The 57,671-nt window shown below is 70.4% G+C and carries 50 protein-coding genes and 1 pseudogene (2 of these 51 running past the window's edge); 23 read left to right on the top strand and 28 right to left on the bottom strand.

From position 1 onward, the window contains the following. On the top strand, positions 1-510 hold the 3' portion of the coding sequence (locus tag ABD355_RS31295) for an ATP-binding cassette domain-containing protein (protein ID WP_344404191.1). It extends 438 nt beyond the left edge of the window; the window shows 510 of its 948 coding nt (coding positions 439-948); its start codon lies beyond the left edge, outside the window; its stop codon occupies positions 508-510. Then, complete coding sequence (locus ABD355_RS31290; protein ID WP_344404189.1) at positions 507-1,289, top strand: ABC transporter permease; 783 nt, start codon at positions 507-509, stop codon at positions 1,287-1,289. The genes ABD355_RS31295 and ABD355_RS31290 overlap by 4 nt, the downstream gene beginning before the upstream one ends. Positions 1,290-1,485: 196 nt before the next feature. On the opposite strand, the gene ABD355_RS31285 is transcribed toward ABD355_RS31290, so the two are convergent. From ABD355_RS31285 to ABD355_RS31275, 3 genes are all read right to left on the bottom strand, one after another. After that, positions 1,486-1,755 (bottom strand): hypothetical protein, encoded by a 270-nt coding sequence (locus ABD355_RS31285; RefSeq protein WP_115909075.1) that lies wholly within the window; start codon positions 1,753-1,755, stop codon positions 1,486-1,488. Positions 1,756-1,881: 126 nt separating this feature from the next. Then, positions 1,882-2,703: an anti-sigma factor gene (locus tag ABD355_RS31280; RefSeq protein WP_344404188.1), complete on the bottom strand. Its 822-nt coding sequence runs from the start codon at positions 2,701-2,703 to the stop codon at positions 1,882-1,884. Further along, entirely contained in the window at positions 2,700-3,242 is a 543-nt protein-coding gene (locus ABD355_RS31275; RefSeq protein ID WP_266953822.1) for a sigma-70 family RNA polymerase sigma factor, read from the bottom strand. Before ABD355_RS31275 ends, ABD355_RS31280 begins: the two co-directional genes overlap by 4 nt. A gap of 250 nt (positions 3,243-3,492) precedes the next feature. Between ABD355_RS31275 and ABD355_RS31270 the strand changes: the two genes are divergently transcribed. The 4 genes from ABD355_RS31270 to ABD355_RS31255 all read left to right on the top strand — a co-directional run bounded on the left by ABD355_RS31270 (position 3,493) and on the right by ABD355_RS31255 (position 9,953). Beyond that, on the top strand, positions 3,493-5,025 hold the full coding sequence (locus ABD355_RS31270; RefSeq protein ID WP_344404187.1) for a DUF4331 domain-containing protein: 1,533 nt from the start codon (positions 3,493-3,495) through the stop codon (positions 5,023-5,025). 90 nt (positions 5,026-5,115) lie between these two features. Further along, a complete protein-coding gene (locus tag ABD355_RS31265; RefSeq protein ID WP_344404186.1) occupies positions 5,116-6,597 on the top strand; it encodes a tetratricopeptide repeat protein in 1,482 nt (493 codons plus the stop codon). Then, positions 6,594-8,291, top strand: a complete 1,698-nt coding sequence (locus ABD355_RS31260) for an urease accessory protein UreH domain-containing protein (protein ID WP_344404185.1) — start codon at positions 6,594-6,596, stop codon at positions 8,289-8,291. The genes ABD355_RS31265 and ABD355_RS31260 overlap by 4 nt, the downstream gene beginning before the upstream one ends. Positions 8,292-8,354: 63 nt before the next feature. Continuing rightward, positions 8,355-9,953 carry a serine/threonine-protein kinase gene (locus ABD355_RS31255; RefSeq protein WP_344404184.1) on the top strand — a complete coding sequence of 533 codons (1,599 nt, stop codon included), beginning with the start codon at positions 8,355-8,357 and terminating at the stop codon, positions 9,951-9,953. Here ABD355_RS31255 and ABD355_RS31250 read toward each other — a convergent pair whose 3' ends face one another. Then, on the bottom strand, positions 9,954-10,760 hold the full coding sequence (locus ABD355_RS31250) for an SGNH/GDSL hydrolase family protein (protein WP_344404183.1): 807 nt from the start codon (positions 10,758-10,760) through the stop codon (positions 9,954-9,956). Between the two features lie 378 nt (positions 10,761-11,138). On the opposite strand from ABD355_RS31250, the gene ABD355_RS31245 reads away from it, so the two are divergent. From ABD355_RS31245 to ABD355_RS31225, 5 genes are all read left to right on the top strand, one after another. Then, on the top strand, positions 11,139-11,573 hold the full coding sequence (locus tag ABD355_RS31245; protein WP_344404181.1) for a hypothetical protein: 435 nt from the start codon (positions 11,139-11,141) through the stop codon (positions 11,571-11,573). A gap of 346 nt (positions 11,574-11,919) precedes the next feature. Further along, on the top strand, positions 11,920-12,741 hold the full coding sequence (locus ABD355_RS31240; RefSeq protein ID WP_344404180.1) for a glycosyltransferase family 2 protein: 822 nt from the start codon (positions 11,920-11,922) through the stop codon (positions 12,739-12,741). Then, positions 12,738-13,733 (top strand): glycosyltransferase family 2 protein, encoded by a 996-nt coding sequence (locus ABD355_RS31235; RefSeq protein ID WP_344404179.1) that lies wholly within the window; start codon positions 12,738-12,740, stop codon positions 13,731-13,733. The genes ABD355_RS31240 and ABD355_RS31235 overlap by 4 nt, the downstream gene beginning before the upstream one ends. After that, positions 13,730-14,530 (top strand): polysaccharide deacetylase family protein, encoded by an 801-nt coding sequence (locus tag ABD355_RS31230; protein WP_344404177.1) that lies wholly within the window; start codon positions 13,730-13,732, stop codon positions 14,528-14,530. Before ABD355_RS31235 ends, ABD355_RS31230 begins: the two co-directional genes overlap by 4 nt. After that, positions 14,523-18,380: a lipopolysaccharide biosynthesis protein gene (locus ABD355_RS31225; RefSeq protein ID WP_344404176.1), complete on the top strand. Its 3,858-nt coding sequence runs from the start codon at positions 14,523-14,525 to the stop codon at positions 18,378-18,380. The genes ABD355_RS31230 and ABD355_RS31225 overlap by 8 nt, the downstream gene beginning before the upstream one ends. Positions 18,381-18,427: 47 nt before the next feature. On the opposite strand, the gene ABD355_RS31220 is transcribed toward ABD355_RS31225, so the two are convergent. Then, positions 18,428-19,849 carry a GH39 family glycosyl hydrolase gene (locus ABD355_RS31220; RefSeq protein WP_344404175.1) on the bottom strand — a complete coding sequence of 474 codons (1,422 nt, stop codon included), beginning with the start codon at positions 19,847-19,849 and terminating at the stop codon, positions 18,428-18,430. A 211-nt stretch (positions 19,850-20,060) separates the two neighbouring features. Here ABD355_RS31220 and ABD355_RS31215 point away from each other — a divergent pair, with 211 nt between their 5' ends. Together ABD355_RS31215 and ABD355_RS31210 are read left to right on the top strand one after the other, a co-directional pair. Continuing rightward, positions 20,061-21,155, top strand: a complete 1,095-nt coding sequence (locus ABD355_RS31215; protein WP_344404174.1) for a DUF5925 domain-containing protein — start codon at positions 20,061-20,063, stop codon at positions 21,153-21,155. 23 nt (positions 21,156-21,178) lie between these two features. After that, on the top strand, positions 21,179-21,949 hold the full coding sequence (locus tag ABD355_RS31210; protein ID WP_344404172.1) for a DUF72 domain-containing protein: 771 nt from the start codon (positions 21,179-21,181) through the stop codon (positions 21,947-21,949). A gap of 107 nt (positions 21,950-22,056) precedes the next feature. Here ABD355_RS31210 and ABD355_RS31205 read toward each other — a convergent pair whose 3' ends face one another. Beyond that, the gene (locus ABD355_RS31205) at positions 22,057-22,425 is read right to left on the bottom strand and encodes a GntR family transcriptional regulator (RefSeq protein WP_344404171.1); all 369 of its coding nucleotides are present in this window, start codon (positions 22,423-22,425) and stop codon (positions 22,057-22,059) included. 71 nt (positions 22,426-22,496) lie between these two features. On the opposite strand from ABD355_RS31205, the gene ABD355_RS31200 reads away from it, so the two are divergent. Beyond that, entirely contained in the window at positions 22,497-23,429 is a 933-nt protein-coding gene (locus tag ABD355_RS31200) for a GNAT family N-acetyltransferase (RefSeq protein WP_344404170.1), read from the top strand. After that, on the top strand, positions 23,410-23,910 hold the full coding sequence (locus ABD355_RS31195) for a ribonuclease FAU-1 family protein (RefSeq protein WP_344404169.1): 501 nt from the start codon (positions 23,410-23,412) through the stop codon (positions 23,908-23,910). The genes ABD355_RS31200 and ABD355_RS31195 overlap by 20 nt, the downstream gene beginning before the upstream one ends. A gap of 4 nt (positions 23,911-23,914) precedes the next feature. On the opposite strand, the gene ABD355_RS31190 is transcribed toward ABD355_RS31195, so the two are convergent. Next, entirely contained in the window at positions 23,915-24,529 is a 615-nt protein-coding gene (locus ABD355_RS31190) for a class I SAM-dependent methyltransferase (protein ID WP_344404168.1), read from the bottom strand. 139 nt (positions 24,530-24,668) lie between these two features. On the opposite strand from ABD355_RS31190, the gene ABD355_RS31185 reads away from it, so the two are divergent. Continuing rightward, complete coding sequence (locus ABD355_RS31185) at positions 24,669-24,803, top strand: hypothetical protein (protein WP_344404167.1); 135 nt, start codon at positions 24,669-24,671, stop codon at positions 24,801-24,803. A 22-nt stretch (positions 24,804-24,825) separates the two neighbouring features. Here ABD355_RS31185 and ABD355_RS31180 read toward each other — a convergent pair whose 3' ends face one another. After that, positions 24,826-25,284 (bottom strand): GNAT family N-acetyltransferase, encoded by a 459-nt coding sequence (locus ABD355_RS31180; RefSeq protein ID WP_344404166.1) that lies wholly within the window; start codon positions 25,282-25,284, stop codon positions 24,826-24,828. 181 nt (positions 25,285-25,465) lie between these two features. Between ABD355_RS31180 and ABD355_RS31175 the strand changes: the two genes are divergently transcribed. Next, positions 25,466-26,455, top strand: a complete 990-nt coding sequence (locus ABD355_RS31175) for a lytic polysaccharide monooxygenase auxiliary activity family 9 protein (RefSeq protein WP_344404164.1) — start codon at positions 25,466-25,468, stop codon at positions 26,453-26,455. A gap of 61 nt (positions 26,456-26,516) precedes the next feature. Here the strand turns inward: ABD355_RS31175 and ABD355_RS31170 are convergent, their stop codons facing one another. Next, complete coding sequence (locus ABD355_RS31170; protein ID WP_344404163.1) at positions 26,517-27,386, bottom strand: esterase/lipase family protein; 870 nt, start codon at positions 27,384-27,386, stop codon at positions 26,517-26,519. A 172-nt stretch (positions 27,387-27,558) separates the two neighbouring features. After that, entirely contained in the window at positions 27,559-28,005 is a 447-nt protein-coding gene (locus ABD355_RS31165) for a MarR family winged helix-turn-helix transcriptional regulator (RefSeq protein ID WP_344404162.1), read from the bottom strand. A gap of 93 nt (positions 28,006-28,098) precedes the next feature. On the opposite strand from ABD355_RS31165, the gene ABD355_RS31160 reads away from it, so the two are divergent. Further along, complete coding sequence (locus ABD355_RS31160) at positions 28,099-28,473, top strand: cupin domain-containing protein (RefSeq protein WP_344404160.1); 375 nt, start codon at positions 28,099-28,101, stop codon at positions 28,471-28,473. A 3-nt stretch (positions 28,474-28,476) separates the two neighbouring features. Here the strand turns inward: ABD355_RS31160 and ABD355_RS31155 are convergent, their stop codons facing one another. The 10 genes from ABD355_RS31155 to ABD355_RS31105 form a co-directional block, all read right to left on the bottom strand. Then, positions 28,477-29,451, bottom strand: a complete 975-nt coding sequence (locus tag ABD355_RS31155) for a DNA polymerase Y family protein (protein ID WP_344404159.1) — start codon at positions 29,449-29,451, stop codon at positions 28,477-28,479. Further along, positions 29,448-32,906 (bottom strand): DNA polymerase III subunit alpha, encoded by a 3,459-nt coding sequence (locus tag ABD355_RS31150; protein WP_344404158.1) that lies wholly within the window; start codon positions 32,904-32,906, stop codon positions 29,448-29,450. Before ABD355_RS31150 ends, ABD355_RS31155 begins: the two co-directional genes overlap by 4 nt. Before the next feature lie 688 nt (positions 32,907-33,594). Then, positions 33,595-34,674 carry a S1 family peptidase gene (locus ABD355_RS31140; RefSeq protein WP_344404157.1) on the bottom strand — a complete coding sequence of 360 codons (1,080 nt, stop codon included), beginning with the start codon at positions 34,672-34,674 and terminating at the stop codon, positions 33,595-33,597. A gap of 231 nt (positions 34,675-34,905) precedes the next feature. Continuing rightward, entirely contained in the window at positions 34,906-35,796 is an 891-nt protein-coding gene (locus ABD355_RS31135; RefSeq protein ID WP_344404156.1) for a slipin family protein, read from the bottom strand. Between the two features lie 167 nt (positions 35,797-35,963). After that, positions 35,964-36,863, bottom strand: coding sequence for a S1 family peptidase (locus ABD355_RS31130; RefSeq protein WP_344404155.1), 900 nt, complete (start codon positions 36,861-36,863; stop codon positions 35,964-35,966). A 281-nt stretch (positions 36,864-37,144) separates the two neighbouring features. Further along, on the bottom strand, positions 37,145-38,473 hold the full coding sequence (locus ABD355_RS31125) for an NtaA/DmoA family FMN-dependent monooxygenase (protein WP_344404342.1): 1,329 nt from the start codon (positions 38,471-38,473) through the stop codon (positions 37,145-37,147). Positions 38,474-38,490: 17 nt separating this feature from the next. Continuing rightward, positions 38,491-39,570 (bottom strand): LLM class flavin-dependent oxidoreductase, encoded by a 1,080-nt coding sequence (locus ABD355_RS31120; RefSeq protein WP_344404153.1) that lies wholly within the window; start codon positions 39,568-39,570, stop codon positions 38,491-38,493. A gap of 14 nt (positions 39,571-39,584) precedes the next feature. Beyond that, positions 39,585-40,346, bottom strand: a complete 762-nt coding sequence (locus ABD355_RS31115; RefSeq protein WP_344404152.1) for an amino acid ABC transporter ATP-binding protein — start codon at positions 40,344-40,346, stop codon at positions 39,585-39,587. A gap of 34 nt (positions 40,347-40,380) precedes the next feature. Beyond that, positions 40,381-42,138, bottom strand: a complete 1,758-nt coding sequence (locus tag ABD355_RS31110) for an FAD/NAD(P)-binding protein (RefSeq protein WP_344404151.1) — start codon at positions 42,136-42,138, stop codon at positions 40,381-40,383. Next, positions 42,135-42,992, bottom strand: a complete 858-nt coding sequence (locus ABD355_RS31105) for an amino acid ABC transporter permease (RefSeq protein ID WP_344404150.1) — start codon at positions 42,990-42,992, stop codon at positions 42,135-42,137. The genes ABD355_RS31110 and ABD355_RS31105 overlap by 4 nt, the downstream gene beginning before the upstream one ends. A gap of 411 nt (positions 42,993-43,403) precedes the next feature. Here ABD355_RS31105 and ABD355_RS31100 point away from each other — a divergent pair, with 411 nt between their 5' ends. Further along, a complete protein-coding gene (locus ABD355_RS31100) occupies positions 43,404-44,354 on the top strand; it encodes an ABC transporter substrate-binding protein (protein WP_344404149.1) in 951 nt (316 codons plus the stop codon). Between the two features lie 96 nt (positions 44,355-44,450). Here the strand turns inward: ABD355_RS31100 and ABD355_RS31095 are convergent, their stop codons facing one another. The 5 genes from ABD355_RS31095 to ABD355_RS31075 form a co-directional block, all read right to left on the bottom strand. Beyond that, a complete protein-coding gene (locus ABD355_RS31095) occupies positions 44,451-45,047 on the bottom strand; it encodes a GTP-binding protein (protein ID WP_344404148.1) in 597 nt (198 codons plus the stop codon). After that, positions 45,031-45,369 (bottom strand): DUF742 domain-containing protein, encoded by a 339-nt coding sequence (locus ABD355_RS31090; RefSeq protein ID WP_344404147.1) that lies wholly within the window; start codon positions 45,367-45,369, stop codon positions 45,031-45,033. The genes ABD355_RS31095 and ABD355_RS31090 overlap by 17 nt, the downstream gene beginning before the upstream one ends. A gap of 14 nt (positions 45,370-45,383) precedes the next feature. Further along, positions 45,384-45,812 (bottom strand): roadblock/LC7 domain-containing protein, encoded by a 429-nt coding sequence (locus ABD355_RS31085; RefSeq protein WP_344404145.1) that lies wholly within the window; start codon positions 45,810-45,812, stop codon positions 45,384-45,386. Then, positions 45,809-48,112 carry a sensor histidine kinase gene (locus tag ABD355_RS31080; protein ID WP_344404143.1) on the bottom strand — a complete coding sequence of 768 codons (2,304 nt, stop codon included), beginning with the start codon at positions 48,110-48,112 and terminating at the stop codon, positions 45,809-45,811. The genes ABD355_RS31085 and ABD355_RS31080 overlap by 4 nt, the downstream gene beginning before the upstream one ends. Before the next feature lie 187 nt (positions 48,113-48,299). Beyond that, on the bottom strand, positions 48,300-49,442 hold the full coding sequence (locus ABD355_RS31075; protein WP_344404142.1) for a DUF5685 family protein: 1,143 nt from the start codon (positions 49,440-49,442) through the stop codon (positions 48,300-48,302). A gap of 321 nt (positions 49,443-49,763) precedes the next feature. Between ABD355_RS31075 and ABD355_RS31070 the strand changes: the two genes are divergently transcribed. Further along, a complete protein-coding gene (locus ABD355_RS31070) occupies positions 49,764-50,204 on the top strand; it encodes a cell division protein SepF (protein WP_115909036.1) in 441 nt (146 codons plus the stop codon). Between the two features lie 37 nt (positions 50,205-50,241). Here ABD355_RS31070 and ABD355_RS31065 read toward each other — a convergent pair whose 3' ends face one another. Together ABD355_RS31065 and ABD355_RS31060 are read right to left on the bottom strand one after the other, a co-directional pair. Next, entirely contained in the window at positions 50,242-51,432 is a 1,191-nt protein-coding gene (locus ABD355_RS31065; protein WP_344404141.1) for an acyl-CoA dehydrogenase family protein, read from the bottom strand. A 175-nt stretch (positions 51,433-51,607) separates the two neighbouring features. Beyond that, positions 51,608-53,209, bottom strand: coding sequence for an MFS transporter (locus ABD355_RS31060; protein ID WP_344404139.1), 1,602 nt, complete (start codon positions 53,207-53,209; stop codon positions 51,608-51,610). 262 nt (positions 53,210-53,471) lie between these two features. Between ABD355_RS31060 and ABD355_RS31055 the strand changes: the two genes are divergently transcribed. Beyond that, positions 53,472-54,722 carry a glycosyltransferase family 39 protein gene (locus tag ABD355_RS31055; protein ID WP_344404138.1) on the top strand — a complete coding sequence of 417 codons (1,251 nt, stop codon included), beginning with the start codon at positions 53,472-53,474 and terminating at the stop codon, positions 54,720-54,722. A gap of 237 nt (positions 54,723-54,959) precedes the next feature. Continuing rightward, a complete protein-coding gene (locus ABD355_RS31050; protein ID WP_344404137.1) occupies positions 54,960-55,970 on the top strand; it encodes a phosphatase PAP2 family protein in 1,011 nt (336 codons plus the stop codon). 101 nt (positions 55,971-56,071) lie between these two features. Here ABD355_RS31050 and ABD355_RS31045 read toward each other — a convergent pair whose 3' ends face one another. Then, entirely contained in the window at positions 56,072-56,287 is a 216-nt protein-coding gene (locus tag ABD355_RS31045) for an I78 family peptidase inhibitor (protein ID WP_266953865.1), read from the bottom strand. 320 nt (positions 56,288-56,607) lie between these two features. Between ABD355_RS31045 and ctaD the strand changes: the two are divergent. Beyond that, positions 56,608-57,671: pseudogene (gene ctaD / locus ABD355_RS31040) on the top strand (aa3-type cytochrome oxidase subunit I) (its annotated part continues 646 nt past the right edge of the window); the annotation flags it as partial.

The following is a 57,671-nucleotide window of genomic DNA, read 5'->3' as shown; positions in this document are numbered from 1 at the left end:
GCGGCGAGTCTGCTCCGCCGGCCCGAGGTGCTGTTCCTGGACGAGCCCACGACAGGGCTCGACCCGGCCAGCCGCAATCTGATCTGGACGGCCGTGCGCGAGCTCACCGCCGACGGAACGACGGTGCTGCTGACCACGCAGTACCTGGAGGAGGCCGACCGACTCGCCGACGACATCGCCCTGGTGGACCGGGGGCGGGTGGCGCACACGGGCTCACCGGCCCAGTTCAAGGCACTCATCGGGGCCTATGTCGAGGTCGTCGTCGCGGACGCGGACGTGCTGGTGAAGGCGGCCGGGGTCCTCGATCAACTCACCGGGGCCGAGCCGTCGTTCGACCGTGAACGCAACGCCGTCGGCGCGGTCACCAGGGACCGGACCCTCACCCTGCCTCGCCTGGTGCGCGAACTCGACGCGGCGGGCGTGCCGTTGCTCGACGCGAGCCTGCGGCAGCCGACGCTCGACGAGGCCTTCATCCGACTGACGACCGACACCAAGGAGCCTGCAGCATGAGCACGTTGGCGTACGACGGCCTCGCGATGGTCGGCCGGCAGCTGAGGCGGGTCCGCAACAGTCCCGGGCTGGTGATCCTCACCCAGGTGATGCCGATCAACATGCTGCTGTTCTTCGGCTACGTGTTCGGCAGCGCACTCGCGATGCCCGGCCCCGAGTACCGGTCCTTCCTGGTGCCGGGGCTGCTGGTCGCCACGGCCGCGGGCGGACTCATGACCGGCATGTTCCAGGCGGCCGCCGACTCGCACCGCGGTGTGATGGACCGCTTCCGCACGATGCCGGTGAGCCGGGCCGCCGTGCCGCTCGGACAGGCGGTGGCCGACCTCATGGTCACGGCGGTCGGGACGGTGCCCCTGCTCCTGGTCGGCCTCGCGGTGGGCTGGCGGATCGAGGGGTCCGCGCCCCGGGCCCTGGGCGCGGTGGGGCTGCTGCTTGTGTTCCGGTTCGCCTGCACCTCGATCGGGATCTTCCTCGGGCTGCTCACCCGGAGCGAGGATGCGGCCGGGCAGCTCGGTGCCTCGACGTTCGTGCTGCCGCTGCTGTCCAACGCGTACATCCCGACCGGCGGCCTGCCGGGCTGGCTGCGCACGGTCGCCGAGTGGAATCCGATCAGTGCGGTGACGACGGCCCTGCGGGACCTCTTCGGCAATGCGCCGGTGCCGGGGGAGGCCGCTTGGCCGGTGGCGCACCCGATCGCCGGGTCACTGCTGTGGTGCGCCGTGCTGATCGGGGTGTTCCTGCCGCTCGCGGTGCGGAGGTACGCGCACGGGGAGCGGTGAAGTGAGCGGTCTTGCCTCGGGGTACGGAGCGGGTGGGACGTACCGGAGGTGAGAAATCGGGGGACGTGGCCACGCCCGGGCACATGCCCGGGTGTCGCTGCATGCCGTGGGGATGACGGACGACGGGATCGCAGCGCTGCGCCGGACGACACGGTGCCCCGGGCGCGGCCTCTCGCGGAACGAGCGCCGGTCTCGCTCAGCGCCCGCCGAACAGCGAACGACGCAGTCGGCGCAGCGGTGCGAAGAGCAGCACACGGCTGATCCGGTTGCCGCTGGCGCTGCGCTCACGTGGGGTGTCACGCGCGGTCAGCTCACGCATCAGCGAGGTCGCCTCGGCCGTCTCGCGCTGTGGTACGGCCGGGCCGCCCAGCACCGAGAGATGGCGGTCGAGACGCGAACTGGTCGCGCTGCTCCCGCAGGTGATCGCAGGGACCCTGGCCCTGCTGCGCACTGTTATCTGTTCCATGTCACTCCCCACCCGTACGAGTCCACCCGGCCCGGGCAGGGTAACCCTATCGCTCCCCCGGGGCACTCGTGTATCGCGGTCACAGGATTCACCTTCCCCATAAGGGTGTTGACAACTCCTCCATGGTCACTCTCCGAATCCAACCGATTTCAGGGCGAGTTGGACAATGGGCTGGCTGGTGGGCTGTGGTGAGCCACCGTCGGGTTCGACGGTCACTGCGAGTGACGTGGCCGAACTGCTGAGGTCGGTGGCGACCAAGGGCGTGTCGCCGCCCCCGAAGAGCCCGAGGGAGCGTGGTTGCGCACCGGGGCGCATGAGCCAGAGCTGGTGCACGCGTCCGCTGGGCAGGGCGTCGTATCCGCTGAGCGTGACGATCGCCTGTCCCTCCGATGCGGAGGCGACCGCTCCGATACTTCGGCCCTGGGGGTCCTTGCGGGTGGTCGCACGCGCGTCGGGAGCTGCGAGAACGTGGGCGATCTCACGTGCCTGGGCGCGCTCGGCGTCCAGCTTGTCCTGGGTCCGGTTCGCCTGGACGGCGAACAGCGAGGCGACCACGAGGGCCGCGGCGGCCGTCGCCGTGGCGAACGGCACGAAGAAGGGGCGGCGCTCGCGCGGCGCACGGGAGCGTCCCGGCGGCGGTTGTGTGCCCCAGACGTGCGGCGGCAGCTGGGGTGTGTGCTCCCTCGCCATCGGCCCCGCCTCCTGCGGAGTGGCGCGTACGGCGGCGAGCACGCGGTCGCGCATCGCGGCCGGCGGCGGGGCGGCCGTGGACCAGGCGAGGCGGACGGCATCCTCGGACAGGGCGCGCACCTCGGCGGCGCAGCGCTCGCAGTTCTTCAGGTGCCGCTCGAAGCGGACCCGCTCGGCGGGCTCCAGCGCGTCGAGCGCATAAGGGGCCGCGAGCGAGTGCAGATCCCCGCGGCCGAGCAGTCGGGCGAGAAGACTCATGCGACACCTCCCAGGCACTTGCGCAGCTGGGTGAGTCCGTCGCGCATCCGGGTCTTGACCGTGCCCAGCGGCAGCGAGAGCCGCTCGGCCACTTCACGGTACGTGTAGCCGTCGTAGTAGGCGAGGGTGACGGACTGGCGCTGCAGGGTGGTGAGCCGGTCCAGACAGCGCCGCACCCACTCGCGTTCGAGGCCCGCCTCGACCTCCTCGGTGACCTGGTCGAAGGCGGGGTGGTGGGCCCGGCGTGCCTCGCGCTGCTCACGGTCGACGGCCGCACGGGCGCTGCGCACCCGGTCGACGGCGCGGCGGTGGGCGAGGGTGAGGATCCAGGACAGGGCGCTGCCGCGGCCGGGGTCGAACCGCGCGGCGGACCGCCAGAGTTCGAGCAGCACTTCCTGCGCCACCTCCTCCGACTGCGCGGGGTCGCGTACCACCCGGCGGACGAGCCCGAACACCGGACCGGACACCAGGCCGTACAGCTCCTCGAATGCCTTCTGGTCGCCGCCTGCCACGAGTACCAGAAGCTCGTCCGCCTCCACTCGGTCCCCCTCTCCCCGGCCGCAAGGGCCCCGTCCCGTCACACCAGGCATTCGCAACGAACGCACCTCCGGATGGGGTACGGATCAGCGCGCCCGAAACGCGGGTCGACGCCTCACCAAAGAAGTTTCACGGCTCGACTGAAACAAGATCAGGGGTTCGCTGTAAAGACGTTTGAGATTCCACCAATCCACTCCGGCGACCGCTCCGAATCAGCGTTCGTCAGGCAAGTTGGGACTGAGGACGGACGGCATGACAACTGACTCCAGGAGCGGCGCGGGACGCAGGAGCATCGCGACCCTCATAGCTGGTGCGCTGGCCGCCGGCGGGCTCGCGGCCGCCGGCGTGGCCACGCTGGAACCGGGGGCGGCCTCCGCCTCCAGTCACCGGGAGGCCCCGTTGATCTCGGGGCAGCCCCAGTACGACAACACGGACCTGTACGCGTTCGTCAGTCCGGACAAGCCGGACACCACGACGGTCATCGCGAACTTCATCCCGTTCGAGGAACCGGCGGGCGGCCCGAACTTCTACCAGTTCGGCGACGACGCCCAGTACGACATCCACATCGACAACAACGGTGACGCGCAGGATGATCTGCTGCTGCGCTACACGTTCCGCACCCAGACGAAGAACAAGAAGTCGTTCCTGTACAACACGGGCGTGGTCAGCAACCTGACCGACCCGGACCTGAACATCACGCAGACGTACAACATCGACCTGATCAAGCTGAAGGGCCAGCGGGCCGTCTCGAGGACCAGGCTCGCCGAGGACATTCCGGTGGCACCCTCGGACGTCGGCAAGGCGTCGATGCCCGACTACGGCAAGCTGCGCGACCAGGCGATCTACAAGCTCCCCAACGGTGGCCAGACCTTCGCCGGCCAGGCCGACGACCCGTTCTTCGCTGACCTGCGCGTCTTCGACCTGCTGTACGGCGGAAACCTCTCCGAGGTCGGCCGGGACACTCTCGCGGGCTACAACGTCAACTCCATCGCCCTGCAGCTGCCCACGGACATGCTCACGGAGTCCAAGAAGCAGCCGATCATCGGCGTCTGGTCGACCGTCGCGCGCAAGAACGCCCGGGGCTACTACGAGCAGGTCTCGCGCCTGGGCAACCCGCTGGTCAACGAGGTCGTCAACCCGCTGAAGGACAAGGACAAGTTCAACGCGTCCTCGCCCCGGTACGACGCGCAGTTCCTGAAGAACGTGACCAACCCGGAGCTGCCGAAGCTCATCGAGTCGATCTACAAGATCAAGGCGCCGTCGGAGCCGCGCAACGACCTCGTCGACGTGTTCCTCAAGGGCGTCAAGGGCCTCAACCAGCCGCCGTACGTGCGCCCGGCCGAGGAGCTGCGCCTGAACACCTCCATCAAGCCGGCCGCCTCCCCGAAGCGGCTGGGCGTCCTCGACGGTGACAACGCGGGCTTCCCGAACGGGCGCCGGCTCACCGACGACGTGATCGACGAGGCGCTCCAGGTGATGGAGGGCGAACTGGTCGGCTCCAAGAACGACCTGGGCGACGCGGTCGACAAGAACGACAAGGGCTTCGGCAAGTACTTCCCGTACCTGGCCAACCCGACCTCCGGTTCGCGCGGTGCGACCGCCAAGGGCGTCTCCAGCGGCAGCGACGTCAAGAGCCAGCTCGGTGACGCACTGCAGCCCGCGTCGGCCGCCGGCATGGACAACACCACGCTGATCGCGGCCTCGGCCGGTGGCGGCGCCGCCGGCATCGCGCTGATCGGCGCGGGCCTCATGTGGTGGCGCCGGATGCGGAGCCGCGCGTACTAGTCCGCACTGTTACCGGCGGACCGGGCGGCTTCTTCGGAGCGGCACCGCCCGGTCCGCGGGCTTCGGCCCATACACCGACGAGGAGAGGGCATGGCCCCGGACACTGACGACAACGAAGGCTTCGCGGAGAGCGCCGAGGATGATCGGGACTCGTCTGCAGACTCGTCCGGGCCGGTCGCGCCCACGGCCTCCACCGACGAACGAGTCGCCGCGGTCCGTCGCGTCGCTGCCGCCGGACGGCGTTGGCACATCGGGCAACTGGCCGGAACCGCCGCCCTGTTGGCTGTTGCGCTGACCGGTGGGTCCATTGCCTACGGCGCCATCCGGGACGGGAACACCACGGCCGTCTCCGCCGCGCCCGGCGCGCTGTCGCCGGCGTTGCTGAACAGCGGGGACATCGACGCGAGCATCCTCTCCCTGCAGGCCCATCTCAAGGCGCAGCCAAGGGACTTCGGGAGCTGGGCGAGTCTTGGGCTGGCGTATGTCGAGCAGGCCCGTACGAAGGGTGACCCCTCCCGTTACCCGCAGGCCGACAAGGCGCTGAAGCGTTCCCTGGCCGTGAAACCCGGCAACGAGCAGGCCATCACCGGACAGGCCGCCCTCGCCGCGGCCCGGCACGACTTCAAGGACGCCCTGGCGTACGCCGACCGGGTACTGAAGGAGAACCCCTACAGCCAAAGCGCCCTTTCCTCCCGTATCGACGCCCTCGTCGAACTCGGCCGCTACGCCGACGCGTCGAAGGCGGCCGACACCGCGGACTCGCGGCGCCCGGGCATCCCCGTCTTCACCCGGTACGCGTATGTGCACGAGCTGCGCGGGGACGTGAAGACCGCCCGCCAGGTCCTGGAACAGGCCCTGGGCACCGCGAGCACCAAGGGCGACATCTCCTACGTCGCCTTCCAGCTGGGCCAACTCGCCTGGAACCAGGGCGACTACAAGACCGCGGTCAGCTACTACGCCCGCGCCCTCGCCGCCGACGACAACTATCTGCCGGCGCTGGAGGGCCGCGCCCGCGCCGAGTACGCGAGCGGCGCCAAGGCGACCGGGCTCAGGGACATGGAGCAGCTCGTCGCCCGCTACCCGCTGCCCCAACCCCTCGTGGAACTCGGCGAGATGTACGAGGACCGCGGCGCCGCCGGTGACGAGGCGAGGGCCCGCGACCAGTACGCCCTCGTCGACGCCTGGATCGCGCTCGCCCGTGCCAACGGCGTCAACGCAGACCTCGACACCGCCCTCGCGGCGGCCGACCACGGCGACAAGGCCGCGGCCCTGCGCGCCGCCCGCGCCGAGTGGGCCCGCCGCCACACCGTGCACACCGCGGACGCCCTGGCCTGGGCGCTGCACGTGAACGGCAAGGACGCGGAGGCCCTCCCGTACGCCCGGCAGGCGACGGCCACCGGCTACCGCAACGCCTCGTTCCTCTACCACCGCGGCATGATCGAACGCGCCACCGGCCACACCAAGGACGCCGGTGACTCCCTCAAGGCGGCGCTGGAACTCAACCCCGGCTTCTCGCCGCTGGGCGCCCGTGAAGCACGCAAGGCACTCGCAGACGTGGAGGCGGCGAAGTGAACCCCCGTCGATTGCTCGCCTCCACCGGGGCCGTCCTCACGGCGGCCTGCGCGCTCGCGCTGGTACCTTCCACCGGCGCGAGCGCGCACCCCCTCGGCAACTTCACCGTCAACCGCTACGACGGCCTGGTCGCCGCTCCCGGCAAGCTCCGCGTCGACCACGTGGAGGACCTCGCCGAGATCCCGGCCACCCAGGCCAAGCCCGACATCAGGCGGCTCGGTATGGCCGAGTGGGCGAAGGAGCGGTGCGCGAAGGCGGCCGAGGGCAGCAAGGTCACCGTCGACGGACGGGCCGCCACCCTGACCGTCGGCAGCAGCAAGGCGCAGCTGCGGCCGGGGCAGGCCGGGCTGAACACCCTCCGGGTGGAGTGCCGGCTGACCGCGCCGCTCCCCAAGGGCGACACCGTGACGCTCGGCTTCCACAGCGAGGGCGCCACCTCCGGGCCCGGCTGGCGGGAGATCACCGCGCGCGGCGACCGTATGACGCTCACCTCGACGGACGTACCCAGGACGTCGGTCTCCCACGAACTCACCAGCTACCCCAAGGAGTTGCTCTCCTCCCCCGCCGACACCTCGACCGCCTCCCTGCGCGTGCGCCCCGGCGGACCGGCCCTGGTCGAGGAGCAGGACGCCCCCGGCGCCGCTGTACTGCCGCGCGGCGCCGACCGCTGGACACAGGCCCTCAACAATCTGGTCGCCCGCCGCCACCTCACCTTCGGCTTCGCCGCGCTCTCGCTGCTCATCGCGGTGGTCCTCGGCGCGATGCACGCGCTCGCCCCGGGCCACGGCAAGACCCTGATGGCCGCGACGGCAGCCGCCCGCGGCGGCCGCGCCCGCCTCAAGGACGTCATGCCCCTGGCCGCCTCGGTCACGGTCACCCACACCCTGGGCGTGGTAGCCCTCGGCCTCCTGGTCACGGCCGGCTCGGCGGCGGCCCCCTCGGTGATCACCTGGCTGGGCATCGCAAGCGGCGTGATGGTGACCTGCGCGGGCGCCACACTCGTACGCCGAGCCTGGCGCAACCGCGGCCCCGGACACACCCACCACCACGGGCACACACACGACCACGACCATCCGCACCCGCACGGCCCCGGCGGGCATACGCACCCGCACGAGACCGCCGAGCCCGAGGAACGCGCCCTGGTCCTGGTCGCCGCCCACACGGAAGCGGCCTCGACGACAGCCGAAGCCCACACCCACGCGCACTCCCCGGGCCACACACACGAGCACGACCACGACCACCCCCACAGCCACGATCACGACCACACCGCCCACCCCGACCACACTCACCCCCACCCACACACCGTCGAGCACACCCACGGCGGCTTCACCCACACCCACTCCGTCGCACCCACCCTCCGCGGCACGATCCTGCTGGGCTTCGCCGGGGGACTCGTGCCCAGTCCCTCCGCGGTCGTCGTGCTCGTCGGCGCGGCAGCGCTCGGTCAGGCATGGTTCGGGCTGCTGCTCGTCGTCGCATACGGCGTCGGGCTCGCCCTCACCCTCACCGCGGCGGGGTTCGCCGTCGTCAGGCTGGGGACCGGCATGAACCGTGTGCTGGACGGGCGCCCCCGCTGGACCACCCACCCGATGGCGGCCCTCGTCCGCAGGACCGCGCCGCTGGGCTCGGCGTTCCTCGTCGTGGCTCTCGGGGTGGGACTGGTGCTCAAGGGGGCCGCATCCGCACTCGGCTGAGCTACGTTTGTGGAGAAAACACACGGAGTGGAGAAAACACGCGGATGCGAATGGGGGACGCCCGTGTCCGAAGAATCGGGCAGTGAACGTCTGATCTCGGGCCGCTACCGCCTCCTGTCCCCCCTCGGCGAGGGCGGCATGGGAACCGTGTGGCGTGCCCGGGACGAGGTGCTGCACCGCGAGGTCGCCGTCAAGGAGGTGCGTGCGCCCGCCGGTCTGCCGGCCGCGGACGTGGAGCGGATGTACGCCCGGCTGGAGCGCGAGGCGTGGGCGGCCGCGCGGGTCGCCAACCGCAACGTCGTCACGGTGTACGACGTGGCGACGCAGGACGGCCGGCCATGGATCGTCATGGAGCTGGTCCGCGGTATCTCCCTTGCCGAACTCCTGGACGCCGAGGGCCCGTTGGATCCGGGGCGCGCCGCGCACATCGGTGCCGAGGTGCTCGCCGCGCTGCGGGCTGCGCACGAGGCCGGGGTGCTGCACCGGGATGTGAAGCCCGCCAATGTGCTGCTGTCGAACGACGACCGGGTGGTGCTCACCGACTTCGGTATCGCACAGGTCGAGGGCAGTTCGGCGCTGACGATGACCGGGGAGGTGATCGGCTCGCCGGAGTTCCTGGCGCCGGAGCGGGCGCTGGGCCGCACGCCCGGCCCGGAGTCCGACCTGTGGTCGCTCGGCGTGCTGCTGTACGCGGCGGTCGAGGGCAACTCCCCGTTCCGCCAGGACACCCCGCTCAGCACCCTGCGGGCGATCGTCGACGAGGAGCTGCCGCCGCCGCACCGGGCCGGTCCGCTGACCCCCGTCATCGAGGGGCTGCTGCGCAAGGACCCGGCCGAGCGACTGCCGGCCGACCGGGCCGAGCAGGAGCTGCGGATCGTCGCGGCGGGCGGTACGCCCCATGCGTACGGCGCGCCGGTGTCTCCGTTCGCCCCGACGGTCGCGGCGTTCCCGCAGCCTCAGTCGCCGACGCCTCCGATGCCGTATCCGGCCGGACATACGCAGCCGGCGCCGGGCCCCGCGTCGACGGCGACGGCCGCACCGCCGCCGGAGCGCAACCGCCGGGCCGGCGCCGTCCTGCTCGTCGGGGTGCTCGTCCTCGCCCTGGCCATCGCGGGGCTGACGTACGCACTGCTGAACCGCGACCACGGCGGCGGGGACAACAATGCCGACACCCCCCGTTCGGACACCGGGACCCCGTCGACGGCCACCCACAGCAGCCCGGGCGCGAGCCCGACGCCGAGCCCGAGCAGCAGCACCTCCAAGGAGGCCCCCCAGACGGTGAGCGTCACCCTGTCCGGCTCCCACACCGACTACTCCGGCACCTGTCCGCCCGCCCGGAGCGACGCGCCCGAGTTCACGGCGACCTTCACGGTCGGGAAGCTGCCGGCGGAGGTCAGTTACCGCTGGCTGTCGAAGGACGGGCAGATCATGGATCCGGGGTGGAAGACCCTGTCCTTCCCCGAGGGCGGCGGAAAGACCAAGCAGGACAAGGCGTTCGTGACGACGTACAACAGCACCGGGACCTTCCGGAACTCGATCAGTGTCGAGGTGCGCTCGCCGAAGCAGGCGACGTCCGAGTCGGTTCCGTTCTCGGTGACCTGTGTGTCGGAGACCCCGACGGGCGGGGCCTCCTCCAGTACGTCGCCGTCACCCTCCGGGTGATCAGGCCGCGCTGGTCAGGACGGGCAGATAGCCGCCCGACTGGCCGGCCGCGGTGGGGTGGTACGACTCGCCGATGTTGAACCACTCCACGCTGTGCAGCCAGGAGCTGCCGGAGCAGATCTCGTGGCCGGTGAAGGTGGTGCGGACGTCGCCGAAGGTGAAGCCGTGGTCGGCGGCGACCTTGGCGGTGGCGGTGTCCAGGTAGTCGGCCGCGTCGTTGATGGCCTTCCGCTTGGTCTCGGAGAGGCCGAGGCAGGTGGTGCCGAGCTGGTAGAAGCGGGGGTAGCCGAGGACGACGACGTGGGCGTTCGGGGCCTTGGCGGTGATCGCCGAGTAGACGTTGTTCAGCTGCCCGGGGAGCGTCGAGTCGACGTACGCCTTCGCGGTGTTGATCCGGGACAGGCAGGCGCTGTCGGACTGGAGCACACAGGTCGTCATGACGTCGGAGAAGCCTGCGTCGTTGCCGCCGATGGTGATGGAGACCAGGCCGGTGGCGGCGCTGAGCGGGCCCAGCTGACCTGACAGAACATCACCCGTACGGGCGCCGGAGCAAGCGGTGAAGTCGAACGTCGAGGGTGAGTGGGCGGCGGCCCAGAGGTAGGGGTAGGCCTTGGTGCTGCGCTTGCAGTCGCCGCTGGCGCTGATGTAGCTGCCGGTGCCGACCCCGGAGGAGTAGGAGTCGCCGAGGGCCACATAGCCGGTGACTGCGGCCTGCCCGGACGCCTGCGCCGCCGTGGCCCCGGTGAGGGCCGTGCCGGCGGCGAGGAGGATCGAGCTCACGAAAACGGCAATTCGGGAACGTCTCATGGAACCTCCCTTTAGCAGGATCTCTGCCATAACCGTCGTACCAATGACACGTGTCGATGGGAAGTGTTCATGTCAAGACTTTTCCGCCCCTGACGGGTCATCACCGTCACTTCACGGCATGTTTGATTACGTGCCCATGGCCAGATCCGGGCCGGTGCCGGACGCGGGCGCCGCACAAGCTCCTGAAGGTGGTGCCGTAGCACCGGCGCGAGGGACACGCTCGGCCTGAACCACGGTTCCCCGGGGCGGTCGGCGCCTCCGGGGGCTTGTTCAGGCCTGTACAAGAAGCGCCATGGGCCCTTCGGCACCTTGACGCCCCCTCTTGGGCTGCGCGACATTGAAGCCCGGCATCCGGCGCGCTGGGGGGCAAAGTCGCCAATGCAGACCATTCGTATCAAGAGACTCGGCAAAAGACCTTCGGCAGACGGCAGTTCGTCGACCGACGGCGCCGAGCGGGCGCGACCAGGACCGGGGAGGGACCTGTCGCCACTGCTCGCGGGCGCCGCGACGGCCGTCGGGGGATTCGGCGCGCTGCTGGCGCTGGTCGACTCGGGCTCGCCGCTGCGCGGGCCGCTCACCCTGTTTTTTCTGCTCGCCGCGCCCGCCACGGCCATCGGGGCCGCGCTGCGCGGACTGGAGCCCTTCGGCCGCGCACTCGCCGCCGTCGCGGGCGCAATCGTTCTCAACATGCTGGTCGCACAAGGCATGTTGGCCGTTCACCGGTGGTCGGTGCGCGGCGGAATCATCGCAATGACCGTGATCAGTTTCCTACTTCTTCTAAGTTGTGTAACGGTCAAACCAACAAAAAGGTGAGGCCTCGTTCCAGCTCTTGCCATACGGGTTCATTCGTCAATACCGTCGTACATCTCACCCGCATCGGTCCATCATCGAGCGGCCCAGGGGAGGGCTCAGGACCGCGATGGTTCCCGGCGTGGGGCGCGGTAGGGGGGTGCCGTGCTCGGTGACCGCACTTGTGACCGGGTCGTGCCGCGCGACCGGCTGCCGTTCCACGGCAGACGGCAAGCTTTGCCAGCTCGCCATCGGCGTGCACGGAGATCCATTTCGTCATTGCCACAGGCGTGAAACCCCCCTTTCGAACCGGACACACAACCGGGCCGCCCAGGGGCGGGCGGTCCACCGGACGAGAGGGACCAGACTCATGAGTTCTGTTCTGCGGCCGGCGGCCACGGGCCAAGGCCCGTCACTTGCCGGCCAATACCGGCCGATCTCCTCTCACCTGGCCATCGCGCCGCCGGTGAGTGTGGTGATTCCCGCCATGAACGAGGCGGAGAATCTCCCGTACGTGTTCAAGACACTTCCGGACTGGATACACGAAGTCGTCCTGGTGGACGGCAATTCCACGGACGACACCGTCGAAGTGGCCCGCGGCCTGTGGCCGAACGTCAAGGTCGTCGAGCAGCAGGGCAAGGGCAAGGGGGATGCCCTGATCACGGGGTTCGAGGCGTGCACCGGCGACATCATCGTGATGGTCGACGCGGACGGCTCGGCCGACGGCAACGAGATCGTGTCGTACGTGTCCGCCCTGGTCTCCGGCGCGGACTTCGCCAAGGGTTCGCGCTTCGCCAACGGCGGCGGCACCGACGACATGACGTTCATCCGCAAGCTCGGCAACTGGGCGCTGTGCACCATCGTCAACCGCAAGTTCGGCGCCCGCTACACCGATCTCTGCTACGGCTACAACGCGTTCTGGCGGCACTGCCTGGACAAGATCTCCCTGGACTGCACGGGCTTCGAGATCGAGACCCTGATCAACATCCGGGTGGTCAAGGCGGGGCTCAAGGTGCAGGAGATCCCGAGTCACGAGTACCTCCGCATCCACGGCGCGAGCAATCTGCGGGCCGTGCGGGACGGGTTCCGGGTGCTCAAGGTGATCCTCAAGGAGCGCTCGAACCGGCGCGAGCTGCGCTCCCAGGAACGCCACTCCCCGATGGTCGACTCGGTGCGGGGAGAGGTGTCTTGAGCGATCTCGACATCTCCGTCGTGATCTGCGTCTACACCGAGGACCGCTGGGAGGACATCCTCGCGGCGGTCTCCTCGGTGCGTGCGCAGTCCCGGCCCGCGCTGGAGACCCTGCTGGTCGTCGACCACAACCCCACTCTGCTGGACCGGCTCGCCAAGGAGTACAAGGACTGCAAGGAGACCGGTGAGGTCCGTGTGCTCGCCAACGCGGGCCCCCGCGGGCTGTCCGCCGGCCGCAACACCGGTATCGCGGCCGCGCGGGGCGAGGTGATCGCGTTCCTCGACGACGACGCCGTGGCCGAGCGGGAGTGGCTGCGGCGTTTCGCCGAGGGGTACGCGGATCCGCGAGTGATGGCCGTCGGCGGCCGTACGATGCCGATCTGGGCCTCGGGCCGCCGTCCTGCCTGGTTCCCGGAGGAGTTCGACTGGGTGGTGGGCTGTACGTACCGGGGGCTGCCGCCGGGTCTGGTGCGGGTGCGCAACGTCCTGGGCGGCAACGCCTCGTTCCGCCGTACGGCCTTCGACGCCGCGGGCGGCTTCGCGACCGGTATCGGGCGCGACGGCGACAAGCGCCCGCTGGGCTGCGAGGAGACGGAGCTGTGCATCCGGCTGACCCGCGCCAGGCCGGACGCGATCCTGCTGATCGACGACCGTGCGGTGATCCATCACCGGGTGCCCGAGGCGCGTGAGCACTTCGGATACTTCCGCACGCGCGCGTACGCCGAGGGCCTGTCCAAGGCGCTGGTGGCGCGAAGTGTGGGGGCGGACAAGGGACTTGAGTCCGAGCGCCGGTACACCACCCGGGTGCTGCCGGCCGGTGTGGTACGCGGCCTGCGGGACGCCGTGCTGGCCCGGCCGGGCGGTGCGGGGCGGGCGGGTGCGATCGTCGCCGGGGTGCTGACGGCGGCGGGTGGGTACGTGGTGGGCAGCGTCCGGGCCCGCAAGGGCGGTGCCGCGTTCTCCGTGGTCGGGATCGAGGGGGGATCTCAGTGAGCGAAGCGCCCGTACCGGTTCTCATGTACCACTCGGTCGCCGCCGCGCCGAACGACGCCACGCGCGCGCTGTCGGTGGCACCCGAGGCGTTCGCCGAACAGATGGCGATGATCGGCGACCTGGGCCTCACCCCGGTCAACACCGCTGCCTTGGCGGCGAGTTGGCGGTCCGGCCGCTCGCTTCCGCCGTGTCCGGTGCTGATCACCTTCGACGACGGCTACGAGGGCGTGCACCGGCACGCGCTGCCGGTGCTCGCCAAGCACGGCTTCGCGTCCACGCTGTTCGTCTCCACCGGCTGGATCAAGGGCGCGCACGACACCGGGGGCGGCCTCGACACGATGCTGGACTGGGAGCAGGTGCGTGAACTGGCCGCCGCGGACGTCGAGATCGGCGGCCACAGCCACACCCACCCGCAACTGGACCAACTCGACGACGAGTCGCTGCGGCACGAGCTGATCCACTGCAAGGAGATCGTCGCCGACGAACTGGGCACCGTCCCTGCCTCCTTCGCCTACCCCTACGGCTACTCCAGCCGCCGGGTGCGCGAGGCGGTCCGCGAGACGGGGTACACCCAGGCGCTCGCCGTCGGCAACGGCCTCGCGCGCCGCCGGCAGGGGCCGTACGCCCTTCAGCGTGTGACCGTGCGCCGCAGCACGGGCATCGAGGAGTTCGAGCGGCTGGTCGAGGGCCGTTCGATCGCCCGCACCTTCGCCGGGGACCGTGCCCTCACCAAGGGGTACGCCCTGGTCCGCAGAGCACGACAGGTCCGCCGGAAGGCCATCCGTTCCCGTGTCTGACACGACCACAACGACCGAGGCGAAGCAGCCCGCGACCGAAGCGCCCGAGCAGTCGGGGCGCCGTCTTCGGCTGCCCGGGCTGGGCAGGTCCAAGGGCGGCAGCCCGCTGTTCCGCAACGCCTACGCCCTGATGCTCAACACCGGCATCTCCGCCGTGCTGGGCCTGGGCTACTGGCTGATCGCCGCCCGCTACTACTCCGAGTCCGCGGTGGGCCAGGGTTCGGCCGCGATCGCCGCGATGAAACTGCTCGCCGGGCTGACGGCGGTGACGCTGACCGGCGCCCTGGCCCGCTTCATCCCGGTCGCCGGGCGCGCCACCGGGCGCCTCATCTTCCGTACGTATGCGGCGAGTTGTGTCGTCGTGTCGTTCGCGGCGGGGATCTTCCTGCTGACCCTCAGCACCTGGGGGCCGTCGTACCACTTCCTGCACGGGCCGATCAAGGGCCTCGGTTTCATCATGGCCGTGGCCTCCTGGAACCTGCTGACGCTGCAGGACGGGGTGCTGACCGGGCTGCGGAATGCGCCGTGGGTGCCGGTCGGCAACACGGTGTTCTCGGCGGTGAAGCTGGCGCTGCTGGTCGGACTCGCCGCCAGCATGCCCACGACCGGTGTGTTCGTGTCCTGGGTGCTGGCGATCGCCACCTCCGTGGTGCCGCTCGGCCTGCTGGTGTTCCGGCGGCTGGTCCCCCGGCACATCGAGGCCACCGCCGACCATGCGAAACCGCCGACGCTGAAGGAGATCGGCAGGTTCCTGGCGGGCGACTACACCGGCTCGCTGTTCTCGCTCGCGGTGGTCTATCTGATCCCGGTGATCATCGCCTCGCAGGTCAGCTCCGAGGACAACGCGTACTTCTACATCACCACGACGATCGGCGGCACGGTCAATCTGCTCGCCATCAACATGGGCGCCTCGCTGACCGTCGAGGGCTCGCACGACCCGGGCCGGCTGTCCGCCAACACCCGGGCGGCGCTCAAGCGGATGGCGCGGATCATGCTGCCGATCTGCGGGCTGCTGTTCATCGGCGCCCCGTGGATCCTCGGCGTGTTCGGCCAGGGCTATGCGCACGCGGCGACACCGCTGCTGCGCTGGTTCGCGGTCGGCGCGCTGCTCAGGGTCGTCATGGAGACGTACTTCGCGGTGCTGCGCGCGCAGAGCCGCACCGCGGGACTGGCCTGGCTGCAGGGCCTGTTGTGCGTCCTGGTGCTCGGTCTGACGCTGCTGCTGCTCCCCCGCATGGGGCTGACCGGCGCGGGCGTCGCCGAGATCTCCTCGCTCGCGGTGATCGTCGCCATCGCCGCACCCAAGCTGTACCGGACCGTCCGGGCCGCACCGGCCGATGCCGTCCCTGAGGAGACGGCGCCCGACGGGGACCTCGCCGACCTGGGGGCGAGCGAGGACCCGGCCGTCGAGAGGCCCCGCAGGCGGGGTCCTGCCTGGGCGCTGGACACGGACACCCTCGCCCTCGGCATCCACGTCGACTTCGACCACCTCGAACGCCGTCCCGACGTCCGCCCGGGCCCGGGCACCCCGCCCACCGGCACGCCCGTCGCACGCGTCGACCCCCGGCCGACCTGGGCGAAGAACCCGGAGGTCGGTCTGCCCGTCGAAGAGCGCGAACCGGGTTCCGAAGCCTCCCTGGGACCGGCCGAGACGGAGGTGGACGCGCCCTTCGAGACCGAGTTCGAGCCCGGCTTCGCCGCGGGCTTCGGCAGGGGCCTCGACAGGGGCTTCGAGGCGGGCGAGAAGGTCGTACGAGAGGCGGAGGCGTCGCTCGTACCGGAAGAGGCGCCCCTGTCAGGGTCCGAACCGCCGCAGCTGTCCTGGCGGGAGCGGCTGCAGCCCACCCGCCTCGGAGTCGTCCTCGGCTGTCTGCTGGTGGCCGCGCTGCTGCTGTACTGGGTGCCCGCGCTGCGCCTGGGCGAGGCCGACCTGGACCGGATGGGCGGGCTCGGTCTGATCTCGGTGCTGCCGCTGCCGACGCTGGTCGGGGCGGCGCTGCTGGTCGCGGTGTTCGCCTCGCTGCTGTGGCTGGGCCGTGAGCACAAGGCGCTGCTGCTGGTCACCCTGGTGGCCACCGTGGTGTCGCTGCATGCGCTGCCCGCGGTGATCGAGAGCGAGCCGCGGTTCCCGACGGCCTGGCAGCACCTGGGGTTCCTCGACTACATCGACCGCACCGGGTCCGCCGTACCGGACCTGGACGCGCGCTGGAGCTGGCCGGGCTTCTTCGCGGTGGCCGCATTCGTCACCAAGGCCTGCGGGGTCACCGACCTCACCGACCTCATCCGCTGGTGGCCGCTGACCATCCAGCTCCTGTATCTGGCCCCGATGTTCCTGCTGGTGCGCTCCCTGCGGGCGAGCTGGCGCGCCAAGTGGACCGGCATCTGGATCTTCGTGCTCAGCAGCTGGGTGGGCCAGGACTACTTCTCCCCGCAGGGCTTCACCTACCTCCTCTACCTCGCGTTCGTCGCCATCCTGCTGGTCTGGTTCCGTGAGCCGCGGGTGATCTGGACGAAGAAGCGGCCGGGTGAGGCGGAGGTCGAGCCGGCGAACCGGCGCCAGAAGGCCGTCCTGCTCGGGGTGCTGATCGGCCTGTTCATGGCGAGCGTCCCGGCCCACCAGCTCACCCCGTTCGTGATGCTGGGCGTGCTCGCGGTGCTCGTCCTGGTCGGCAGGTCCGAACTGCGCGGCCTGCCCATCCTGTTCGCCGTGGTGGTGGCGGTGTGGATCGGCTTCATGGCCGAGCCCTACTGGTCCGGCCACTTCGACGAGCTGTTCGGCGGGGTCGGCGGCGTCGGCAGCAATGTCTCCACCTCGGTCTCCGGCCGCATCCAGGGCGGCGACTCGACCCACAAGCTCGTCCTGTACGCGCGCGTGCTGCTGGCCGGCGCCGTGATGGCGTTCGCCTGCTGGGGCTGGTGGCGGCGGCGCGACCACAAGTACCGCGAGCGCTCGCTGCTGGTGCTGACGTTCGTGCCGTTCCTGGGCTTCGGCATGCAGTCCTACGGCGGCGAGATGGCCCTGCGCGTCTTCATGTTCGCGGTGCCGGGCGCGGCTCTCCTCGGCGGCCTAGCCCTGTTCCCGCGCACCGGCATCACCGCCGAGGAACGCGACAAGGACCGCGTGAGCCTCGCCCCGCTGGCCGCGCTGATGGCGGGCCTCGTCCTGATGGGCGGCTTCCTGGTGGCCCGTTGGGGCAACGAGCCGTTCGAGCGGGTCCGGCCCGGTGAGGTCGCCGCCATGGACTACGTGTACGCCCATGACAAGCCGACCGTCCGTCTGCTGTGGCTGAGCAACGACACGGTCAACGACGTGACGCCGGCGATGCCGTGGGGCGCGAGGGACATGGAGCGGGTCAACTATGTGCCCACCCTGGCGCCCGCTGACCCGGTACTGGTGTCGGGCCTGGTCAAGGCGCTCAAGGACGCGGGCCCGAACTCGTATCTGATGGTCAACGCGGGCCAGACGACCTATCTCCAGATGGACGTGGGCTACTCGGACACCTGGCAGCCCCGGCTCATCCAGAACCTGGACCAGCGGCCCGAGCTGAAGAAGGTGTACGTCAACGACGACGCCACCGTCTACGCCCTCAGGAAGCAGCCCGAGGGCAAGGTGCCGCAGCCGAATCCGGGTCCGATCGGACCGGTGATCACCTGGACGCCGTGGTCGGTCGTCGGCGCCCTGGCCGCCCTCGCGCTGATCGTGCTGCTGACGGCGCGCGAGGTGGTGCGGGTCGCGGTGCGTCCGGGCGTGCGGCAGCTGCGGTGGCTGCAGAGCAGCTTCTGGTTCTCGCTGCCGCTGCTGGCGGTGCTGCTGGCCTCGCTGGTGCAGCGGTTCCTGACGGTGAAGTGAGCTCGCGCGTCGTAGAGTGGCTCAACCGGTGAAGTGGCCCTACCTGCCTACCGGTTGAGCCACTTCACTTCGTACGCCTGCATCTCGAACCGCTTGCCGTCGACCTTCGCGCTGATCGACCGGTCGAGGGTGTTGACCACCAGGACGGTCCTGTCGGTGGCGAGGACGCGGACGTTGGGCACGTCGTCCGCGGCGACGGAGACGCTCGTGTACTTCGTGCCGGGCGGGAAGGCCTGGTGGAAGCGGGAGACCAGGTCGAACATGGGCAGCTTCCTGCCGCCGTCCGCGCTGTCGGTCGGCGTCCACAGGCAGCCCGCGCAGTCGCTGCCCTTCTCGTCCTCCGGGTTCCAGTAGAAGCCGGAGGAGGCGCCGCCCCTGACCATGGCGATCATTCCGGCGGCCTGGACGGCGACACGGCGGGTCTCGGACCAGCCCTTGCGGTCGTCGTTGCCGTCGGCGGGCTCGACGTAGTACTCGGACCACCACAGCGGGAGGTTGCCGGTCTGCTGCCGCACCCACGTGCCGACGGCGGTGAACTTGTCGGTCGCCGCGAACTCGTTCGGCAGCATCTCGTCGTCGTTGGTGTAGCTGGAGCCGTCCACGACGACGAAGTCGGCGCCCGCCTTGTTCTTGTTCCAGTAGTCGAAGGCGTCGAGGACCCGCTGGTCCATGGCGCCCCAGGGGCCTTTGAAGGTCTTGGAGGCCTCGTCCGCACGCGGGTCGACACTGTCCATGACCAGGTACGGCCCGCCGACCATGATGTCCTTGTCGACCTTCTTGAGGGCCTTGTAGACGAGGTTGTAGAGCCTGGTGTAACCCTCGTAGTCCCAGCGGCCCTTGGCGTCGTTCCAGAAGCCCTTGAACTCGTTCCAGACGATGAAGTGGCGTACGTCCGGATAGCGCTTGGCGACGGTCGCGGCGAGCGCGGCGAAGTCCGCGTAGTGCTCGGGCTGCGGGGCCGTCTCCAGCGCGGACTGGCTCCAGTTGGTGTTGTCGACGCCGGCCCTGCCGCCCTTCATCCAGTCCGGGGAGCAGCACAGGGTGACCACCGGGGTGCCGCCGGACTTGCGGATGAAGTCGATACGGCGGTCCATCGCGTCGAAGTCGTAACGCCCCTTCACCGGCTCGGGGTTGTCCGCGCCCCAGCCCATGATCGCCTGGTCCTGCGGCATGCCCCCGGCGTCCGAGATCAGCCCCTCGACCCGCTCGGTGGCGGCGGAGCTGCCCTCGTCGGCGCTGTACTGGGTGTGCGTGAAGCCCCAGCCGACCTCGGGTCTGTCCTGGTAGGGCGGGGTGACCGGGGTGCCGTGCACCGTGTCGCCGTTGCGCGAGGTGCCCGCGGTGCCGGCGCCGTTCCCCGGAAGCGTGTTGAGCAGGGTCACGATCAGAGCCAGTGCGGCCACGCCCACGCCGAGCAGCGCGGTGAGCCGCCACCGCCGTGCCCCCGAGTTCCACTCATGACGTCCCATCGAAGGCAACAGTAACCGTGGGAATGCCACATATGGCAGATGTTGTGCATGCACGGTCTGTTGCATTTCCCGGGACAGTGGCATCAGCGGTCCACTGCGGGCCCGCGGAACCCCGGCAGCGGGCCGGTGGACTCGCGCATGCGAAGAGACACCGGGACAGAGCGGGGGAAATCCAGTGCGCGGAGCGCCCACGTGCCGGATCATGGGCGCCATGTCTGCGAACCCATACGACGCTCTGCCGATCCGGCTCAACGTCGACGACAGCGACTCGCCGTCCGACGTCGTCGACGCGCTGTTCCTCGGCCGCTTCGCGACGGGCGAGCAGCCGTACTCGCATGCGGCGAACATCGACCGCGTCCGCTCCGGGGCGACGCTCCTGCCGCCGGGCGCCCGTGTACTGCGCATGGCCCGTGACGACGACCGCAGCGCGACGCTCGCGGAGGGCGACGGCTGGACACTGCTGATCTCCCGCTGGAACCGCGGCGCCGACGTCACGGTCACGGCGACCAGCGCCGAGCTGGCGCAGAAGGTCCTCGACCAGGCGACGGAGGGCGCTGCGGACGAGCCCGAACCCCAGCCGGAGAACGTGACGATGGGCTTCTGGTACGTCTCCCCGAGGCGCGGCCCGCACCGCACCACCCGGCAGATCTCCGCGGGCACCTGGGACGAGGTGCGGGAGAACTACACGGCGCCGGTGGCGGACGCGATGGACCGCCTGATGAAGACGACACCGGAGGACATCGCGGGCCGTCTGCTCCTGCTGCACGGACCGCCGGGCACCGGCAAGACCTCCGCCCTGCGCACGCTGGCGCGTTCCTGGCGGGACTGGTGCCAGGTGGACTGCGTGCTCGACCCCGAGCGTCTGTTCTCCGACGTCGGCTATCTGATGGACATCGCGATCGGCGAGGAGGACTCGACGGGCAAGGGCCGCTGGCGGCTGCTGCTCCTGGAGGACTGCGACGAGCTGATCCGCGGCGAGGCCAAGCACACGGCGGGCCAGGCCCTGTCGCGGCTGCTGAACCTGACCGACGGCCTGCTCGGCCAGGGCCGCAACGTGCTGGTGGGCGTGACGACCAACGAGGACCTGGAGCGCCTGCACCCGGCCGTGGTCCGGCCCGGCCGCTGTCTGGCCCGCATCGAGGTGGGGCAGCTGACCCGCGCGGAGGCGGTGAACTGGCTGGGCACCGAGGAGGGCGTGGGCCGCGAGGGCGCGACCCTGGCGGAGCTGTACGCACTGCGCCGCGGCACCTCCCCGACGGCGCTCCCGGAACCGCGGGACGGGGCGGACGCCGGGCTGTATCTGTAGGCGACCGGTGTTTTGATGGACGTATGACCCTGTTCGTCGGAACGTCGGGGTGGCAGTACAAGGACTGGCGGGAGGTCTTCTACCCCGCCGATGTGCCCATGCGGCTGTGGCTGGAGGAGTACACGGAGCACTTCGCCACGGTGGAGATCAACAACGCCTTCTACCGGCTGCCGACACGGGAGAACTTCGAGGCGTGGCGGGAGCGCGTACCGCGGGACTTCATGGTGGCGGTGAAGGCGAGCCGCTACCTCACCCACATCAAGCGCCTCAAGGATCCCGAGGAGCCGGTCCACCGTCTGATGAGCCATGCGGCGGGCCTCGGCGACCGTCTGGGCCCGGTGCTCCTGCAGCTCCCGCCGACGCTGAAGGCCGACGCGGGGCTGCTGGACGCGTGCCTGGCCTGCTTCCCCCCGTCGACCCGGGTCGCGGTCGAACCACGTCACGACTCCTGGTGGACGAAGGAGGTACGCAAGGTCCTGGAAGCCCGTGGTGCCGCCCTGTGCTGGGCCGACGTCCAGGCCCGCCCCGTCACTCCGCTGTGGCGTACGACGGACTGGGGCTACGTCCGCTTCCACCAGGGCCGCGCCCAACCATGGCCGCACTACGGCCGCCGCTCCCTGGAAACCTGGGTCGACCGGATCGCCACCACCTGGTCCGACGCCCGGGACGTCTACGCGTACTTCAACAACGACCCGGGCGGGGCGGCAGTGCAGGACGCGGTGACTTTCAGCCGGGCGGCGACCAGGGCGGGGTTTACGGTCACGCGCACCCCGGAACTGACCACCCGGCGGTAACAGCAGCGCCCCCAAAGGGGCGCGGGGAACTGCGCGACAAGCCACAGCGGGCCTGCAGACGATCCACGGGCCGGCCGCAGTGCCAAGAGCACCCCCGGGGGGACCGCTCACCCCTCGTAAGCCGCCCGCAGGGCATCCCGCACGGCGGCCAGCGCCGCATCCTCCCCCACCGCCAGCCGCCGAGCCCGCTCGACGTATGCCTGGGCCGCCAGGGCCAACTCCCGCTCCGCCGCCGAGCCCGCGGCAGCGACGAACGTTCCGTTGCGCCCCCGCGTCTCGATCACCCCGTCGCTCTCCAGCGCCCGGTACGCCTTGGCGACGGTGTTCGCCGCGAGCCCGAGCGACTCGGCCAGCCCCCGCACGGTCGGCAGCCGGTACCCCACCGGCAGCACCCCCGACCGCGCCTGCTCGGAGATCTGCGCCCGCACCTGCTCGTACGGCGCGGCACTGTCGTCGATGTGGATCTTCAAGGTCACGCTGCCGATTGTCCCGCACCGGCCCGAAAATGAGAGGCACCCGGGTGCGCCTTCCCCGTAGCGTGCGCCCAATGACAGTGACCGTGCGCGATCTCCGCTCCGACGACAGGGCCGACGTGGAGGGCTTCGCCCATGTCCGCCATCTGGCCCTCCCGTATATCCTGTGGACCCCGGACGCCATCGTCCACCGTCTCGCCCACACCCACCCCGACGCCCGCTTCCGGTCCCTGGTCGCGGAGGAGGACGGCGAGGTCGTCGGCACGGCCCAGGTGCAACTGGCGTACGACAGCCCGGAGCCGGGCCAGGGCATGCTCAACATCTATGTGCACCCGGGCCGCACCCACCGCGGTGCCGGCGACCTCCTGGTCCGCGCGGCCGAGCAGCACCTGGCCGGGCACGGCGCGACCAAGCTGTTCGCCTGGGTCCTGGACGAGCCCGCCAACCGGGCCTTCGCCGAACGGCGCGGCTACCGCGCCAGCCGCTCCGCGCACTTCCTCCGCCTCGATCTGACCGGCGGGGCGCTCCCGCCGCTCCAGTCCCCGCCGCCCGGCGTCGAGCTGCGCTCCGCGGCCGACTTCGCGGACGATCCGCGCCCGCTGTTCGAGCTGGACGCGATGACGGTGTCGGACGAACCGAGCGACGTCGAGGCCGAGCTCACCGACTACGAGGCCTGGATCGCGGAGACCTGGGCGCACCCTCTGCTCGACCGGCAGCTGACCACGATCGCGCTCGTCGAGGGCCGCCCGGCCGCGTTCAGCCTGGCCTGGACGGACGCTGCCACCGGCCGCTACGCCACCGCCATGACGGGCACCGCCCGCCCTTACCGCGGCCGCGGCCTGGCCAAGCTCGCCAAGAACGACTCCCTGCACCGCGCCCGCGCCGCCGCATACACGGTGGCGCTCACGGGCAACGACACCGAGAACGAGCCCATGCTCGCGATCAACAAATGGTTCGGATACGAGATCTGCGCATCGGAGGTGCGGTATGTCCGCGAACTCGCCTGACGATCCACGGCAGTTGGACGTCGTCCTGGTCAAGGCGGGCCGGACGAAGATCCGTTACGCGGCGGAGCTGCTCGGCGACGACGGTACGCGCGTCGTCGTCCGTGCACCCTGGGCGGGGGACGGCGTCCGCGACTTCGGCTTCGTCCGCTTCGAGAAGGGCGACGTGTTCACGGAGTACTACTGGCGCGACCGCTGGTACGCCGTGAAGGAGGTCCGCGACTTCGAGGGCACCCTGAAGGGCTGGTACTGCGACGTCACCCGCCCGGCCACGCTCTCCGGCTCGGAGCTGGTCGTCGAGGACCTCGACCTGGACCTGTGGCACTCCGCCGACGGCAGGGACGTACTCCGCCTGGACGAGGACGAGTTCGCCGAGAGCGGCCTGGCGGCGACGGACCCGGAGGCCGCGGCCGCCGCCGTCGCCGCCCTGGACGAGCTGGAGTCGCTGGCCCGCGAGGGCGGCTTCGACGCGCTCCTGGCCTGAGGGCTCACACCAGCGCCACCACCGCGTACCGCTCGTCCGTCACCTCCTTCCCCCACAGCTGCGCGTCCTGCGACAGCTGTTCCAGCCGGACCTCGGCGGCGAGCGGTGCCAGGAGGCCGGTGAGCACGTCGGCCGGTATGCCGACCGGCGTGACCGTCCCCCATACGCCCTCCACCAGCACCAGCCGGCCTCCGGGGCGCACCAGCTCCCGCCAGTGCCGCAGGACCCGCCCGGGCTGGGGCAGCGCCCACAGCAGATGCCGTACGAGCACGACGTCGAAGCGCTGCTCCCCCACCGGCGGCGCCGCCGCGTCACCGACCAGGAACGCCGCGTCACGTCCGGCCAGCTTCGCTCTCGCGAGATCGACCATCGCCGGGGAGGTGTCCACGCCGGTCACACGGTGTCCCTGCTCGGATGCGAGGAGCGACAGACTGCCGGTGCCGCAGCCCAGGTCGAGGACGTCACTCGGCCGCTCCGGCAGCCAGGAGCTGAGCCGCTCGGCCCAGGCGTCGCGCACCCGCGGGTCGCGCAGACCGTGGTCCGGTTCTTCGTCGAAGGAGGCGGCCTCCGCGTCCCAGTCCACAGCCGCCCAGCTCAGCGCGTCATTGTCGTTGGTCATGCGCCCAAGAGTGACACCCGCCACTGACAGTCGATTCGTGACAGCCACCACAGACAGACCCCGACCGATGAGTCACTCTCCCCGAAAGGGTCTACCTCCGTGAGAACGCGGAACCCGGTAGGCACTGAAGGAGGCAGTCATGCGCCGCACCACCGTGCAGAAGCCCCTGGGGAAGACGGACTCCCGCAAGGTCCGCGAGGAGGCCGACGAGCGCCCCTCCGGGCGCCCGGAGGTCCGCAAGGACATCGCACGAACGTGGTGGCCGGACGGCTGAAGCAGCCGGTCCAGCCCGTCATTCAGTCAGGTCGATCCAGCCGCTTGCGGTAGTGGATGCGGTCGTAGGGACCGTCCACCCGCCGCTCGACGACCTCATAGCCGAACTTCGGATAGATCTTCTGGTTCTCCCACATCATCGCGTTGGTGTAGAGCCTGACCTCGGGCAGTCCGAGCGCACGCGCGCGTGCGTCCACGAACTGCAGCAGCCTTCGCCCCACTCCCCTGCCGTGCGCCTCGGGGTGGACGGCGATGTTGTCGAGGTACAGATGGTCGTCGTGCCTCTCGAGTACGACCAGCCCGATCACGGGATCTCCCGTCACGAACACCTTCCCCGCGGCCACGTTCGCCGCGTGGTCCGCCTGCATGGGCTGCGGCACCACCCCGATCCGCTCGATGTAGTGGTGGTAGGCGGCGTCGATCACGGCCTTCACGGCCGGTACGTCGGCGGCGACAGCCGCCCGGATCTCCTCGTCGGTCATGCCGCGCACGGTATTACCTGATCCCAGGCTGAGCACTCCCTTAACGCCACCATAAGGATCTCCGTCACCCGCCTCCAGCAGGCGATTTCACGGTTTCTTGGGGCTAGCTTCTGATCGCACCCCACGGGATTCGCCCCCGCGATCCGCCCCACGCACCAGGACCGTTCCGAGGAGATTCCGCATGCCCGCACGCCGCCGCAAGGTCGCCGCTCTCACCGCCCTCGGCGTCGTCCCGCTCGCCCTGACCGCCCTCGCCGCGGCCCCGGCGTCGGCGCACGGCACCATGGGCGACCCGGTCAGCCGGGTCGCGCAGTGCTACGCGGAGGGTCCGGAGAGTCCGAAGTCGGACGCGTGCAGGGCGGCGGTCGCGGCCGGCGGCACCCAGGCGCTCTACGACTGGAACGGGATCCGGATCGGCGACGCGAACGGCCGGCACCGGACGCTGATCCCGGACGGCAAGCTGTGCAGCGCCGACAACGAGGAGTTCAAGGGGCTCGACCTGGCCCGCGCCGACTGGCCGGCGACGAGGGTGAGCGCGGGTCCGTACAGCTTCAAGTACCGCGTGACCGCCCCGCACAAGGGCACCTTCAAGGTGTACGTCACCAAGGCCGGCTACGACCCGGCACACCCACTGGCCTGGTCCGACCTGGACCTGGACCACCCGGTGGCGACGGCCACCGACCCGGTCGCCTCGGGCGGCTTCTACACCTTCTCCGGCACGCTTCCCGAGCGCTCCGGCAAGCAGCTCCTGTATGCGATCTGGCAGCGCTCGGACAGCCCGGAGGCGTTCTACTCCTGCTCGGACGTGAGCTTCGGCAGCGGTCACACCGGCGGCAGTGGTACGACGAGCAACTCGTCCCCGGCGCCGACCGCCTCCGCCCCCTCCGACCGCCAGATCGAGGCGGGTGCCGACAAGTCGACGGTCAAGCACTACGGTCACGGTGACGCCGACGCGAGGACCTCCGGGGATCCGACGGCCGCCGCCGCGGCCAACGGGCCCCAGGCGGCCGGGACGTCGGAGAACCTCGCCGAGACGGGCGCCGACGACAGCACCTCGTACCTCGCCGTCGGCGGCGCGGCCGCCCTGGCGCTCGGTGCGGCGGCGCTGTTCCTCTCGGTCTCCTCGGTCCGCCGCCGCGCGACCGGCGACGGCGGACGGCACGGCCGCTGACCGGGCCGAAGAGCGCGGGGCCTGTCCGGCGGCTCAGGTCGGACAGGCCCCGAGAGGTGCGTCAGCTCAGCGCCGACGCACAGGTGGTGGCGGAGGCGTGCGCCGGGTCGAGGGCGCCCGCCACCTCATGGAAGGCGATCCGGTCGGTCAGTCCGATCAGGGCGTGCTCGGAGAGGTCGAGTGCGCACAGGTTCTGCAGCAGCACGTTGTGCACGTCGGGACCGCTCAGGAACTGACTGCTGTACGGGGTGACCACCTCGTCGTACTTGGTGGCGATGACCGTGTAGTGGACGCCGGGAACGGTGTCGCCGCCGGCGTTGAGCTTGGTGAGGAACGCGGATCCGACGATCTGGTCGGCGAGCCCGGGGGTCGAGGCGGAGATCAGGTCCGCGGCGCCGGGGAAGTACGGCAGCAGCTTGGTGAAGCCGTCGAGGTCGGTGCCGTGGTTGTCGGGCGCGATGCCGACGAGGGCGTTCACCTTGGCGGCACCGCCGAGGAACTTCAGGTAGTAGCGGGGCATCATGCCGCCCTGCGAGTGGCCGACGAGGTCGACCTTGGCGGCACCGGTCGCGGCGAGCACCTTGTCGACGTAGGCGGACAGCTGCTCCGCCGACTTGTCGATGGGACCGAGGCCGTAGAAGACGGGGACGTTCTGCAGCTGGCCGTAGTCGAAGGAGAAGACGCAGTAGCCTCGGTCCTCCAGATACGGGGCGAGGGCCAGCCAGTTGTCGACGGAGTTGGCGAGGGTGCCGTGCACCAGGACGACGGGCCGGGGATGGGCGGCGGACGGCTTGCAGGAGTAGTCGTTCCAGCCGCTCGACGAGGTGGCGGCCGTGTCGGCGTGGGCGGCGGTGGCGGCGGGGACGGTGACGACCGCGGCGGTCATCAGCAGCGCGGTCAGGGGTCTGAGCACTCGTTTCCAGGGCAGCATCGTGTGATCTCCTTGCGGCTCAAGGGAGTTGCGATGGCCTTACGCCCTGTGATCCGGATCACGAAGGATGCTGTTCACTCGTCAAGTTACGGGCGGGTAGTGCAAGTGTGAAGTTACGCGTCAGTAAAAACTTCCAGTGATAACTGACTCGCCAGTAGCCGAGGCCGAACCCTCACCAGGCGGGCCGGATGGGCCCATAGGGCGCAATACGCCCCAACTGCCCACCCAACGCCCGCACTCCACCCTCACCGAGCACATCACTCCACCTCTGCACCACCTCCGCGGCAGCCTCCTCGGCAGCCCGCGTACAGGCCCACCCTCGCTCGGTCAGCACGATCAACTTGGCGCGGGCATCCACGGGATGCGGCCGACGCTCGGCGTAGCCCTTCCGCACGATCTCTTCGACGAGCTGGCTGGCGGCCTGCTTGGTGACCCCGAGATGGACCGCGAGGTCGGTGACCGTCGCGCCGTCCGGGGCGAGCCGCGTGAAGGCGAAGCCGTGCGCGGGACGCACCCCCTCGAAACCGCGGGCGAGGACACCCTCATTGATGCGATGCGTGAGCTCACCGGCGACGGCGAGCAGGGCGGCGGACAGGGCCATGGCCTCGGAGTTGTGCACGGAGGCATTGAAACACCCTTGACGGAATGGTCAAGCAGCTTGACTATGGTTCGAGATAGTCAAGCTGCTTGACCATATGGATCGGAGTCAGCCATGCCCGTCATCCGCACATCCGAAGCCGTCACCCATGAGATCCACGGCGCCCGCTTCGTCTCGTACGCCACCCCGCTCACCGGAAGCAAGGAACTCTGCGCCTGGCGCGGGGAGATCCCCGCCGGGACCAAGGCGCCGGTTCACACCGTCAGCCGCGAGGAGGTCTTCCATCTCCTCATCGGGGAGCTGCTGATCACCCTCGACGGCCGCACCGAACGCATCACCGCGGGCGACACGGTCATCGTCAACCCCGGCGCGACCCTCGGCGTCGAGAACCCCACCGATCAGACCGCCATCTCCTGGGTCACCACGTCCGTCGGCCTGGAGGCGGTGCTCGCCGACGGCACCCGGCTCACTCCTCCGTGGGCCAACTGATCTCTACGCTGCCAGCGCCCCCGGCCGCACCGCCCCGGGGCCGAACTTCGCCCGTACCCGGTCCGCGACCTCCTCGATGCGGCGGGCCTTCTCGTCCACCGGGTCGAAGGTGAGCTGGTAGGAGGCCTGTTCGGCGGGGCCGAGGGACTCGGCGCGGAGGGTGAGGGCGCGGACGCGGGCGCGCTGGAGGCCCAGGGCCTCGTACATGTCGTACGCCGTCCTGGTCAGGGCGGCCGAGTGCGCGGTGGGTTCCTTCAGGGTGCGGGTGCGGGTCGTCGCGGTGCGGTCGGCGTAGCGCGCGGTGAGGGTGAGTGTGCCGCAGACCTTGTCCAGGGCGCGCAGCCGGGCGCCCAGTTCCTCGGCGGCACAGAGCAGCGCGCGGCGGTGCCGGTCCGGGGACAACTCGTCGCGGGGGAAGGGGCGTTCGGCGGCCAGGGAGCGGGAGACGGCGTTCGGGACGACCCGGCCGCGGTCGACGCCGTTCGCCTTCTCGTGCAGTTCGCGGGCCGCCCTCGCGCCGATCAGACGCTGGAGCGTGGAGAGCGGTGCGGCAGCGACCCGGCCGAGCGTGTCCAGGCCGTACTCGCCCAGGGTGCGGGCGGTGGCCGCGCCGACGCCGGGGAGCGCGGTGACCGGGCGGTCCGCGAGGAACTCCGCGATGCCGTCCGGATCGCCGGGGGCCTCGCAGGTCAGCCCGGGCCCGGCCGCGCCCAGCGCCACTCGGGCCAGCATCGGGCCCGGCCCGGCGCCGATCACGCAGTCGACGCCGTACAGGGCGAGGGCGCGCACCCGGATCACCGCCGCCAGCTCGATGGCGCTGCGCCCGAAGTACCGCTCGGCACCCCGCAGATCCGCCAGCGCCGCGTCCGGAGGCAGCGCCTGAACGACCGGGGTGAACTCCTCCAGCAGTCCGAGCAGCCCCGGCAGCGCGGCCTCGGACTCCGGAGGCAGCTGGAAACGTACGCACACGATGGTCATCCCGCGCTCCCCGGGCTCTGGTGCCACAACTTCCGTACCTGTGAGGGCTCTTGGCCCGCCGGCCGCAGATCGGCCCACGGGTTCAGCTCGTATCCGGTGGGCAGCTGGATCCGCCGGCCGTGGGCCGAATCCCCGCCGCCCTCCGGCAGCGGCCGCGCCAGCCGTTTCGCCACCTCGTCGAGGCCTCCCTCGGCGCGCAGTTCGACCAGTTCGGCGAGGTTCCAGGCGGCGGCGCCCACCACGCTGAGGCTGCGCGGGCCGCGCCGCTGCACCACCCCGCGCACCAGCAGCAGCCAGGAGTGGAAGACGGTGTGCGCGCAGGCGTCGTGGGAGTCGTCGAAGAAGGCGAGGTCGACCAGGCCCGTGCCGTCGTCCAGGGTGGAGAAGATGACGCGCTTGCCGGAGCGGATCGGCGGGGTCTGTGTCGCCGCCTTGGCACCCGCCACGAGAACCGTCTCGCCGTGCCTGGTCTCGCGCAGCCGGCGCGCGGAGACCACGCCCAGCTCGTCGAGGAAGGCCCGGTGATCGTCCATCAGGTTGCGCGAGGCGTCCATCGACAGCACTCCCAGTTCGGCACTGAGCTTCTCCGCCTCCGACAGGTCCGGCAGCCCGGCCGGGGCCGTCTTCCGCCCGCCCGTCAGGGGGAGTTGGCCGCCGCCCGCGCCCCGGGCGCCCCGGTGCAGCTCGGTCAAGTGCAGCTGCAGATCACGCCGGTTGGCGCCGAAGGAGTCCAACGCGCCGACCTGGGCCAGCCTTTGGGCCAGCGGCCTGCTCGGCCGCGCCCGCTCCCAGAAGTCCAGCAGCGAGGCGTACGGCTGTCCCTCCGCGATCCGCGCCGCCTCGGCCTCGCTGATGCCGTACACGTCGGAGAGGGCCAGCCGCAGCCCCCAGACCTCGGGCCCCTTCGACTCCCTGGATTCAGACACCAGTTCGATACGGTGGGCGACCGCCGACTTGTTCACATCCAACGGCAGCACCGGCACCCCGCGCCGCCGCGCGTCCGCCAGCAGCAGCCGCTTCGGATACATCCCGGGGTCGTGCGTGAGCAGCCCCGCATAGAAGGCGGCCGGGTGGTGCGCCTTCAGCCACGCCGACTGGTACGTCGGCACGGCGAAGGCGACCGCGTGCGCCTTGCAGAAGCCGTAACTACCGAAGGCCTCGACGATCTCCCAGGTCCGCCGAATCGTTTCCGCGTCGTATCCGCCGGCCGCCGCGTGCTGGGCGAACCACACCTTGATCCGCCCCTGCGACTCCGGGTCCGACAGCCCGCGCCGCACCCGGTCCGCCTCGCCGCGTCCGCAGCCGGTCATGATGGCCACGATGTCGATGATCTGTTCGTGGAAGACGACGACCCCGTACGTCCCCTTCAGCGGTTCCTCCAGGTCCGGGTGCGGATAACGGATGGGCGCCCGCCCGTGCCGCGCCTCGATGAACGGCCGCACCATGTCGGCGGCGACCGGGCCGGGGCGGAAGAGGGAGATGTCGACGACGAGGTCGTGGAAGGTGGCGGGCTGCAGCCGCCCCACCAGGTCCCGCTGCCCCGGCGACTCGATCTGGAAGCAGCCCAGGGTCTCGGTGGAACGGATGAGCTGGTACGTCGCCGGGTCGCCGCCCTCCAGCGCGTCCAGGTCGATCCGCTCCCCCGTGGCCCGCTGCACCTCGGCGACCGCGTGCGCCATCGCCGACTGCATCCGCACCCCGAGCACATCGAGTTTGAGCAGTCCGAGGTCCTCGACGTCGTCCTTGTCGAACTGCGACATGGGGAAGCCCTCGCCGCTGGTCGGCATGACCGGCGTACGGCTCAACAAGGACGCGTCGGAGAGGAGCACTCCGCAGGGGTGCATGGCGACCCCGCGCGGCAGGGCGTCGAGGGCCTCGACCAGTTCCCAGAGCCGTCCGTAGCGCGCCCCTTCCCGCTGAAGCTCCCCGGCCAGCGCGCGCAGTTCGGGCAGTTCCTCCAGTGCCGCGCGGGCGTCGCGGGCGCGGATGTGCGGGAAGGACTTGGCGATGCGGTCGATGTCGGCCGGGTCCATGGACAGGGCCGCGCCGACGTCACGGATCGCGTGGCGGACGCGGTACGTCTCCGGCATCGAGACCGTGGCGACCCGCTCCTCGCCGAACCGGTCGATGATCGCGCGGTAGACCTCGAGGCGGCGTGCTGACTCCACGTCGATGTCGATGTCGGGGAGCACCACCCGCTCCTTGGACAGGAAGCGCTCCATCAGCAGTCCGTGCTCGACCGGGTCGGCGTTCGCGATGCCGAGGAGGTGGTTGACCAGGGAGCCCGCTCCGGAGCCACGGGCGGCCACCCGGATGCCCATCTTCCGTACGTCGTCCACCACTTGGGCGACGGTCAGGAAGTAGGAGGCGAAGCCGTGGTGGGCGATGATGTCCAGCTCCCGGTGCATCCGCTCCCAGTAGGCGCGCCTGTCGGAGTAGCCGTGCAGCACCATCCCGGCCGCCGCCCGCGAGGCCAGTGCCCGCTGGGCGGTGCGGCGGCCGGCGCCGACGAGGTGCGGCTCGGGGAAGTGGACGGCACCCATGCCGAGGTCGTCCTCGGGGTCGACCAGGCACTCGGCGGCCGTCGCCTGCGTCTGCTCCAGCAGGCGGTGGGCGGTGTCACGCCGGTAGCCCGCGGCCTCGACGATCCGCTCGGCGGTGTGCAGCATGCCGCCCGCGTCCTTGAGCCAGGCCTCGCCGGAGTCCAGTTCCTTCGTCGGGTCGACGGGGACCAGGCGGCGGGCCGCGTCCAGGACGTCGGCGACCGGTCCGAGGCCGGGGTCGGCGTAGCGGACGGCGTTGCTGAGCACCGGGCGGATGCGCTGCTCGGCGGCGAAGCCGACGGTGCGGGCGGCCAGGCGCAGGGAGCCGGGGCCGGTGCCCTTGCGGCCGTGCCAGACCGTCTCGAGGCGCAGGGCGTCGCCGTAGATCTCGCGCCAGGGGGCGAGCAGCCTGGCCGCGCGGTCGGGGCGGCCGGCGGCGAGGGCGCGGCCGACGTCGGAGGCGGGGCCGAGCAGGACGGTCAGGCCGTCGGCGTGGTTGTCCGTCCAGGGCAGCAGGGGCGGGCCGTCGGCGGAGTGCGCCGCGGTGACCAGGCGGCACAGGTCGGCCCAGCCGCGGGCGCCGTCCCGGGCGAGGAAGGTGACGCGGGGGGTGGACTCGTCGATGAAGGCACCGCCGCGTACGGGGGTGCGGCGCCTTTCTCGTCGTACGGGATCGTCCTCGCGCAGCCGGGCGGGGTGCTGCACCGCCAGTTCCGCGCCGAACAACGGTCGGACGCCCGCCCTGGCGCAGGCCTTGGCGAAGCGGACCGTGCCGGCGAGGGTGTCGCGGTCGGTGAGGGCGAGGGCGTCCATGCCCTGTTCGGAGGCGCGCTCCGCCAGCCGCTCCGGATGCGAGGCACCGTAGCGCAGGGAGAATCCGGAGGCGGTGTGCAGATGGGTGAAGCCAGGCATCCGCACCTCCCGCTGTCTGATCTGTCTCCGTTTTCGAACATCAGTTCCCGACTGCCACACCCCCACCATAGACCAAAAACCGAACGAGTGTGCGACAACCGTTCGGCCCTCCCCCACCTGCGGAAACGTCCGCCGCCCCGGCCGCGAGGGCATGGCACAGAGGAGCTTTCCCGCCGAGGCGAAGGACACGGTCACGCCGCACGCCGTGGGCGCCCTGCAGTCCGAAACTCCCAGGACTTCGACGGGCTGTCCTCCTTCTATGTGGTCTATGTGGTCGTGGGCTGGGGGCGCTGATCATCTTTGCGGTCGGGGCGGGGATCAGCGCCTTGCCGCTGCCGATGCCGCCGCCGGGCGCCGGGACCCGGGCGGAGCGGTCGATCGCGTACTTCAAGGGCGACGACACGACCGCCTCGCTGCTGGTGCTGTCGGCGTGGGCGGCGGCCGGGATCGCGGTCACGCTGCCGGCGGCGGTGCTGCGCGAGAAGCGCGGCGCAGTCGGGCCGCACCCCGAAGGGGCGCGGGGCTGCATCGACATGCGGCTCCGCCGCGGGAAGCGACCAGCCACAACGCGCCCGCAGACAATCAACTGCACACCCCGCGCGGGGAGCGACACGGCACGCGAAAGTCCCGCCCCTCTCGCGCAGGGGCGGGACTTCACACAACTTCGCGCAACCGGCGGAGCCGACGATCAGCCGATCGAGGCGCCCTCGGCCGACAGCGCCTCGGTGACCGGCTGGAAGAAGGTCTGGCCGCCGGAGGTGCAGTCGCCGCTGCCGCCGGAGGTGAGGCCGATCGCCGCGTCGCCGTCGAAGAGCGAGCCGCCGCTGTCGCCGGGCTCGGCGCAGACATCGGTCTGGATGAGACCGCTGACCGTGCCCTCCGAGTAGTTCACGGTGGCGTTCAGACCGGTGACCGTGCCGGTGTGCACCTGAGTGGTGGAACCGCTGCGGGTCACCTTCTCGCCGACCGTGGCCTCGGCGGCGTGGGTGATGGACTGCGAGGAGCCGTTGTAGAGGTCGACCGCGCTCGGGTGGTCCACGTCGGCGGTGTACTTGACCAGGCCGAAGTCATTGCCGGGGAACTGGGAGTCGGCGTTCTGGCCGATCTGGTTGCCGCTGGAGTCCGACCAGGTCTTGATGGCGCTGGTGCAGTGCCCGGCGGTGAGGAAGTACGGCTGACCGCCCTTGGTCACGTTGAAGCCGAGCGAGCAGCGTCCGCCCGAGCCGGAGATGGCGTCGCCGCCCGCGATGAAGGGCTTGAACTCCCCCTTCGAGCGCTTGAGTTCGGCCTTGGCGCCGAGCCCGCCGACGACCTTGGAGAGCTTGGCCCACTCGGCCTTGGAGACGGTCTTGTCGGCGGTGACGACGACCTTGTTGCTCACCGGGTCCGTCGACCACGAGGTGCCGGGGATGGTGGCGTCCTTGGTCAGCGTCGTACGGGCGGCGTCGAGTTCGGCGAGGGAGTTCTCGACGAGTCTCGCCTTGGCGCCGGCCGCCTCGACGGTCCTGGCGGCGGCCTGGTCGAGGACGTTCACGACGAGACTCCTGGCCTTCGCGTCGTAATACGTTCCCGCCGCGTCGGTGCCGAGGTTCTTTCCGAGGGTCGAGGCGAGCTTTCCGGCCGCCACGGCCGACAGGGTCTGGGGCGCGGAGGCCTTCGAGGGCTCGCTGGCGTTCGCAGTCTGGAAGGTGACTCCCGCGGCCACCAGTGCGGCTATGCCCGCACCTGCCACGGCGGCACGCCGCTTGGGTATGCGTCGGTGCTTCAACTCACGTCCTCCTGTGGGGGGTCGGTCCGGGAGGTTGTGGGGACCTCGCGAACCGGAAGGCGTTGAACAGCGCCTACTATCCCGAGGGCGGCAGGGAGCACACAAGGGCGTCTTCAGGACGCGCGTAGAACGCGGTGTGTGCGCCCCCGGCGTTTTTGACAGTCCACGGTCACGCCATGTCTTCGCTCTGCAAACACTACGAGCGAGTAGCCCGTGTGCGGTGCGTGAGGTCTAGTCCTGTCCGGAATTCGCCCCCTCGGGGCCGGGCTCCAAGGTCGGCACGGAAGGCGGCAGTTGCTCCTGCACCGGTTGCTGCTGCACCTGGACCGGCTGCTGCGGCACCTGCTGGGGCGCTCCTGCCGTCTGCTGCGCCTTCTCCAGGAACCTCAGCAGCTCCACCGGGAACGGCAGCACGAGCGTGGAGTTCTTCTCGGCGGCGACGGCCGTCACCGTCTGCAGCAGCCGCAGTTGCAGCGCGGCCGGGGTGTCCGCCATCTGCTGGGCGGCCTCGGCGAGCTTCTTCGACGCCTGGAGCTCGGCGTCGGCGTTGATGACCCGGGCCCGGCGCTCCCGGTCGGCCTCGGCCTGCCGGGCCATCGAACGCTTCATGGTCTCGGGCAGGGACACGTCCTTGATCTCGACACGGTCGATGGTGACGCCCCACTCCACGGCCGGGCTGTCGATCATCAACTCCAGCCCCTGGTTGAGTTTTTCCCGGTTGGAGAGCAAATCGTCCAGTTCGCTCTTGCCGATGATGGACCTGAGCGAGGTCTGCGCCATCTGCGCGACCGCGAACCGGTAGTCCTCGACCCGGACGACCGCCTCGGCCGGCCCGGTGACCTTGAAGTAGACGACGGCGTCCACCCGCACCGTGACGTTGTCCCGGGTGATGCCCTCCTGCGCGGGCACCGGCATCGTCACGACCTGCATATTGACCTTCTGGAGCCGGTCCACGAACGGCACGATCATCGTGAACCCAGGCCCGCGCACCTCGTCGCGGAGCCTGCCGAGCCGGAACACCACACCGCGTTCGTACTGCTTGACGACCCGCGCGGCCGCCATCACGTACACCACACCGGCGGACGCGAGGGTCGCTCCCGCCGCCACCAGCTCCTCGACCATGCCGGCCCCCCAGGGGACTGAGCCTGATTAGTCCTTCGAAGTCTGTGCTTCGAAGTCTGTGCTTCGAAATCCGCTCTTCGGAATGTGTACTTCGAAGGTAACTCCGTCACCCGAACAAGAGGGAGCCCCCGCACGCCAGTTGCGTACGGGGGCCGATCGCAGGAAAGTCAGCCGATGCTCACGCCGTAGTGGCTCAGCGCCGCGGTGACGGGCTGGAAGAAGGTCGTGCCGCCGGAGGTGCAGTCGCCGCTGCCGCCGGAGGTCAGACCGTACGCCACGGTACCGCCGTACAGCGGGCCGCCGCTGTCGCCGCCCTCGGCGCAGACCGTGGTCTGGATCAGGCCGTAGACGATGTCGCCGTTGCCGTAGTTGACGGTGGCGTTCAGGGCGGTGACCCGGCCGCTGTGCGTGCCGGTGGTGGAGCCGCGGCGGTAGACCGTCGTGCCGACGCTCGGGGTGGCCGCGCTGGAGATGGTCTGGCTGCCGACCGTGCTCGGGTGCGAGATCGACGAGTTGGTGTAGCGCACCAGCGCGTAGTCGCTGCCCGGGAACGTGTAACCGACGTTCGTGCCCAGCGTCGTGGTGTGGCTGGAGTTGGAGTACCAGGTGGAGGCGACCTGTCCGCAGTGGCCCGCGGTCAGGAAGTAGTAGGTGTTCCCGCTGTGCACGTTGAAGCCGAGGGAGCAGCGGTACTGGCCGCCGTAGATGGCGTCACCGCCGCTGATCAGCGGCTTGAACTGCCCGGAGGTGCGCTTGATGGTGAGGGCGCCGGCGTTGCTGCCGGCCTGCCGCTCGATCTTTGCGATCTCGGCCTTGGAGACCGTGCTGTCGACGGTGACGACGACACGGTGGTTCTTGCTGTCGACGGCCCAGGCGGTGCCCGGGACGTTCGCCTTGAGCACCGAGGCGTCGGCGCTCTTCAGCTGGGCCGTGCTGAAGGGGGTGGCGGTGGACGCGTTCGCGCTGGGGACCGCGATCGCTGCGGCGGCCACGAGACCGGTGGTGACGGCGATCAGCCGGGTCCGTCTCGCAATGCCGCTGCGGGGGGTGGTGCGCTTGATCCTCACGTTCGTTCCTCCCAAGGGGAAGTCGGGGGCCCGCGTGGGGTCGGGGCCCGTGAGGCGCAGCCAGGGCCGCGTTCGTCCGGATTCCGGACACGCCGTGCCCCTGACAAGCGCTTGCGGGGAGTATTCGGCCGAACGGCCGGTAGACGCAAGGGCGCCTTTCGGCCGTCAAGCCCTCAACGAACCGGTTCTCCGGCGGTGGGAGCGGGCAGAAGCCCAGCTCCCGGGGATGTCCGGAAGTCGCCCTTCCGGATGGCCTTCGACCCCGCGGCGCCCCAGGCCGGTCAGGCACCGAGGGATGGCACCGGGTCGGGCAACCCCAGATGTGACCGCAGTGTCGCGCCCTGGTACTCCGTACGGAACGCCCCGCGTTCCTGCAGCAGCGGCACCACGCGGTCCACGAACTCGTCGAGTCCGACCGCGGTGATCAGCGGCTGGAGGATGAAGCCGTCGGCGGCCTCCTTCTGCACATACGCGTCGAGTTCGGCGGCGACGGCCTCGGGCGTGCCGATGAAGGACTGCCGGCCGCCCGCCTCGATCACGGTCTGCCGGATGGACAGCCCCTTCTCCTTGGACAGCGCGCGCCACTTCTCTGCGACCGCGACGGTGTCGCCGCGCCGGGTCCGCCCCTGGGTGATCGTGGAGTCCGCCACCGGGTCGATCTCGGGGAGCGGGCCGTCGGGGTCGTACGCCGACAGGTCGACACCCCAGATCTGCTCCAGGGCGAGGATCGCGTTCTGCGGGGACACCTGCTGCCACCGGATCTCGGCGGCCCTCTCCTGAGCCTCGGCGGCGGTGTCGCCGAGGACGACGGTGACACCGGGCATGATCTTCAGGTCGCCCGGGGACCGGCCGTACTTCTTCAGGCGGCGCTTCACATCGGCGTAGAAGGAGCGCCCCGCCTCCAGCGTGCCGTGCCGAGTGCTGTGCCTTCCCGGGGGATAACCCCCGGACCCCCAGCCGGAAAAGACCGCGTCGGCCGTGGACGCGGCGAACTCCCGTCCCTCGGCCGAATCCCCGGCCTGGATGACGACGGGGTGCCCCTGCGGCGGGCGCGGGACGGTGAACTCGCCCGCGACGTCGAAGTGCCGCCCACGGTGCGCGAACGGCCGGGAGACGCCCTCGGGGGTCCAGGAGTCCCACAACTTCCTTGCCACGTCCACGAATTCGGTGGCCCGTGTGTACCGGTCCGCCGGGGCGAGGAAGCCGCCGCGACGGAAGTTCTCGCCGGTGAAGGCGTCGGAGGAGGTCACCACGTTCCAGGCCGCGCGGCCGCCGCTGAGGTGGTCCAGCGTGGCCAGCCGGCGGGCGAGTTCGTAGGGCTCGTTGAAGGTCGCGTTGACGGTGGCGGCGAGGCCGAGGTGTTCGGTGACGCCGGCCAGCGCGTTCAGCACGGTGAGCGACTCGGGCCGGCCCACCACGTCCAGGTCGTGGATACGGCCCTTGTGTTCACGCAGCCGCAGCCCCTCGGCCAGGAAGAAGAAGTCGAACAGGCCGCGCTCGGCGGTGCGGGCGAGGTGCTCGAAGGACGAGAAGTCGATCTGCGACTTCGACCGTGGATCGGCCCATACGGTGGTGTTGTTGACTCCGGGGAAGTGGGCCGCCAGGTGCATTCGTTTACGTCGTACGGTCATGACGCTCCCCCTGTCACGGCGTACCGGTTGGCGGGCCTGGCGAGACCCAGGTGCTCCCGGAGGGTGCTGCCCGGGTAGAAAGTGCGGAACAGGCCGCGGTGCTGGAGCAGCGCCACCGTGCCGTTGACGAGCCGCTCCAGGTCACGGCGTGGCTCGATGGGCGTGAGGTGGAAGCCGTCGACGATGCCGTCCGCGTGCCAGCCGGCGATCAGTTCGGCGAGGTCCACGGGGCCGCCCCGGTACAGCGGGCCCTGCACGGTCTGCCGGGGGCCGCCCCCGCCGTGGCCCGGCTCGGCCGCGTGCTCACCGTCGCCGAGGTCGACGAGGAGGCTCACGAGCACGCGCAGGGTGTCGGGGTTGCGGCCGAACTCGGCGGCCGACTGACGGAGTTGGTCCCGTACGGCGGCGGCCTGCGCGGGGCTCGCGGCGCGCACCAGGGCCACGTCGGCGTACTGGGCGGCGGTGCGCCGGGCGTGCCCCTCGGTGGCGTCGACCACGCGGACGGGGTGGCCCTGCGGGGGCCGCGGCACGATCGAGGGGCCCTTCACCGAGAAGCCGGTGCCGGTGAAGTCGACGTGGTGCAGCTTGTCCCGGTCGATGAAGCGGCCGGTCGCCAGGTCCCGTATCTCGGCGTCGTCCTCCCAGCTGTCCCAGAGCCTGGCGGCCACCTCGGCGACTTCACCGGCCTCGCGCCACAGCTCGTCGGCGGTCACGGCATGCCGGCGGCCGAAGAGGCGGGCCTCGCCCTCGGTGGTGGACACCTCGATCCGCCAGCCGGCCCGCCCGCGGCTGACCCAGTCGAGAGTGGCGACGGCGGCCTGGACATGGAAGGGCTCGGTGTGGGTGGTGGTGACGGTGGGGACCAGGCCGATGCGGGCGGTGGCGGGGGCGACCCGGGACAGGACGGCGAGCGCGTCGGGACCGGGGCGGGCGAAGGTGTCGTCCAGCGTGACGAAGTCCAGGCCGCCGCGCTCGGCGAGCCGCGCCAGTTCGATGTGGGAACCGGCGTCGAACACGGCCGGCTGGTCCAGGGCGGCGGCCAGGTGCAACAGCCCCCGGCCGTGCGATGAGGTCATGTGGGGGGAACCTTTCAGAGAACCTTGGAGAGAAACGCCCGGGTCCGCTCATGGCGGGGAGCGTCCAGCACGTCACCCGGCGGGCCCTGTTCGACGATCTTCCCGTCGGCCATGAACACCACGGTGTCGGCGACCTCGCGGGCGAAGCCGATCTCGTGCGTGACGACGATCATCGTGATGCCCTGATCGGCCAAGTCCCGTATGACATCGAGGACTTCGCCGACCAGCTCGGGGTCGAGCGCGGACGTCGGTTCGTCGAAGAGCAGCAGCTTGGGCTCCAGCGCCAGCGCCCGTGCGATGGCGACCCGCTGCTGCTGTCCGCCGGAGAGCTGCCGCGGGTAGGCGTCGGCCTTGTCCGCGAGACCCACCCGCTCCAGCAGCCGGCGCGCGCTCTCGAGGGCCTCCTTGCGCGGCCGTTTCAGCGCGGACACGGGCGCCTCGATGATGTTGTCCACCACGGTGAGGTGCGGGAACAGATGGAAGTTCTGGAAGACGAACCCGATCCGGGTGCGCTGCTTGAGCACCTCACGCTCGGGCAGTTCGTGCAGCTTGTCGCCGGAGCGCCGGTAGCCGACCAGCGTGCCGTCCACGCTGATCGCTCCGTGGTCCACCTTCTCCAGGTGGTTGATGGTGCGCAGCAGCGTCGACTTGCCGGAGCCGGACGGGCCGAGGACGACGGTGACCTCGCCGGTGCGCACCTCCAGATCGATGCCCTTGAGGACCTTGAGCGAGCCGAAGCTCTTGTGAACGGATCTGATGTCGACCATGACGCTCATCGGGGCACTTCCTTGGGAATGGGAGGGAGGCGGGTCATGCGGCCGCGCTGCCGTCCAGCTCGCGCAGGAACCGCAGCGCGGCCCGTGCGGTGGCGTCGTTCTGCCGGAAGGCGGGACCACCGGTGCGCGGCCGGGTGAAGGCGCCGGGCGTGCGTCCGTCGGTGTAGGGCCCGAGTGCGAACCTCCGGGGGTGCGGCCGCCCGGCCCCGTCGAGGAGCCGCCCGTCGGCGGGGTCCACCCGGAGCAGTCCGTCGGGGGTCTCGACGGCGCCGTCGGCGTGCAGTTCGCGCAGCAGGGTGTCGCGGGCGCGTCCGACGGTGGGCTCGGGCAGCCGCGCCTCGACCAGCGCCCGTGCCTCGACGAAGGCACCGGGAACGGTGGCGCTGGACGCCCGGAACACCCCGCCCTCGGCGCTGACGGTCATGTCGGCGCCGAGGAACTTCAGGACACCGGCACGGGACAGGGCCAGCAGCTGCCGCAGCCGCGGACCGGGCGGCCCGGAGGCCAGATAGCTGAAGAACCCGTGCCACCAGGGGCCGATACCACCGAGCCGGACCAGCTGACCGTAGACGGAGAGCAGCCCGAGGAACACGGCCAGATCCGGGCTGTAGTGCGGATCGTGACGTCTGCTCAGGTCATTTTCCACATAACCGCGCAGCCCCTCCTGGAACTCCTCGAAGGAGCCGTACCGCACCCCGTCCAGCGGGTGGTCGAGTGCGTCCAGGTCGAGCCGGTCGGCGGGGTCGGGGACGGCGGACGCCACGAGCGCCTCCCGCTCGGCCACGTCGGACGCGGCCGCGTACTTCTCCTCGAAGGCACTCCATTCGACGGCCGTCCGCTCCGGATGCACGGTGAACAGCCGGTGGTAGTGGGCGAACCCCAGCTCCTTCTCCACCAGCGGCCACACATCCCGCCGGAAGTCGAAGCCCTCGGGGCGCGCGAGCAGCGCCTCGACCTCGGGCGGCCCGAAGAACCGTGGCAGCGGCGGCCGTTCACCGCTCCAGTCGTAGCCGATCTTCGAGTGGTACGGCACTCCGCGCCGCGAACCGATGTACAGCACCGGCTCCCGCCCCGACGGCACATAGGTGTCGCCCTCGTACCGCCCGCCCCGCCCCTCGGTCAGCAGCACCATCAGGTCGACGAAGGCGAGCCCGAACCCGCGGACGAGAACGGGCTCACCGGCCTTCAGCGCGGACAGATCGCTGTCGGCGGTGAAGTCGGGTGGAAGGTGGACCAGCCCGTGCGCACGCGCATATTCCGCCAACTCGACCTGTTGCTCGTCGAGTTCGGCGTCGAGATGGCCGAGGGTCAGCACGACGAGGTCGGCCAGGAGCGGGCGCGGGCGGCCCTCCAGCCACACCTGCTGACGGCCCTCGCGCGGGCCGCTGACCCGCAGGGCCCGGCGGGGGTGGTGGTGGACGACGACGCCCGGGGGCAGGTCGGCCACGGCCTGTTCATGCACCCAGCGCAGATAGGCCCCCTGGAGCTGCCGGTCCGCGAAGGTACGGCCGTCGATGCCGGCCCACTCGTGCAGCGTGGGCCCCTCCCGCACCGGGCCCTCCATGGCCACCGTCTCGTCGGTGAACATGGTGACGTCCTCGGCGTGGGAGTTCATCCACAGCAGCGGCGACTGCGCGGCGCGCCAGATGCGTCCGGCGCCCGGCGGATGGGGGTCGACGAGATGGATGTCGAGGCCCGAACCGGCGTACAGCTCGGGCGCGTTGGCGGCGATCCGCTCGATGAGACCGGTCCCCCGCGGCCCGGCCCCGACGATCACCAGGGAGGGCCTCATCGCGCGCGCTCCGAACCGCGGGCGTAGTGCTTCTCCACGTAGTACTGCCCGACACCGAGCACCGAGGTGACGACGGTGTACCAGAGAGTGGCCACCATCAGCAGCGGAATGACCTGGTAGGTGCGGTGGTAGATCAGCTGCGCCGAGAAGAGCAGGTCGTTCACCGCGATGACACTGACGATGGAGGTGCCCTTGAGAGTGCCGATCAACATGTTCCCGGCGGGCGGCACGATGGAGCGCATCGCCTGCGGCAGCACGATCCGCCGCCGGCGCCGCCACCGGCTCAGCCCGAGCGCCTGCGCGGCCTCGATCTGCCCCCCGTCGACGGACAGGATGCCGCCGCGCACGACCTCGGCGGCGTAGGCGGCCTCGTGCAGCGTGAGTCCGACGACGGCGACCTCGACGGGCCCGAGCAGATTGACGGTCTTGACCCCGAACAACTCGGGATACAGGGCCCCGATGTTGAACCACAACAACAGCTGCACCAGGATCGGAATCGACCGGAAGAGCCAGACGTAACCCCAACTCACCGCTCGTAGCACGGGGTTGGCGGACAGCCGGAACGCGGCGAGCAGCGTGCCCAGCGCAAAGCCGAGCACCATCACGACCGCGGTCAGCCACAGGGTGAGCCACAGCCCGCGCAGCACCGAGTCCGAGGTGAAGTACTCGGCGACGACGTCCCACTGGAACGCCTTGTTGCGCAGTACGGAGTTGACGGCGAGAGCGAGCAGGGCGAGCACGAGGACGGCTGCGGTCCACTGCCCGAACCGCCGCTGCGGAACGATACGCAGGGCAGCGGCCTGCTCGGGTATGTCCGGTGCCGCAGGGACTTTGGCGAGAGTGTCGGAAGACATGCGAAGGCTCCGTGACGCGTTGGTCGAACACGGTGGATGCCTTCACACGGGCGCGCCGGGCCGGGCACGGCGACAGCGCGATACGGCCGAGCCCCTCAGCAGGGCCGTCCATCGACTCTACGGGGCCGTTTCCCCTCACTGTCAAGGCTGTCCGGCATGTGAGCGGCACGTCTCAAGTCAGTTGACGCAGAACCGGATGCCTGTTCCACTTGGCCCATGCATCCACAGCAGTGGCTGGTCACGCGCTCCCACATCGACTTCGGTCGAGTGTGGTCCTGTTCCTGTTGAGCCGACCCCACTGCGCGCCCTGACCGGGCGTTCTCAGCGTTCTCCCTCTTCGCCTTCACACGCGCACGCCCCCCTCCCCTCGCGCTCTTCTCACTCCTTTCTGCTTCCAGGAGACCGCACCCGATGCGCACGTTCACGCGTACCCGTAGAACCCTCTTTGCACCTTTCGCCCTGATGACGTCGGCCACTGTGCTGCTCACTGCCTGCGGCTCCGGTCCGGACGGCTCGGCCGGCACCGAGGGCACCTCGGCGAAGGCCGACAAGGTCCCCACGACGGACGTGGTCTCCGCCGTCCACAAGGACGAGGCGTCGGCAAAGCTCCTGCCGTGGGGAACGACAAGCCTCACCGTCGCGTTCAGCGTCGGCGGCACCCCGCCCGGCACCACCTACCTGGACGACGGCAAAACCCTGACCGGCCAGGACGTCGACTTCGCCGACGCGGTCGCCAAGGTGCTCGGCATCAGGCTCAAGTCCGAACAGGCCGGCTTCGAGGCGATCCTGCCTGCCCTCGACAGCGGCAAGTACGACTTCGGCGCGAGCAACTTCGGTGTCACGGACGAGCGCCGCAAGACCATCGACTTCGTCACCTACATCAACGACGGCCAGGGCTTCGCCACCCGCAAGGACAGCAAGCTCTCCAAGGTCACGGACCTGAAGCAGCTGTGCGGCCTGAACGTGGCGACCGGCGCCGGCACCACCTTCGAGGCGACGCTGGAGGAGAACAAGAAGCTCTGCACGGCCGCCGGCAAGAAGCCGTACAACGTGCAGACCTACAGCGAGACCGGCGCCATCTGGTCCTCCCTCCAGCAGGGCCGCAGCGACGTGGTGATGTCCACCATCAACGGCCTCCGCTACGCGGTGGCCCAGCAACAGGGCGTGAAGTTCCTCAACGAGTACCACCGCCTGGACGTCGGCTTCGCCTTCAAGAAGGGCACGAGCCTGGCGCCGGCTTTCCAGTCGGCAGTGAACAAGCTGATAGCAGACGGCACGTACGAGAAGATCCTGAAGAAGTGGGGCACGACGGGCTCGGCGATCACGAAGTCCGAAATTTCACCCCCGGAGCTGAAGAACTGACGCCGTCCCCCGCGCCCTGGTTTCAAGGGGCGCGGGGCTGCGTCGACTTGCGGCTCCGCCGCGTGGGCGCGACCAGCCACAGACAACCCGCACTCGCTAACGCACCATCGCCACCCGCCTCTTGGGCGCAGCCCGAACCCCGATCACCCGATCCATCAACGCCCCCAGAACATCCCGCACCGAGGAACGATCCCGCGCATCGCACTCCAGCACCGGCACATCGGCCCCCAGGCCGAGTGCTTCCCGCACCTCCTCCAGTTCGAAGCGCTCCGCCCCGTCGAACCGATTCACCGCGAGGACGAACGGCTCCCCCTGCGACTCGAAGTAGTCGACGGCCGGAAAACACTCCTCGATGCGCCGGGTGTCCGCGAGGACGACCGTCCCCAGCGCCCCCTCCACCAGGTCGTCCCACAGGAACGAGAACCGGTCCTGCCCGGGCGTCCCGAACAGATAGAGCGCGATCGTCGGATCAAGAGTGATCCGCCCGAAATCCAGCGCCACGGTCGTGGTCGTCTTCGACTCGACCCCGTCGAGCGAATCGACCCCCACGGAAACCTGCGTCATCGCGGCCTCCGTGTCCAGGGGTTCGATCTCCGAAATCGCCCCGATGAACGTGGTCTTGCCGACGCCGAGTCCGCCGCTCACCACGATCTTCACGGCGAGCGGCACGATCCTGTCAGAGCGCCCGGACATGGTCCCTGATCCTTTCGAGCATCTGGAGCGGCAGCTCCTCGGGTTCCCGGCAGTCGAGCCGGCCGGCGACGACGAGATCGGACACGAGCACCTTGGCGACGCCCAGCGGGATGCCGACCCGCGACGCCACCTCGGCGACCGTCGTCGGCTGCTCGCACACCGCGACGATGTGCCGCCGCTCGAACGTCAGCGACTCGTCGGGCTCGCCGACGGCGACGACCAGCGTCTCCAGCCGCAGGTCGGCCTGGAGCGGCTCGGCCCGGCCGCCGGTGATGATGAACGGCCGGACGAACGTCGCGTCCTCAACGGGCTCTACGTCCATGGGCTCTTCGCCGTTCACCGCGGCAACGCCTGCCGCAGATCGGCGATGAGGGCCGGCGTGAGCAGATCGCCCGCCCGTTCCGCGAGGACCGCCATCTCGTAGCCGACGAGTCCCAGTTCACCGCTGCTGTCGGCCAGCACACCCAGACAACTGCCGTCGCGGATCGCGGAGACGAGCAGGAAGCCCCGCCCCATCTCGATCATGATGAGCTTGACCCCGTCGAAGCCGTACCGCTTGGAGGCGCTGCGCGCCAGGCTGCTGAGCCCCGAGACGATCGCGGAGAGATGGTCGGCCTCGGTCCGCCCGAGCCCGTCGGACACGGCGATCAGCAGCCCGTCGGAGGACACGGCGACCGCGTCCCGTACCCCGTCGGTGCTCTTGACGAAGTTGGCGAGCAGCCAGTTGAAGGTCTGCGAGTCCTTGTGGGCGTCGACGGCGGTCACTTGGCGTCACTCTCTTTCTGTTCGGCGCCCTTGTGGTCGTCCTTGTCGCTCTCCTTCGCCTTCTCCTTCTCCGCGCTGATCCCGCCCCGCATATGGGCGCTGCGCAGGGTGGAGAGCATCCCGGAGATCTCCTCGGGGCTGCGGTCGGGCGTGGGCTCGGCGGGGGCCGGGCGCTCGGGGCGGTCGGTCTCGCTGACGGCGTCGGAGATCGCGCTGCGCTGCGGACGCTTGACGAGCCCGTTGCGGGTCCGCGCGGCGGAGGTGCCCTTGCCGCCCGCGGCCTTGCCACCGGCGTTCTCGGCGGGTTTCGCCTCTGCCGGAACCGTCACCAGCTCCCCGGGGGGAACGTCCACGTCCTTCTCCTTCCGGGGAGCGGGAAGCACCGGCTTGTCGGCGGCCTTGCCCTGCGGAGCCTCCGTGAGCAGCTGCAACGGAATCAGCACCCGGGCGACCACTCCGGCCGCCGGCGCCTCGCCGAGCCGTACCTCGATCCCGCACTTGCGGGCGAGGGCGCCGACCACGAAGTGGCCGAGGAACCGGGTGGGTTCGGCCATGAAGCTGGCCGTGCCGGACAGCCGTACGTTCGCCTCGGCGAGCGCCTGGGTGTCCATGCCGAGGCCGTTGTCGACGATCGCGACGAGATAGCCGGCGCTGGTGCGCCGCCCCTCGATCTCCACGGCGGAGTCCGGCGGCGAGTAGCTCAGTGCGTTCTCGACCAGCTCGGCGAGCAGATGGGCGACTTCGGCGACTACCGCGCCGCTGATGTGCGCGGGTTCGATCCGGCGCAGGGTGACGCGGCGGTACTCCTCGACCTCGGCGAGCGAGGCGCGCAGCACGTCGGTGACGGCCAGCGGGGTGGCCCAGGGGCGGGGGCTGGACTCTCCGGCGAGCACGAGGAGGCTTTCGGCGTTGCGGCGCATCCGGGTGGCGAGGTGGTCCAGCTCGAAGAGGTTGGCGAGGGTGGCCGGGTCGGCGTCCTCGTGCTCCAGCTTGTTGATGAAGCTGATCTGGCGGCGCACCAGGTTCTGGTTGCGTCGGCCGAGGCTGACCAGCGAGTCGGTCGCGTTGCGGCGCAGCACGGCCTGTTCGGTGGCGAGGTCGAAGGCGGCGCGCTGGACGCGGTCGAAGGCTTCGGCGACCTCCCGGACCTCGGCGCCCGCCCTGCGGCTCACCGCGAGCGGAGCAGGTGGCTCGGGGCTCTCCCCGGAGTCCGCGTCCTGTACGGCGGCGACGGCGCGCGGCAGTCGCTCGCCCGCCACCTCGCGTGCCTGCTGGGCAAGTTCGGCGAGCGGCGCGGACACGGACCGTACGCAGTCGAGGGCGAGCGCGCCGAGTGCGGCGACGGTGCCGAGCGCGAGCAGCACGAACAGCAGCAGGTCGCGCTGGGCGGTGCTCTCCAGGGCGGCGGCGCGGTGCTCGACGTCGGCGCCGAGGGAGATCTGCACCGCCCGTAGCCCGTTGATGGTCGAGGTCATGGTGTTCCACCAGTCCATGGGCGGGATGCTGGAGGAACTCAGCTTCGAGCCGCCGTGCACGGCGACGCTCTCGTAGGCCAGCATGCGCTCCGCGTCCGGAGTGGTCATGGCCTCGTTGAGGCGCTGTTCCTGGTCGGCGGTCGCCGAGCGCGGGAAGGCGGCGAGCGCGGCCTGGCGACCGGCCCGGATCTGCATGAAGCGGCTGTAGTCGTCACCGCGGAAGCGGCCGCCGGAGGCGCGCACCGAGCCGAGCACGATGGCACGTTCCTCGCCGGTGAACTCCTTGGCGTTGCCGAGGACCTGGAGCGCCTGGTAAGCGTCGCGCAGGGTGGCGTCGCGCACCGCGTCGAGGCCGAGGTCGAGCCGGTCGAGGACGGTGATCGTGGTGGTGAAGTAGTTGAAGGTGTCCTTCACGACGCCGGTCCCGTCGTCGGCGTCCCTGCGGATGCCGGCGAGGCCGTCGAGCCGTCCGAGGGACTCGCGCACGGAGTCGGCGGCCGCGTCATCGCGCCCCTTCAGCGCCTTGCCGAGCGCTGCGCGGGCGGTGTCGGTGGCCCTCCGCTGGGCGGGCAGTTTGGCCTTGAACTGCCCGACTCCGCCCACGTATCCGGTGGTGAGTCCGCGCTCCTTCTGCAGCTCGTGGACCAGGCCCTGGAGGGTGATCTCCAGCCGTGCATTCTTGTCGGTGGCCGATGCGTTGCGGTAGGCGGAGATCTGCTCGGCGGCCGCGACGCCGAGCAGCGTCAGCAGGACCGCGAGGGCGAGGATCAGGATCCGCAGCAGCCTGGTACGAATGGTGGTGGTCGCTTTTGCTGTGACGTCCACTGAAGTGCCTTATGTGGGTGGCGAGTTGAGGCAGGGACAGAAATGGTTCTGCTTCCGCCCAACGACCTCACGGGGCACCGGTCACCAGATCATCTTCTTCTTTTACGTTGCGGACACAGGATCTTCGGGAAGCGCCAGGTGGCCGCTTGGCGCGGCGCATTCCGTATACGACACCTGCGGTACCGGATCAGCAGTCGCAGCCGCAGTCGCAGCAGTCGCACCCGTCACAGCAGTCGCCGCAGCCATTGCAGCCATTGCAGTTGTCACAGCAATCGCAGCAGTCGTCGCAGTCGCACAGGCCCTCCTTGCGCTCACGGCTCCACGGGTCCTCGTACTCGCCGCAGCACAGCTGGCACGTGCAGGCCATCCCGGCCCACACCGCACAGCCCGCGAGCAGCCCACGCCGTTCACGCCGCGGGGGCGGCGGCGACCCGTGCGCGCAGGAGGCCGCACCGAAGGCGCGGTCGACGGAGGTGCGCAGTTCGTGCACGAGCAGCCGGTGGGCGAGCCCGCTGTCCGCGCTGTGCTTTTCCGGGGAGACCCCGGACCCCCAGGCCACCTCCCGCAGCGCGAGCCGGATCCCGTGCAGGGCGTCGTCGGCGAGCCGCCGGGCCTCGGCGAGCGAGGTTCCGGTGGCGGTGAGCGGGTTCCAGGCACCCGACGCGGCGTCAGCTTCCCTGTCCTCCACAGCGTCCAGGAGATGCGCGAGCCGCCCGAACAGCCGCCCGGCCTCGGCGAGGGGCTCGGCGTTGCCCGGCCGTCCGGCCAGGACCGCGGTGTGCGCGAAGGCCGCGGCGGTCGCCGTCTCGGTCGGTTCGGTGACCGTCAGAACCGGCGTCCCCGGCCCGGCGAGCGCCTCGATGCCGGTCTGCCGGTCCACGGCGTCCACCAGCACCGCGGTGTCGAACCCGACGGCGGATCCGGTACGGGCCCCCGCCGCGTCCCAGTTCGAGGCGACCCGGCGCGCGGCGAGCGCGACCGGTTTCCGCGCCAGCAGCCCGTCCCCGTCGGCGAGGTGGTCCCGGACCTTCGCCGAGGCGAGCACCAGCGACACCGCGGCCGCGAGCCGCGCCCCTTCCCCCTGCGCGACGGCTGCGGTACGCATCCCGCGCAGCGGACAAGGCCCCGCCGTACGCCGCAATCCGGCAGCCCGTTCGGCCTGAGCCTCCGTCAGAACGGATATGAGCAGCCCGTCGTAGTTGGTCACGACTCGTGCGAACTGACCGTGATCCTTGCGCAGCGCGAGACACAGTCCGCACAAATGGGCAACCCATTGGGACTTGAGATTCTCACCGAGCCGATGCCGACAAGGCCTGACGATTCCGAACACGACGATCCCCCCGTGGCGCGTGTGACTTCCGGTGCTGGTGCTGCTTCTGATACGGCGTTGAGCTGCCGCATCGTACCGACCACTGCGTTCACCCGTACGCAGTGCCCGTCACCCGTACGCCGTGAAGAATCATATTTCACTCACAGTCAGCATCTGTGTACAGCACGACCCTTGGGAAACGCGGGCTCTCGACGGATTCGCTCTGCACCAGTACCGTCACAAACCCCCCGCGCGGCGTCTATCCACTTGGCGCGCCAACCGCATCATGGATGACCATAGGGATGCGGAAAGCAAGAAGGACCGCTGTGAGAGGAGGCGTCCATGGGATCGGTACGCAAGGCGAGTGCCTGGCTTGGCCTCGTTGACGACAACGATGACGAGCGTTACTACGACGACGACTACTCCGAAGGGACCGAGCAGCCCGGGGATGCCTGGGTCACCGACCCGCGGGTCAAGGTGGCCTCGGACACCGCCGAGGAAAAGGGCCGCCGTATCGGCACGGTGACCCCGGACAGCTTCCGGGACGCCCGCGCCATCGGCGAGCTGTTCCGTGAGGGTGTCCCGGTGATCGTGAACCTCACCGCCATGGAGGCGTCCGACGCCAAGCGCGTCGTCGACTTCGCGGCGGGGCTCATCTTCGGTCTGCGCGGTTCGATCGACCGTGTCTCCAACCGCGTTTTCCTGCTCACCCCCGCCGACACGGAAATCATCAGCGGGGAGCCGGCCTCGCACCGTTCGGACGGTTTCTTCAACCAGAGCTGAGGCAGGGCCGCTCACCGGCCCTGCCCCCGCGCAGGGTTCACCGGAAGGCGTCGAGTCCGGTGAGCGCCTTGCCCAGTACGAGCTGGTGCATCTCGACGGTGCCTTCGTAGGTCAGCACCGACTCGAGGTTGGTGGCGTGCCGCATGACGGGGTATTCGAGCGAGATCCCGTTGGCGCCGAGGATCGTCCGTGAGGTGCGGCAGATCTCGATGGCCTCGCGTACGTTGTTGAGCTTGCCGAAGCTGACCTGCTCGGGACGCAGGCGGCCGGCATCCATGCGCCGCCCCAGATGGTGGGCGAGCAGAATCCCCTTGTGCAGTTCGACCGCCATGTCGGCGAGTTTGGCCTGGGTGAGCTGGAATCCCCCGATGGGCCGCCCGAACTGCTCCCGCGACTTCGCATAGTCGACGGCGGCCTCGAAACAGCTGCGGGCCGCGCCCATGGCGCCCCAGACGATCCCGTAGCGGGCGTGCGAGAGACAGCTGAGCGGTCCCTTGAGGCCGACGACCTCCGGCAGTACGGCATCGGCGGGCAGCCGTACGTCGTCGAGGACGAGTTCGCTGGTGACGCTGGCCCGCAAGGACCACTTGTGCTTGATCTCCGGCGCGGAGAACCCGGCGCTGTCGGTGGGCACGACGAAGCCACGGATCCCGTCCTCGGTCCGGGCCCAGACCACGGCGACGGCCGCCACGGATCCATTGGTGATCCACATCTTCCGCCCGTTGAGGACCCAGTCGCCGCCGTCCCGCTTGGCGTGCGTGCGCATCGAGGCGGGGTCGGACCCGTGATCGGGCTCGGTCAGCCCGAAGCACCCGATGGCCTCACCGGCGGCCATGCGGGGCAGCCACTGCTGCTTCTGCTCCTCGCTGCCGAACCGGTGGATGGCGTACATCGCAAGGGACCCCTGCACGGAGACCAGCGACCGGATCCCGGAGTCGGCGGCCTCCAGCTCCAGACAGGCCAGCCCGTACTGCACGGCACTGGCCCCCGCACACCCGTACCCGCTGAGCGACATACCGAGGGCCCCGATCCCACCGAGCTCCTTGGCGAGCTCGCGGATACCGGGCAGCTCCCCCTTCTCGTACCACTCGGCGACATACGGCAGCACCCGGTCGGCGGCCCAAGCCCGCACGGTGTCCCGGACGGCGAGGTCCTCGGGTTCCAGCAGGTCGTCGATGCCGAGGGGATCGGCCGGGTCAAAGGGGGGCAGTTTCGAGGACGCAGACATGGAACCCTCCGGCACGACGAAAAACTAGCACCGCTAGTTACGGCTTTGAGGCCGACGTTACGGTGCAGTGTCGTCCACGTCCAGTACAGCGCGCCCCATAGGGGCGCAGGGCTGTGTCGATATGCGGCTCCGCCGCGTGGACGCGACCAGCCACAATGGCGCCGCAGACAACCACTCAGGCCGAGACCCGGGAATCCGCGACTTCCCGAGGCGCAGGCAGCTCCACAGGCGCCGCAGGCTGCTCGCAGTGCATGACCCGCGGCAACCGCAACGCCATCACCGCCCCCAGCAACAACAGTGCAGCGCTGACCAGCAGCGTCACATGCAGCCCGTGCACGAACGAGTCCCGCGCGGCCCGCCGCAGGGCAACCCCCACACCCCCACCCAGCTGCGCGGCAACCTGATACGCCTCGCCCAGCGAATGCGACGCAGCGGCCGAGGCCGACGAAGGAACCCCCGGGACGGACGCCAGTCCGGGCGTGTACGCGGCGTTCATCACGCTCCCGAGGAGCGCGATACCGATTCCCGCCCCCAGCTGGTACGAGGTCTCGCCGATCGCCGCAGCGCCGCCGGCCTGCTCCGGCGGGGCCTCGCTCAGCATCGGCTCGTACGCCCCGAAGAGCGTGGTCTCCAGGCCGAAGCCGAGCAGCATGAACGCGGCCACCATCAGCCCCGCGTTGTCGGACCCGCCCATCACGGTCAGCAGCACCACGGCCCCGGCGGTCAGGCAGAACCCGAGGCTCACCATCCGACGCGGGCCGAAGCGCCGCAGCATCCGTGCGCCCGCAAGCCCCGCCGCCATCGCCGCGAACGTCAGCGGCAGCAGCCGAAGCCCCGTCTCCAGCGGCGACAGCCCCAGCACCAGCTGCAGATACTGCGCCGCGATCAGTTCGAGACCGACCAGCGCGAGCATCGCCAGCACGATGCAGCCCACGGCGGTGCTGAAGGCGGGCCGCGCGAACATCCCGAGGTCCACCAGCGGATGCGTACGGCGCCGCTGCCGCCGTACGAAAATCAGCAGCAGGAAGGCGCCCACGACGAGCGGCGCCACGGTGAACGGACCCAGCTCGCCGCCACCCAGCCGCTTGACACCCAGCACCACGCCGAACAGCCCGGCGGCCGCCATCAGTGCGCCCACCACGTCCCAGGGACCGTCACCGGCGCCCCGTGACTCGGGCAGCAGCAGCCGGCCCACCGGCAGGCTGACCAGCATCAGCGGGATGTTGACGAGGAAGACGGAACCCCACCAGAAGTGCTCCAGCAGAAAGCCGCCGAGGAGCGGCCCGACCGCCGCACCGACCGCGGCGACCGCGCTCCAGACACCGATCGCGAGGGCCCTCTCACGCCGGTCGGGGAAGACCTGGCGGAGGATCGAGAGCGTCGCGGGCATGATCATCGCGCCGCCGACGCCGAGCAGCGCCCGCGCGAGGATCAGCACCTGCGGGTCGTGGGCGAGGGCCGCGAGGCCGGAGGCGAGGCCGAAGAGGCCGTAGCCGAGCAGCAGGATCCTTCTGCGGCCCACCCGGTCGCCGAGCGTGCCGAAGAGGATCAGCAGCGAGGCGCAGACGAGGGGGTAGACGTCGACGATCCAGAGCAGTTCTATCGCGCCGGGCCTGAGGTCCTCGGTGACGGCGGGGACGGCCACGTGCAGCACGGTCGCGTCGACCGCGACCAACAGCAGGCTCACGCAGAGGACGACGAGCACGACCCAGCGGTTGGCACCGGCCCCGGCCGCCCGACGGCGCAGCGCAGCGGCGGCCGTGGTCGTCCCGGACATGTACGTACCTCCCAGATGTTCCCTCGCGGTCGGCGGGCACACGGGGCGGGGACTCCCCGTGATCTCGGCCGGAGAGGAGCGGTGGTCTCCGGCCCGCGCAACGAAGGCGAGTGACACGTCAGCGTACGCGAGTTCGTGCGCAGGTCACGTGGCGGACCTCTCAGACTTCGCACAGACCGGTGTGGCGTACGCCACTCCCCCCTCCTTCCGGGTCACGCCCCGCCGGGCCTTCCGGTTCCGTCGGCCGTCGATAATCGAGCCCGTGACCGACCTTGCGACACGCGTGGCGCCGCCGCGCGAGACGGCCCTGCGCCGTGCGGCCCCTGCCCTCCTCGGGTACCTGGCCGTGCGCGCCCTGGGCCTGCTCGTGCTGGCCCTGTGGAGCGCCGCGCGCGGCAAGAGCGCGTACACGCTGCTGACGGCCCGCTGGGACGCGCTCTGGTACACGAGGGTCGCCGAGCTCGGTTACGGCTACGAGGTACGGCTGCCCAATGGCGACGTGCACTCGAATCTGGCCTTCTTCCCGCTGCTGCCCTGGCTGGAGCGGGGCCTCGCGGCAGTGAGCCCGCTGTCGTACGCCGACGCCGGTTTCGTCGTCAGCCTGCTCGCCTCGCTCGCGGCGGCCTGGGGGATCTTCGCGGTCGCGGAGCATGTGTACGGCCGCCGGGCCGGGGTGTGCGCGGTGCTGCTGTGGGCGGTGCTGCCCGTCGGGATCGTGCAGTCGATGGCGTACAGCGAGTCGCTGTTCACGTCGCTCGCCGCCTGGTCGCTGTACGCGGTCCTGACCGGCCGCTGGCCGGCGGCGGGCGTGCTGGCCGCGCTGGCGGGGCTGACCCGGCCGGTCGGGCTCGCCGTCGTCGCGGCGGTGTGGGCGGCCGGGCTGGTCTCGTTCGTGCGAGAGCGGAGCGCGGCGGACGCGCGCGCGGGTGAGTGCACCCCCGCGCCGCCTGTGGACGGTTCCACGCAGCGCGTCCGGTCATCGGACGGCGCCCCGGACGAACCGCGCGCCCCCGCGGCCGCAGGACGCGCCCTGGCCATGCTCCTGGCCCCGCTGGGCGCCGCCGGCTACGTCCTGTGGGTCGGCCACCGCACCGGCAGGGGCCCGCTGGGCTATCTGGACGTCCAGGCCGGCTGGCGCAACGGCTTCGACGGCGGCCTGGCCTTCGCCCGCTTCGTCGCCGAAAAGTTCACGTCGTTCCCGTCGGCTCTCGCGGCCGTCGCGATCGTCCTCGGGGTCGGCCTCGTGGTGCGGCTGTACGTCGTCTGCGTACGGCAGCGCCAGCCGCTTCCGCTGCTGGTCTACGCGGGTGTGGTCACCGCGCTCGCCCTGTGCGCGTCGAGCTACTTCGGCTCGAAACCGCGCCTGCTGCTGCCCGCCTTCCCGCTGCTGCTGCCCCTTGCCCTGCCCCTGTCCCGGCTGCGTACGTCCAGGTCGGTGCTGGTGGTGGGCGGTGTCGCGGTGGCATCGGCCGTGTACGGAGCGTTCTGGCTGAACGGCTCCGGTCCTCCATGATCGACTGGCGGGGCCGGTGAGCGTCCGGGTAAATCGGCCCCAGCATTCGGTGAACGAATTCATAAGTCCCATAAAACGGGTTCGCGGAATGATCAAAGGAATTGAAGGGGGCAGCCGCCCGACTTTGCGGATTCCTTGGAAATAAACCCGCCGCTGAGAGGAATCCCACATCACATCGTCATCACAAAGCAGCTGAAGAGACGGAGAACTTACCTCACTCGCTGTAACGTCGATTGGGTGCGTACCGAACGAAACCTCACCCGTCTGGACCGGGTGTTCGCCAGACTGGACCGGGAGCCGGAACGACCGGCCAACCTCGATGTGCCGAGGATGAGCCGGCACCGGGTCGCGTTGCTGACCGGGACCCTGGCCTTCTACCTGGCGATCGTGTATCTCGTCGTGACCACGTCGTGGCTGGTCCGCTTCGACTGGCAGGTCATGTTCTTCCGGCCGTACCAGCAGTGGCAGGGCATCCACTGGTTCGTCGACTACTACGTCGTGCTCGGCCAGCGCGGCCCGACCGCGGTGATGGTCGCGGCCTGGCTGGGCTGGCGCTCCTGGCGCCAGCACACCCTGCGCCCGCTGCTGACCCTGGGCGCCTCGCTGCTGCTGCTGAACATCACCGTGGGCGCCGCCAAGCTCGGCATGGGCCGCCTCGGACCGCACTACGCGACCACGATCGGCTCGAACGAGATGGGCCTGGGCGGCGATATATTCCCCAGCGGCCACACCGCCAACGCCGTGGTGACCTGGGGCATCCTGGCCTATCTCGCCTCCACCCCGAGAGCCCGCCGCTGGCTGTCCGCCCTCTCCGCGCTGACGGCCCTGGGCGTGGGCCTGGCCACCGTCTACCTCGGTACGCACTGGCTGAGCGACGTGCTCCTCGGCTGGGCCGCCGGCCTGCTGATCCTGCTGGCCCTGCCGTGGTGCGAGCCGGGGATCGCCAAGGCCGAGGTCGCCCTCTTCGACCTGCGCGACCGTTGGCGCGCCCGCAAGGGCGCCACCGCACCGGCGGCCCCCGTGGGCGCTCCGGTGCCGCTCAGGCCGCGTACGGCCGCACAGGACGAGGCCGCCGCACGCGAGACGGTCGGCTCCGGGGCCCGCTCGGGCCGGGCGCCCGTCTATCTGGCCCCGGGCCCTCACACGGCCCGCTCGGAGCGCACACCGGTCACCCCGGCGGGCAGCCGCCGACCGCCGCACGCGGACCGCATCCCGCGCGGCGCCACGACCTCCACGGCCCGCCCTTGACAGGCTGAGAGCACACCGACAGCGGGGCCGGTACGCACAGCCACCCCCGCACATGACGAAGGCCCCGGTTCCCGTTCGGGAACCGGGGCCTTCGTCATCCGTCAGCCCTTCCAGGCCCGCACCACGCGGCCGTCCTCCACCTCGAAGTTCAGCCGGCCCGTGCGGTACTCCATCGTGATGATCGCCCCCGGCGGCAGCGAGCGCACCGTGGACCAGCCGCGCTCCCGCGCGCGCCGCTCGGCGCCGGCCGCATCGAGGCCGACATACGCGTCCGGACTGTCCTGGGGCTCCGCCTGCGGAGTGGGAATCGGTGCCATGCCGCCACGCTAGGCCCTGTCCCGCGACCGGGGAAGGCGGGGCGGTCCCACAGGGCCCGCATCCCCCTCCGGTCACACTTCTGTCACAGGATCACGACACGTGTTTCGGCTCATGTGACATCAACTACTGCGCTGCGGGTGTCACACGTACGAGCGGTTCCGCACCGGTTCCGTAGGCCTTCCGCAGGCAATCGAACGTAATTCCCGCGTGTCGCGGCCGCTCTCCGAATAGCCCGTCGGAAAGTGCCGTGAGAACTGATCCCGGACTTCTTTCGGGTCCGATTCCCGGCGGGTTCGTGAGAGCTGACACCGCGTAGAAAATGCACGGTTCCAGCACAGAACCCCCGCACGCCCCCTGTCGGAGCGCGCGACGGCGCGCGCATCATGACGTGAGCTCGCGAGCGGGGGTGGCGCGGGCTTCAGCGGACCCGGGGCGCGACGAGCGAAGGGGCGAGCGAGCGATGGGGACCCAGACCGTGCAGGCGGCAGCGCGACCCGTGCCGACCAGTCAGGGCCGGGTGATCGTCGACTGGCTGACGACCACCGACCACAAGAAGATCGGGCATCTCTACCTGATCACCTCGTTCCTGTTCTTCCTGACCGGCGGGGTGATGGCGTTGCTGATGCGCGCCGAACTGGCCCGGCCGGGGCTGCAGATCATGGACAACAACCAGTTCAACCAGCTGTTCACCATGCACGGCACGATCATGCTGCTGCTCTTCGCGACGCCGATGTTCGCGGGCTTCGCCAACGAGCTGATGCCGCTGCAGATCGGCTCCCCCGACGTCGCCTTCCCGCGGCTGAACATGCTGTCGTACTGGTTCTTCCTGTTCGGCGGCCTGATCGTGCTCGGCTCGCTGCTCGTGCCCGGGGGTCCCGCCGCCTTCGGCTGGTTCGCCTATGCGCCGCTCAACAGCGCGGTGCGCTCCCCCGGTGTCGGGCCCGACCTGTGGATCATGGGGCTGGCGCTGGCGGGCTTCGGCACGATCCTCGGCGCGGTCAACTTCATCACCACGATCATCGGGATGCGCTGCCCCGGCATGACGATGTTCCGGATGCCGATCTTCACCTGGAACACGCTGTTCACGTCGATCCTGATCCTGATGGCGTTCCCGGTGCTCGCGGCCGCGCTGCTGTGTCTGGAGGCGGACCGGCGGTTCGGCGCGCAGGTCTTCGACTCGGCCAACGGCGGTGCGCTGCTGTGGCAGCACCTGTTCTGGTTCTTCGGCCATCCCGAGGTGTACATCATCGCGCTGCCGTTCTTCGGCATCATCACGGAGATCATCCCGGTCTTCAGCCGCAAACCGATCTTCGGCTATCTGACACTGGTCGGTGCGACGATGTCGATCACCGGACTGTCGGTGGTGGTGTGGGCGCACCACAT

This window comes from Streptomyces longisporus (genome assembly GCF_039532765.1).
Taxonomy (GTDB): domain Bacteria; phylum Actinomycetota; class Actinomycetes; order Streptomycetales; family Streptomycetaceae; genus Streptomyces; species Streptomyces longisporus.
The sequence above is the reverse complement of the archived record's forward strand: the minus strand, read 5'-3'. Positions and strand labels throughout refer to the sequence as shown.

Coding starts and splice junctions, on each gene's coding strand:
- ABD355_RS31290 (WP_344404189.1), top strand. CDS start 507: ATGAGCACGTTGGCGTACGACGGCCTCGCGATGGTCGGCCGGCAGCTG.
- ABD355_RS31195 (WP_344404169.1), top strand. CDS start 23,410: ATGTCCGCGAACTCGCCTGACGATCCACGGCAGTTGGACGTCGTCCTG.
- ABD355_RS31135 (WP_344404156.1), bottom strand. CDS start 35,796: ATGGTCGAGGAGCTGGTGGCGGCGGGAGCGACCCTCGCGTCCGCCGGT.
- ABD355_RS31220 (WP_344404175.1), bottom strand. CDS start 19,849: ATGGGACGTCATGAGTGGAACTCGGGGGCACGGCGGTGGCGGCTCACC.
- ABD355_RS31120 (WP_344404153.1), bottom strand. CDS start 39,570: ATGACCTCATCGCACGGCCGGGGGCTGTTGCACCTGGCCGCCGCCCTG.
- ABD355_RS31095 (WP_344404148.1), bottom strand. CDS start 45,047: ATGTCCGGGCGCTCTGACAGGATCGTGCCGCTCGCCGTGAAGATCGTG.
- ABD355_RS31060 (WP_344404139.1), bottom strand. CDS start 53,209: ATGTCCGGGACGACCACGGCCGCCGCTGCGCTGCGCCGTCGGGCGGCC.
- ABD355_RS31090 (WP_344404147.1), bottom strand. CDS start 45,369: ATGGACGTAGAGCCCGTTGAGGACGCGACGTTCGTCCGGCCGTTCATC.
- ABD355_RS31215 (WP_344404174.1), top strand. CDS start 20,061: ATGTCTGCGAACCCATACGACGCTCTGCCGATCCGGCTCAACGTCGAC.
- ABD355_RS31070 (WP_115909036.1), top strand. CDS start 49,764: ATGGGATCGGTACGCAAGGCGAGTGCCTGGCTTGGCCTCGTTGACGAC.
- ABD355_RS31210 (WP_344404172.1), top strand. CDS start 21,179: ATGACCCTGTTCGTCGGAACGTCGGGGTGGCAGTACAAGGACTGGCGG.
- ABD355_RS31160 (WP_344404160.1), top strand. CDS start 28,099: ATGCCCGTCATCCGCACATCCGAAGCCGTCACCCATGAGATCCACGGC.
- ABD355_RS31115 (WP_344404152.1), bottom strand. CDS start 40,346: ATGAGCGTCATGGTCGACATCAGATCCGTTCACAAGAGCTTCGGCTCG.
- ABD355_RS31240 (WP_344404180.1), top strand. CDS start 11,920: ATGAGTTCTGTTCTGCGGCCGGCGGCCACGGGCCAAGGCCCGTCACTT.
- ABD355_RS31170 (WP_344404163.1), bottom strand. CDS start 27,386: ATGCTGCCCTGGAAACGAGTGCTCAGACCCCTGACCGCGCTGCTGATG.
- ABD355_RS31125 (WP_344404342.1), bottom strand. CDS start 38,473: ATGCACCTGGCGGCCCACTTCCCCGGAGTCAACAACACCACCGTATGG.
- ABD355_RS31065 (WP_344404141.1), bottom strand. CDS start 51,432: ATGTCTGCGTCCTCGAAACTGCCCCCCTTTGACCCGGCCGATCCCCTC.
- ABD355_RS31245 (WP_344404181.1), top strand. CDS start 11,139: ATGCAGACCATTCGTATCAAGAGACTCGGCAAAAGACCTTCGGCAGAC.
- ABD355_RS31105 (WP_344404150.1), bottom strand. CDS start 42,992: ATGTCTTCCGACACTCTCGCCAAAGTCCCTGCGGCACCGGACATACCC.
- ABD355_RS31250 (WP_344404183.1), bottom strand. CDS start 10,760: ATGAGACGTTCCCGAATTGCCGTTTTCGTGAGCTCGATCCTCCTCGCC.
- ABD355_RS31045 (WP_266953865.1), bottom strand. CDS start 56,287: ATGGCACCGATTCCCACTCCGCAGGCGGAGCCCCAGGACAGTCCGGAC.
- ABD355_RS31185 (WP_344404167.1), top strand. CDS start 24,669: ATGCGCCGCACCACCGTGCAGAAGCCCCTGGGGAAGACGGACTCCCGC.
- ABD355_RS31270 (WP_344404187.1), top strand. CDS start 3,493: ATGACAACTGACTCCAGGAGCGGCGCGGGACGCAGGAGCATCGCGACC.
- ABD355_RS31190 (WP_344404168.1), bottom strand. CDS start 24,529: ATGACCAACGACAATGACGCGCTGAGCTGGGCGGCTGTGGACTGGGAC.
- ABD355_RS31150 (WP_344404158.1), bottom strand. CDS start 32,906: ATGCCTGGCTTCACCCATCTGCACACCGCCTCCGGATTCTCCCTGCGC.
- ABD355_RS31265 (WP_344404186.1), top strand. CDS start 5,116: ATGGCCCCGGACACTGACGACAACGAAGGCTTCGCGGAGAGCGCCGAG.
- ABD355_RS31155 (WP_344404159.1), bottom strand. CDS start 29,451: ATGACCATCGTGTGCGTACGTTTCCAGCTGCCTCCGGAGTCCGAGGCC.
- ABD355_RS31200 (WP_344404170.1), top strand. CDS start 22,497: ATGACAGTGACCGTGCGCGATCTCCGCTCCGACGACAGGGCCGACGTG.
- ABD355_RS31280 (WP_344404188.1), bottom strand. CDS start 2,703: ATGAGTCTTCTCGCCCGACTGCTCGGCCGCGGGGATCTGCACTCGCTC.
- ABD355_RS31100 (WP_344404149.1), top strand. CDS start 43,404: ATGCGCACGTTCACGCGTACCCGTAGAACCCTCTTTGCACCTTTCGCC.
- ABD355_RS31285 (WP_115909075.1), bottom strand. CDS start 1,755: ATGGAACAGATAACAGTGCGCAGCAGGGCCAGGGTCCCTGCGATCACC.
- ABD355_RS31175 (WP_344404164.1), top strand. CDS start 25,466: ATGCCCGCACGCCGCCGCAAGGTCGCCGCTCTCACCGCCCTCGGCGTC.
- ABD355_RS31180 (WP_344404166.1), bottom strand. CDS start 25,284: ATGACCGACGAGGAGATCCGGGCGGCTGTCGCCGCCGACGTACCGGCC.
- ABD355_RS31110 (WP_344404151.1), bottom strand. CDS start 42,138: ATGAGGCCCTCCCTGGTGATCGTCGGGGCCGGGCCGCGGGGGACCGGT.